This is a genomic window from Pseudomonas sp. UBA7500, assembly GCF_002478435.1.
GTDB classification, from domain to species: domain Bacteria; phylum Pseudomonadota; class Gammaproteobacteria; order Pseudomonadales; family Pseudomonadaceae; genus Aquipseudomonas; species Aquipseudomonas palmensis.
Genome location: NZ_DLNW01000016.1, coordinates 1 through 52,855, shown reverse-complemented (window position 1 = coordinate 52,855; position 52,855 = coordinate 1). Strand labels below are relative to the sequence as shown.

The window sequence follows — 52,855 nt, the reverse complement described above, 5'->3', positions numbered from 1 at the left end:
GCTTGACCCGCGATGAGGCCCGTGAGGCCTCAGATACTGCCGACCTTCTGCCACACCTTCGGCTTGAAGAACAACGTCTCGCCTCGGGCCAACCCAGTCAGGCTGTCGTGGTCCTTGACCACCTCGGCCTCGATCAGCTCGCTCTGCCCTTCCACCTTCAGCGTCACCCGCGTGGTCGCGCCCAACGGGCGGATGTCACGCACTTCAGCTGCGTGGTGGCCTTCCACCTCCTGTCGCGACAGCGACACTTCGTGCGGACGGAACAGCACGTGGTGGTCCTCGCTCAGGTGCAGGCGGTTGGAGTCGCCCAGAAAGTGGTAGACGAAGTCGCTGGCCGGGTTCTCGTATACCTCGCCCGGCGAGCCGATCTGCTCGATCACGCCCTTGTTCATCACCACGATACGGTCGGCCACTTCCATGGCTTCTTCCTGGTCGTGGGTCACGAACACCGAGGTCAGGTTGATGTCTTCGTGCAACCGCGCCAGCCAGCGACGCAGCTCCTTGCGCACCTTGGCGTCCAGCGCACCGAACGGCTCGTCCAGCAGCAGCACCTTGGGCTCTACCGCCAGCGCCCGCGCCAGGGCGATACGCTGGCGCTGGCCACCGGACAGTTGCTCGGGGTAGCGGTCGCTGAGCCAGTCCAGCTGCACCATGTTCAGCAGCTCGTGGACCTTCTCGGCAATGCGCGTCTCGTTCGGGCGCTCGCCCTTGGGCTTCATGCGCAGGCCGAAGGCGACGTTGTCGAACACGCTCATGTGGCGAAACAGCGCGTAGTGCTGGAACACGAAGCCGACGTTGCGATCACGCACGTCGTGCCCCGACACGTCCTCGCCATGGAACACGATGCTGCCCTGGTCCGGCGTCTCGAGCCCGGCGATGATGCGCAGCAGGGTGGTCTTGCCGCAGCCGGACGGGCCCAGCAGCGCTACCAGCTCGCCGCTGTGGATATCCAGGTTGATGCTGTCCAGGGCCTGGAAAGCGTTGAAGCGCTTGCTGACGTTACGAACTTCGATCGACATGAATTATTCCTCCGCGGCGCTGTGGCGCAGGCGGTTAATGCGGGACTCGCTCCACTGCTTGAGCAGCAGGATGAAGAGCGCCAGGATCAGCAGCAGGCTGGCCACGCTGAAGGCCGCGACATGGTTGTATTCGTTGTAGAGGATCTCGACATGCAGCGGCAAGGTGTTGGTCACCCCGCGAATATGCCCGGACACCACCGACACCGCACCGAACTCGCCCATCGCGCGCGCCGTGCACAGCACCACGCCATAGATCAGGCCCCATTTGATGTTGGGTACGGTGACGTGCCAGAACATCTGCCAGCCGTTGGCCCCGAGCAGGCGTGCAGCCTCCTCTTCCTGGGTGCCCTGCTCCTGCATCAGTGGGATCAGCTCGCGCGCCACGAACGGCACGGTGACGAAGATGGTCGCCAGCACGATGCCGGGCAGGGCGAACACGATCTGGATGTCATGGTCCTGCAGCCACGGGCCGAAGAAGCCCTGGGCACCGAACATCAGCACGTAGACAAGACCGGCTATCACCGGCGACACCGAGAACGGCAGGTCGATCAGGGTCACCAGGATGCTCTTGCCGGGGAAGCTGTACTTGCTCACGCACCACGCCGCGCTGACCCCGAACACCAGGTTCAGCGGCACCGAGATGGCCACCGCGATCAGGGTGAGCTTGAGCGCCGACAGCGCGTCGGGCTCGAAGATCGCCTCGAAGAAGGTGCCCAGGCCCATCTTCAGGCCCTGGGACACCACGATGAACAGCGGCAGCAGCAGAAACAGCGCGAAGATCAGCCAGCCGAGGCCGATCAGCACGCGCCGTGAAATCGCGCTGCCACGGCGGGCAGCGTTGGCCGAAGCGGCCACACCAACAGATGATGCAGACATGGGTCAGGCCTCCTTCACGGGGTTTCGATGCGCCGCTGCAACAGGTTGATCAGCAGCAGCAGGATGAAGGAAACCACCAGCATCATCACGCCGATGGCAGTGGCGCCGGTGTAGTCGTACTGGTCGAGCTTGACCATGATCAGCAACGGCAGGATCTCGGTCTTCATCGGCATGTTGCCGGCGATGAAGATCACCGAACCGTACTCGCCCACACCCCGTGCGAAGGCCAGCGCGAAGCCGGTCAGCCAGGCCGGCAGCAGCGCCGGCGCCAGCACGTAGCGGAACACCTGCAGCGGCTTGGCCCCCAGGCACGCGGCGGCCTCTTCGACCTCGCGCGGGATGTCGGCCAGCACCGGCTGCACCGTGCGCACCACGAACGGCAGGGTCACGAAGGTCAGCGCCAGGGTGATGCCCAGCGGCGTGTAGGCGATCTTGAAGCCCAGGTCGGTGGCGAACTGGCCCACCAGACCGGACGGCGCATACAGCGCGGTCAGGGCGATGCCGGCCACGGCGGTGGGCAGGGCGAACGGCAGGTCGATCATCGCATCGATGACCTTGCGCCCTGGGAAGGTGTAGCGCACCAGCACCCAGGCCAGCAGCGTGCCGATCACGCCGTTGATCAGCGCCGCATAGAACGCGGTGCTGAAGCTGAGCTTGAGCGCGGCCAGCACCCGGGGTGCGGTGACGATGGTCCAGAACTGGTCCCAGGTGAGCTGGGCGGCATGGATGAACATGGCCGCCAGCGGTATGAGCACTATCAGGCTGAGGTACACCAAGGTGTAGCCCAGCGTCAGCCCGAAGCCGGGTATGACGGGGGAGATACGACGCGACATAGAAGTCCCTGGTTTAACGCACGAAGCCCGAGACGAATCCCGGGCCCATGCTGGCTACTGAATGGCGATTATCCTAACGGCCACGCATCACTGCGCCGTGTAGATCTGGTCGAACACACCACCATCGTTGAAGAACTTGGGCTGCGCAGTTTTCCAGCCACCGAAGTCTTTGTCGATAGTCACCAGTTCGAGTTTAGGGAACTGCTTGGCGTATTCGGCAGCGACCTTCTCGTCACGCGGGCGGTAGAAGTTCTCGGCGGCGATCTTCTGGCCGGCCGGGCTGTACAGGTACTTGAGGTATTCGGTGGCGATCGCGGTATTGCCCTTTTTCTCGGCGTTCTTGTCCACCACCGCCACCGGCGGCTCGGCCAGGATCGACAGCGACGGCACGACGATGTCGAACTTGTCGGCGCCACCGTCTTCCTTGAGGGCCAGGAAGGCTTCGTTTTCCCAGGCCAGCAGCACGTCGCCCTGACCGTTGTTGACGAAGGTGATGGTCGAGCCGCGGGCGCCGGTGTCCAGTACCGGCACATGCTTGAACAGCTCCTGCACGTATTCCTGGGCCTTGGCTTCGCTGCCGCCGGCCTTCAGGCCGTAGGCCCAGGCGGCGAGGAAGTTCCAGCGCGCGCCACCGGAGGTTTTCGGGTTGGGCGTGATCACCGACACGTCCTTCTTGATCAGGTCGCCCCAGTCCTTGATGCCCTTGGGGTTGCCCTTGCGCACCAGGAACACGATGGTCGAGGTGTACGGGGTGCTGGCGTCGGGCAGGCGGGTCTGCCAGTTCTCCGGCAGGGTCTTGCCGAGCTTGGCGATTTCGTCGATGTCGCCGGCCAGGGCCAGGGTCACCACGTCGGCGCGCAGGCCGTCGATCACCGCACGGCCCTGCTTGCCCGAGCCACCGTGGGACTGCTGGATCTTGACCTTGTCGTCCGGGTGCGCCTGCTGCCAGTGCTTGATGAATTCGGCGTTGTACTGCTGATACAGCTCGCGGGTGGGGTCATAGGACACGTTCAACAGCTCGTAGTCCTTGGCGATGGCGGAACCGGCAAACACGGCACTGGCCAGTGCGGCCAGGGCATAACGGCGGATGGACATGGTGAAGCTCCCGATTGGCGTATTTTTTTCTAATTAGAGGGCTGAATCAGCTGGGCTTGTTGCCTGGATTCTGCAGGCGGAATTTTTCCTTGCGTTCGATCTGCACGACCTGGGCGTTGTGCACGGTGATTTCCACCGCGCCGAAACGCAGGTCGCGCAATGCGCTCTGGATCTCGCGCAGAATGGTGGCTTCGTCCTGTCCGTCAACGCTACGCAGAGATGCGCTCATGCTCGTGCTCCTGGAAATAAGGGGTGCCGTGCAGCTGCATCTGAAGGGGACGACTGCGCCTGGCTTGAGGGCAATCTTAGAGAGGGTGGAATATTCTTAAAAATACTATTTAAGAATTTTTATATAACTAAAAAGTGTAGAGGCGGGCTGCTTTGCAGCCCATCGCGGGTCAAGCCCGCTCCCACAAGGTTCTCCACCGGCCCCTGTGGGAGCGGGCTTGCCCCGCGAAAGGGCCCTCAGGACCAGCGCAGTTGCTGCGCCGGCACCGGTCGACCGTACCAGTAGCCCTGGCCCATGTCGCACTGCTGCTCCAGCAGGAAGCGCGCCTGCTCGGCCTCTTCGATGCCCTCGGCCTGGATCTGCATGCCCATGCTGCGCGCCAGGGCGATGATCACCCGCACGATGGCGACGTCATCATCGTCGTGGGGCAGGCCCGCCACGAAGCCCTGGTCGATCTTGAGCTTCTGCACCGGCAGGCGCTTGAGCCGCAGCAGCGAGGAGTAACCGGTACCGAAATCGTCGATGGCCAGTTGTAGGCCCAGCTCGCGCAGGCGGTGCAACTGCTCCAGCGCCACCTCGGGGTCTTCCATCACCGCGCTTTCGGTCACCTCGACCTCCAGCCGCGCCGGGTCCAGCCCGGTGTCGTGCAGCACCTGGGCCACCAGCTGGTACAGGCTGCGCTTGCCGAACAGGCGGCTGGACACGTTGACCGCGACAAACCTCAGGGCCTTGCCCTCGGCCTGCCACTGCACCATCTGCTGGCAGGCCTGGCGCATCACCCAGGTGTCGATCTCGGCAATCAGCCCGGTGCGTTCGGCAATCGGGATGAACTCGCCCGGCGGCACCAGCCCGCGCTCGGGGTGCTGCCAGCGCACCAGAGCCTCGACGCCGATCATGGCGCCGGTGAGCAGGTCGTGCACCGGCTGGTAGTACACCCGCAGCTCCTGCTGCTCCAGGGCCCGGCGCAACTCGCCGGCCGTCTCGACCCGCTGCTGGGCATGGGCAGTCAGCTCCTCGGTGTACAGGGCGTACCCCGAGCGGCCATTGCCCTTGGCCTTGAACAGCGCCGAGTCGGCGTTGCGCAGCAATTGCTCGGCGCTCAGCGCATCGCTGGGGAACAGGCTGATGCCGATGCTGACGCTGGTGAACAGGCGATGGTGGTCGAGCTCGAACGGCTCCTTGAGGCAATCGATGATGCCTTGCGCCAAGGCAGCGGCCTGGCCGACCTGGGCGCAGTTCTCGGACAGCACGGCAAACTCGTCGCCGCCCAGCCGCGCCAGGGTCATGCCGGTGCCCAGCTGGGCCAGCAGGCGTTCGCTCACGGCCTTGAGCAACTGGTCGCCGGTGTTGTGGCCGAGGCTGTCGTTGATGCTCTGGAAGTGGTCCAGGTCCAGCAGCAACAGGGCACAGCCGCGCTTGTTGGCCTGGGCCGCAGCCAGGGTCTGCTTGACCCGGTCGTTGAACAGCAGGCGGTTGGGCAGGTCGGTGAGCGGGTCGTGGTGCACCAGGTGCGCCAGCTCGCGCTCGGTGTGCTTGATCGCGCTGATGTCGCTGAACACCGCCACGTAGTGGGTCAGCTGGCCGCTGTCGTCGTGAATGGCGCAGATGGTCTGCCACTGCGGGTAGATCTCGCCATTCTTGCGCCGGTTCCAGATTTCGCCGCTCCATTCGCCCTTCTCGGCCAGGGTGGCGAATATCTGCTGGTAGAACGCGGTGTCGTGGCGGCCCGACTTGAACTTGCTCGGGCGCTGGCCCAGCACCTCGTCCTTCTGGTAGCCGGTGATCTGCATGAACGCCCGGTTGACGTGCACGATCAGGCCGTCGCGGTCGCTCACCAGCACCCCTTCGAGGGTGCTGTCGAACACCGCTGCGGCCATGCGCAGGCGCTCGCGGTCCTCGCGGCGCAGGCGCGCGCCCACGCCGATGAAATTGAGCAGGCGCCAGCGCGACACGAAGATCAGCGCAGCGCTGCAGCCCATCCACGCGTAGGCGTTGATCAGCTCCCAGCGTGCCAGCTGGGCGGGATCATCGAAAAGATTGCTCAGTATTTGATCAGACAGCACCAACCACATGACCGACAGCACCAGATACAGCGCGGACATACGCAGGGCGTCTCGAACGGATACAGACATAGAGTCGCTGGAACCCAGGGCAAAATGATGGCCATTATAGGGGTAGAAATATCCCGTGACCTCCTATCTAAAACGCCGACTGGTTTTATTTAGTAGGGTAGGGATAATACTTTGCGCTGTTTCTTTCGCTTTACGAGGGCCCACCCGCCTATGTGGTACAACGGTTTTCTCGACCTGTCAGCCTGGCAACTGCTGGCCGTCACCCTGCTGATGACCCACGTGACGATCGTCGCGGTCACGGTTTATCTGCACCGCTATTCCGCGCACCGCTCCCTGGAGCTCAATGCCGGGCTCAAGCACTTCTTCCGCTTCTGGCTGTGGCTGACCACGGCGCAGAACACCCGCGAATGGACCGCCATCCACCGCAAACACCACGCCAAGTGCGAAACCGTCGACGACCCGCACAGCCCGGTCATCAAGGGCCTGTCCACGGTGCTGCGCACGGGTGCCGAGCTGTACCGCGAAGAGGCGCAGAACCCCGAGACCCTGCGCATCTACGGCAAGAACTGCCCCGAGGACTGGATCGAACGCAACCTGTACTCGCGCTACAAGCTGGGCGGCATCGCGCTGATGGCGCTGATCGACGTGCTGCTGTTCGGCACCATCGGCATCACCATCTGGGCAGTGCAGATGATGTGGATTCCGTTCTGGGCCGCCGGCGTGGTCAACGGCCTGGGCCACGCGGTGGGCTACCGCAACTTCGAATGCCGCGATGCCGCCACCAACCTGGTGCCGTGGGGCATCATCATCGGCGGCGAAGAGCTGCACAACAACCACCACACCTACCCCAACTCGGCCAAGCTTTCGGTCAGGCGCTGGGAGTTCGACATGGGCTGGGCGTGGATCAAGCTGTTCACCTGGCTGCGCCTGGCCAAGGTGCAGCGCGTGGCGCCCATCGCGCACCGCGTCGAGGGCAAGGGCCAGCTCGACATGGACACCGCCATGGCGATCCTCAACAACCGCTTCCAGATCATGGCGCAGTACCGCAAGCTGGTGATCGCGCCGCTGGTCAAGCAGGAGCTGATGCGCGTGGACGACTCGGTGCGCCACCAGTTCCGCCGCGCCAAGCGCCTGCTTTCGCGTGAGCCGAGCCTGCTCGAAGACCGCCACCACCAGCGCATCGAGTCGATGCTGGCGCACAGCCAGGCACTCAAGACCATCTACGAGAAGCGCCTGGCCCTGCAGCAGATCTGGGCACGCACCAGCGCCAACGGCCACGACATGCTGGCCGCGATGAAGGACTGGGTGCACGAGGCCGAGGCCAGCGGTATCCAGTCGCTGCGCGACTTCGCCGCACAGCTCAAGACCTACTCGCTGCGCCCTGCCCTGGCCTGACGCCGTTGATCGGTGCGCCCCGTCCTGGGGCGCGCCTGAGGAACTCTCCCTTCGATTTTCACTCTGACTGGCATATCGCCCGCGTGGCGGGCCGTGTCAGGCCGCACGCCCTTCGCCTTTCGATTCCGCTTTTCGAGACGCTTCGTGCACATGGTCAACAAGAACCCGCCGTCCCCGTCGTTCAGCCCACCGTCGCATCCCGCGCACACCTTGCTGGCCCTGCTGCATGCCCAGGGTGAAGTCGCGCGCCTGAGCGAGCGCGAGCAGCTGTTCAGCTCGCTGCTGGACAGTGTCAACGCGGTGCTCTGGGCCATGGACTGGGAAACCCGGCGCGTGCTGTACGTGAGCCCGGCCTACGAGCGGATTTTCGGGCGCTCGGCCGGTCTGCTGCTGGCCGATCACAACGAGTGGCGCGACAGCATCTACCCCGACGACCTGGAGTACGCCGAACGCAGCCTGGCCGAGGTGCTGGTCAAGGGCGCGGTGGAAGACCGCGAGTACCGCATCATCGCCGCCGACGGGCAGGTGCGCTGGCTCAGCGACAAGTGCTTCATCAACCAGCAGGCCGATAGCGCACAGGGCGTGATCGTGGTCGGCATGGCCGAGGACATCACCGAAAAGAAGCAGCTCGAAGGCGAGTTGCAGCGCCTGGCCACCACCGACGTGCTGACCCAGAGCAGCAACCGCCGGCACTTTTTCGAATGCGCGCACCACACCTTCGCAAAGGCACGCCAGGAGCAGGCGCCGATGGCGTTCCTGCTGCTGGACATCGATGACTTCAAGCAGGTCAACGACACCTACGGGCACCAGACGGGTGATCAGGTGCTGCAACGCATCGCCGACAGCGGCAAGGCGGTGCTGCGCCGTGGCGACCTGTTCGGGCGCATTGGCGGCGAAGAGTTCGCGGCGGTGTTTCCCGGGTGCACGCCGGAGCTGGCGCTGCAGGTGGCGCAGCGTCTGCAGCGCGAGATCCAGCGCCTTAGCTTCAGCCAGGACGAACAGGTGTTCGGGGTGACGGTGAGCCAGGGGCTGACCGGTATCGATGAGGAGGATGAAGTGCTCGACAGCCTGTTCGCACGGGCGGATGCGGCGATGTATCAGGCCAAGCGGCAGGGCAAGAACCAGATTGTCAGGGGCTGAAACGTCCGGCGCCTGAGCCGGCCCCATCGCGGGCCAAGCCCGCTCCCACAGGTTTACCAGGGCCCTTGTGGGAGCGGGTTTGACCCGCGATTGCGGTCTCAGGCCTTGCGCAGCAGCTCCAGCTGCGCCAACCCCACCCTCAGCAGGCGCGCCGTCTTGCTCTCGGCCAACTGCTCCAGGCCCTGCTCGGCCGGCAGCCGCGCCAGCTGCCCGGCCAGGTTCAAGATCAGGTTCTCCCGCGAGTACACCCCGCCCCCCAACTGATACACCGAGGCAATCAGTTCGCGCAGCTCCAGCGGCAAGCGCCAGCGGGTACGCAGCGCCGAGCCGTACGCAGCGCCATACTCGTTCAACGACAACTGCACCGCGTCCTCGTCCAGCTCGCCCCCGGCCAGGCTCCACTCCTGCAGGCAGCGCAGCAACGCCAGGTCGCCCAGGCAATGCAGCAAGCCGGCACAGTAGCAACGCTCCTGGTCCAGCTCCATCGACCGCGCCAGGCTGGCGGCATACTCGGCCGTGTGCAGCGACAGGCCCCAGAAATGCTCGGCATGGCGTGACAGCAACGGGTCGCTGAGCCTGGCGCTGCGCTTGAGTGCCAGGCCCATGATCAGGTTCATGCTCTGGGTGGTGCCCAGCTTGTTCAACGCCTGCAGCAGGGTCTGCACCGCACCGTCACGATGCAGCGCCGCGCTGTTGGCCGCAGCGATCAGCACCGCGGTGATCTGCGGGTCGTTGCGGATCTCTTCTTCCAGTGCCTTGAGGTTGAGCCCCTCGGGGTTGAGTGCGTGCTTGATCGCCTGCTTCACATCAGCCAGCAACGGCCCGCCATCGGCGGTGCTGCGGTGGTCTTCGAGAAACCGCGACAAGGTGATGCCCGGGCGCAATGCCGGCACCGGGCAGGCCACCGCCTCGCCGGCACCAAGCAGTTGCTCCTCCAGGCGCTGGCGCAGCAGCTCGGCATTGAGCGGCTTGCTCAGGTACGCCGTGGGCGCCAGCGGCAGCGCCTCGCGCACGCTGGCCACATCGCTGCGACTGCTGATCAGGATGAACGGCAAGCTGCGGCGCTTGGCGCGCACGCTGCGCAGCAGGTCCAGGCCGTCGATACCGGGCAGCTCGCGGGCGGCGATGATCAGATCGGGTTGGCTGGCCAGCGCGGACAGCGCCTCGTGGCCATTGGCACAGACGTGCAGGCGGGCATCGCAGCGCACGCTGAGCAGCATGTCCTTGAGCATGTCACGCACCCACGGGTCGCCTTCGGCAATCAGCACACAGGGTGCGGTGGGTGGGTTTGAAACGGTCATCGGGCTTCTCCTGACATCTCGATGCACGCCATCCAGGGCGTCTTCCAAGGTAGCTCCTGTGCAAACCTTAGCGCCCTTGTCGGGCTTTGGGCGAAAAAAAACCCGCCGAGGCGGGTTTTTTCCTATCGCGTCACACTTACGCCAGTTCGGCGAAGCACTCTTCGATGATGGCCAGGCCCTTGTCCAGCTGCTCGTCAGGCGAGGTCAGCGGAACCAGGATGCGCAGCACGTTGCCGTAGGTACCGCACGACAGCAGGATCAGGCCCTTGTCACGCGCCTTGGCCACGACGGCTGCAACGGCAGTCGGGTTAGGGGTGTGGGAACCGGCCTTGTCGAACACCTCGACCGCGATCATCGAGCCCAGGGCACGCACGTCACCGATGATCGGGTGCTTGTCCTGGATCTTGCGCAGGCCAGTGACCAGACGCTCGCCGACTGCCTTGCTGCGGTCCAGCAGTTTTTCTTCCTCGAACACTTCCATCACGGCCAGGGCCGCGGCGCAGGCGATCGGGCTACCGGCGTAGGTGCCGCCCAGGCCGCCTGGAGCGATGGCGTCCATGTACTCGGCCTTGCCGCACACACCGGCCAGCGGGAAGCCGCCAGCGATGGATTTGGCGAAGGTGGTCAGGTCAGGCGCGACGCCCATCTGTTCCATGGCGAAGAAGGTACCGGTACGGCCAGCGCCGGTCTGTACTTCGTCGGCGATCAGCAGGATGCCGTGCTGGTCGCACAGGTCGCGCAGACGCTTCATGAACTCTTTAGGCGCGACGTAGAAACCGCCTTCGCCCTGGACCGGCTCCAGGATGATCGCAGCGATATCCTTGGCTTCGGCGTCGTTCTTGAAGATGCGTTCGATCGAAGCGATCGAGTCGTCGATGCTCACACCGTGCAGTTCGTTCGGGTAGATGGCGCGGAAGATGCCGCCTGGCATCAGGCCCATGCCGGCCGAGTACGGTACGACCTTGCCGGTCAGGCCCAGGGTCATCATGGTGCGACCGTGGTAGGCGCCGGTGAAGGCGATCACGCCGGCACGGCCGGTGGCGGCACGGGCGATCTTGATGGCGTTTTCAACGGCTTCGGAACCGGTGGTGACCAGCAGGGTTTTCTTGGCGAAATCACCCGGGATCAGCGCGTTGATCTTTTCGCACACTTCGACATACGGCTCGTAGGCCAGTACCTGGAAGCAGGTGTGGGTCAGCTTGTGCAGTTGAGCTTCAACGGCAGCGATGATTTTCGGATGCACGTGACCGGTGTTGAGTACCGCAATACCGCCGGCGAAGTCGATGAACTCGCGGCCTTCGACGTCAGTCACGGTGGCGTTCCTGGCCGACTCGGCGAAGATCGGGTGGATCTGGCCGACGCCACGTGGGACGGCGGCTACACGGCGTTGCATCAGGGATTCGTTGGTCTTGCTCATAATGTCCTCATTTCGCCACACGCAGGTGGCGCGATTCGATCGGGGCGGCCGGTATTCGACTGCAGCAGCATGCGTTGATCGACTGCTGCAGGGGCCCAGGCGGCCGGATGTCACGGTGTAAAAAAGGCCAGCGGGACGGCGCTCTCGCGCCCCGCTGGCAGAGGTAAAGCCTTACGCTGCGATCAGACGCTGATGCACAGGTATTTGATTTCGAGGTAGTCCTCGATGCCGTACTTGGAGCCTTCGCGGCCCAGGCCCGAGGCCTTGATACCACCGAACGGCGCGACCTCGTTGGAGATCAGGCCGGTGTTGATGCCGACCATGCCGTATTCCAGGGCTTCGGCGACACGGAACACACGGCTCATGTCGCGGGCATAGAAGTACGAGGCCAGGCCGAATTCGGTGTCGTTGGACATGGCGATGACTTCGGCCTCGTCCTTGAAACGGAACAGCGGAGCCAGTGGGCCGAAGGTTTCTTCCTTGGCCACGGCAGCGCTTTTCGGCACGTCGACGAGGATGGTCGGCTCGAAGAAGTTGCCTTCGATCAGCTTGCCGCCGCTCAGTACCTTGGCGCCCTTGCTCACCGCGTCAGCGATGTGCTCCTGCACCTTGGCCACGGCCTTGCCGTCGATCAGCGGGCCGGTGGTGGTGCCGTCTTCCAGGCCGTTGCCGATCTTGAGCTTGGCGACTGCCGCCTTGAGCTTCTCGGCGAACACGTCGTAGACGCCGTCCTGCACGTAGATACGGTTGGCGCAGACGCAGGTCTGGCCGTTGTTGCGGTACTTGGAGATGATCGCGCCCTCGACGGCCTTGTCCAGGTCGGCGTCGTCGAACACGATGAACGGAGCGTTGCCGCCCAGCTCCAGGGAAACCTTCTTGATGTCCTTGGCGCATTCGGCCATCAGCTGGCGACCGATTTCGGTCGAGCCGGTGAAGGACAGCTTGCGCACGATCGGGTTGCCGGTCAGTTCGCTGCCGATGTCGCCGGCGCTGCCGGTGACCACGCTCAGCACGCCAGCCGGGATGCCGGCACGGGTGGCCAGCTCGACCAGGGCCAGGGCCGAGTACGGGGTCTGCGAAGCGGGCTTGAGCACCATGGTGCAGCCAGCGGCCAGGGCCGGGCCGGCCTTGCGGGTGATCATCGCAGCCGGGAAGTTCCACGGGGTGATGGCCGCGGTAACGCCGATCGGCTGCTTGATCACGATCAGGCGCTTGTCGGGCTGGTGGCCCGGGATGGTGTCGCCATAGACACGCTTGGCTTCTTCGGCGAACCACTCGATGAACGAGGCGGCATAGGCGATTTCGCCCTTGGCTTCGGCCAATGGCTTGCCCTGCTCGGAGGTCATCAGGCGGGCCAGGTCGTCCTGGTGCTCGATCATCAGTTCGAACCAGCGGCGCAGCTTGCCAGCACGCTCCTTGGCGGTCAGTGCGCGCCAGGCCGGCAGAGCCTTGTCGGCGGCCTCGATGGCGCGACGGGTTTCGGCGGCGCCCATTTTAGGCACGGTGCCGAGCACTTCACCGGTGGCCGGGTTGGTCACCTGGATCGTCTGACCGTTGTCCGCGTCCAGCCACTCTCCGTTGACGAAGGCTTGCTGGCGGAACAACTGGGCGTCTTTGAGCTGCATGTCGGGCTTCCTTAACTGCACCGTGCGAACACAGGGCGAATTATTGATTTGTAGAAAAAGGAGAGCGTTTGAAATCTCAAACGAATCCTAGGATCAACGGGAACAAAGGACAATAGGGTGTTCGAAAAAAAGAACAAAAAGCCTAGCAGACCCTGAAATTTCAGATCAACGTCACTTTTGCGCCAGCGAGTGTTCGGAATCGAACACAACATTACTGGCGATGGACGCCAAGGGTGCAGATGGGTATCATGGCGCCCGCGTTGCACTCGTAGCTCAGCTGGATAGAGTACTGCCCTCCGAAGGCAGGGGTCGTGGGTTCGAATCCCGCCGAGTGCGCCATCTACGACAAAAGGCCCAGGTGAAAACCCGGGCCTTTTTTCATGGGCGCGCAAAAGGGGCAGGCCGGGCTCAGACCGTGCGCTCGCCCTCTATCAGCTGCCCCTGGCTGTTGCCATGCAATGCCGAGTACCTGGCCAACTGCCCCAGCCGCCGATCCAGCTCCTGCAGCAGGCGGTTGCGCCGGGTGGTCACGTCATTGCCGTTGAACAGCCCGGGCTCGACGGTATACAGGTTGAATATCTGGTTGATCGCGGCCGGCCCGGCGATCACATGGTTTTCCTGCGAGCTGTGGTTGTACAGCGCCACCATCTGCCCGGTCTGGGTGTCGGCAGGGCGCGCGAACAGCATGCTCACTGTCTGCCCGGTGCGGATGCGCACGGCGCTGTCGGCGAACTGGAAACACGCTTCCCTGCCATCGCGCAGCTTCACCCAGAACTCATGCTCCTGGATGTTGTGGCTGCTCACGTGCATCGACGACGAACTGCCGCCGATGGAGCCGTAGCCGTCGATCATGTAGCCGCCGCCGGAATGGTGCGAGTGGCTGGCGCTGAGGTGGGTCTGGTTGCGCTTCTGGGTGTCGAGAATCTCGCCGGTGACCACGAAGAAATGCAACTGCCGATCGTAGTGGTTGAACGGCTCGTCGATGAAATTGGGGTCGTCGGGCGACAGGCTGATGTCATACATGGTGCGCACCATTTCCTCGCGCGCGGCCTTGTCGTGCCTGGCGCGCTCCTTGAGCTCGGCGCGGCGCACCTTGGCGTCGTCGATGGCCTTGAGCGCCTGGGCCTTGAGGATCGGGGTTTTCTCCTGGGCGTAGGCAGCGGCCTTTTCGCTGGCCTCCTTGAGCACCGGCGCGGCCTTCTGCCCGGCCTCCACGGCCAGTTCCCTGGCCTTGGTCAGCGCCTGGGCCGCCTTGGCGGCAAGCTCGGGGTTGGCGTCGACGGCTTTCTTTTTCAGGTCATCCCAGAGACTCATTCTCTATCCTCTCAACGCTTGATCGATCAACCGCACAGGTGCGGGGCGCTGGAGAGTCTACAGGCAGTGCCGGAGGTTTTGGCAGGCGGTGCGGGCCTGTTCGCCGTCGATGCCGGCTCTGCTGATACCTGTCAACCGGCCACCAGCAGCCGGTCCTGCAGCACCACGCTCATGCCCCCCAGCCGCCACAGCTCGAAATAACGCGCAAAATCCACCTCCAGCGCCAGCAGCGGCGCCGCGATGTACCACGCCAGGTAATAGTCAGCGGCAATCCCGTACAACGCTTCGAGCAGCGCGTACATCGGCAGTTGGCTGTCACGCACGTCCTCGATGACCGTGTCGGCGAAATGCTCGAACACCCAGGCATTCGGCGCATCGCTCTGCAACGCCTTCAACGCCACCTCGCGGCTTACCACCTCGACCACAGGCTGCCAGTGGGCCTGCTCCGGCCACGGCCCCTGGGTGGACAGGCAGTACCGTGCCTGTTCGTTCCACCAGGCCAGCGCCGCGGCCTTGAGCCGGCCTTCATCGCAGCCGCGCTGCGGCAACAGGTACAGGCTGCTGTCCAGCGAACCTGCCGCCAGCACCTGCTGCGCCCGCGCCTGCAAGGCATCGGCCTGGGCAAAGCCGGCAAAGATCTGCGCCAGCTCCGCGTCGCTGCCATGCTCCTTGAACAAGCCGAGAAAATGCGAGCTGTCGAGCACGACGCGACCTTCGCGGCACGCTATCCAGTCATCGAGCAGGGTCATGCGCTCAGCGACCGAACTGGCGAAGAATCGTCAGGTGCACATCCAGCTGCAGCTTGCGCAGGTTGCCCAGCACCGCCTTGCCGCCCATCACCAGCGCGGGCTCGAAGCCGTACAGCTCCTGCTCGCCCAGCGGGCCCAGGGCCTGCAGCGCACGCTCGAACAGGAACTCGCCATCGGCGTCCTCCATGTCGAAGTCCTCGCGCTCGACCATCGACAGGAACGACTGCAGCTCCAGGTCCGGGTTGCTGCAGGGCACGTTCTTTTCGCTGCTCATGGCGTACACGCGGTTGTACGCACACAGCACGATCAGCTTGCGGCCATAGGTCTCGCCCCATGCATAGAGGTCGCCAAAGGCCGTGCGGCCGATCACATGGTAGGTGTCCAGCTTCTCGAACTCGGTGCCTTGCAGCCACATGTCCAGCAGGTGCTGGTAGTCGTGCGGGTTGACCAGCCAGAACAGGCCGTCGGCATAGCTGCCCCACCCCTGCTCCTGCCAGTACTCCAGCAGTTTGTCCGGCAGGCGGCCACGGTACTGCGCGATGCTTTCGGCCGGCACGGGCCGCTGATGGGCAGGTTCGCCCATGGCCTCGATAAACATCTCGAGAAATGCGTCCTTCATCACTGACTGGCTCCCCTGGCTAGCTCTAACCTGATGTTCAATTTGGCACTGCCGTTGCCCGCCTCCACCGCCTTGCGCACGGTCTCGTCCAACAGCGGCAGCCGGCTCGACCAGCTGGCGCCGATCGACGAGTTGACGTTCGAATTGCCCATTCTAACAGGGTCGGGTTTTACCCACCCGCCAGCCACCATGTCGGGCTCGTGCAGTGCGGCCAGGTTCGACTTGATTTCCTTGGCCCGTGCCTTGGCCATCTGCGCCGCAACCTTGGGGTCGACACCGTTGTTGACCAGGCCCTTCTGGATGTTCTCCGCCACGCTGCGCTCGAATTCGCGGCCGAACTTGCGCTGCAGCGCCACCGCGTCGGGGTTGCGCCCGGTGCTGTCGAACGCCTCGCGGGCGAACTTGAACTCGTCGGCGGTCATGTTGTTGATGGCGTCCTGCTGGGCCTGCAACTGCTTGTTGTATTCCTTGAGGTACGCCTGCTGCTCGGTGGGCGTCATCTCCTTGTAGCGCGGGTTGTCATAGGGGTTGAACTGCTTCACGGGCAGTTCGTCCAGGCGCTCGACGGTGGCCACGGTGCCCGCACCCGCCGCCGGCTTGCCGGCAGGGGGCAGCTCGACCTTGGCCACCGGCGCTTCCTTGACCAGCACTTCGGCCTTGGCGGCCATTTTTTCCAGACCCGCCCGGCCCATCTTGATGCCGGTCTTGGCCAGCGTCACGCCGGCCTTGGCCGCGCCGCCCACGCCGGTGGCAATGCTGCCGGCCTGCCACACGATCTCGCCCAGGTCACGCCCCAGTTGCATGGCGTGCTCGTCACCGCCCACCTCCAGCGCCAGGGTCACGCGGTCGATCTTGGCGTTGAGTTCATCCACCACATCGGCGCCCAGCTTGTCGCGCGCCTCCTGGTTGGAAATCAGTTCCTTGATGCCCTTGAGGCCATCGATAGGGTGCGCGATGAACTGCGCCAGCCCCTCGATATCGTTGATGCCGGCCTCGACCAGGCCACGCCCCACGCCAACCTGGGTCAGCAGGTCCTGCTTCTTGCTGATGAAGCCCCACTTGGCAATGACCTTGAGCTCGTCCGCCAGGCCCTCGGCTTCCTTGAGCTCCTTCTTGGCCTGCACCAGTTGCTGGGTGGCCAGCCAGTTGTTGTCGGTGGCGGCGCCAGCGGCGGTGTTGGCGGTGGCGGCATCCAGGCCGGTGCTGGCGGCCAGCCCGGTGACCAGGCTGGTGATCAGGTTGCGCTTGGCTTCACGTTGCGCCTCGGACTCGTTGGGGCTGGCTTCGGAGAACAACCCGGTGAGCACGCTCGATGCCGCCGCCCCGGCCGCACCGCTGCCACAACTCTGGCTGCTGGCCGCCGCGCCCGCGCAGGCGAGGATGCCGTGCAGCGCCGCGTGTACCGGCGAGCCTTCGATAAGGCTGCCGTTGGCCACCAGCTCGCCGATATAGCCCGCGCCCTGCTGCTGCACGTAGTTGACCACTAGGCCCTGCATGAACGCCGTGTTGCCGGCGCTGATGTTGCCGCTGGCCGCGCCCACCAGCGCGGTGGTGATCTGCCGGTAGGTGCCGCCGGCGCCCCAGTTTTCGGCAATGCCGTCGGCCTGATGGCGCAGGTCACTGGCCGCCAGCAGCAAGGCAGTACGCTCGCCGTCGCCCAGTTCCGGGTTGGCGGCCTTGGCTTCGGCCTCCTTGGCCTGGTTACGCTTGGCGTCGACTTCCTTGGCCTTGTTGTTGAGCAGGGTGCCCGCCTCGTTGGCGAACGCGCCGACGATCTCGAACCCGGCGCGAATCTGCTCCTCGTTGAAGATCGGCTTCAGCGCATTGCTGCCATCGCGGTCGCTGGACACGTCGCGGTTGAGGCTGGCTATGGCCTCGTCCACGCTCTTGCCGGTGCGTTTGTGCTGCTCGGCCGCATCGGTGATGACGATACTGCCACCACTGATACCGCTGCGGGTCACGCTGCTGGCGCTATCGCTGGCACTGATGGCGATCGGCATGCTCACACCGATGTCGTTCTCGTTTTTCGCAAGGTCGGTGCCAGGGGTTTGCGTGGCGCCGCTGGTGGCGTTGCCCTGCTGGTCCTTACCGACCTCGCGGTAACCGCCGCCTAGGCTCAGGCTGCTGCCCTTGTACTCGGCCTCGTTCTTGATGTCGCGGCTGGTCAGGCTGGCGGTGACCAGGCGGTTGCTGCCGTCCTGCACGGCCTTGTCGCTGCTGGCGATCACTGCGCCCACCAGGTCGGTGTTGCCGGCCACGTAGATATCGAAGCCGCCGTCGCCGGCCTTGATCCCCGACTGCTCGGTGACGCTGGCGTACCTGGAGTCGATGTCGGTGGCGCCGAAGCTGCCGCTGGCACCACTGACCGAGCTCATGCCATAGCAGAACGGCGGAATGCACAGGCTGATACCCACGCCCAGGCTCTTCTCGTCCACGGTGTAGGTGCTGGTGTCCTGCAGGCTCTCGATGTTGAGGTTGCCGCCCACGTCCATCACCACCTGCTTGCCGCTGACCACCGCGCCCTTGAGGTTGGTGTCGCCGCCCGAAACCATGACCAGCTGGTTGCCGGCATCGATATGGGTGTTGGTATGGGTGAGGTCCTCGCCATCGGCTTCGCCGCGATTGCCCGACACCCCGAGGTCGAGGGTGAAGCCGTTGCGCGTGCCGCCCAGCGACAGGCCGATACCGACGCTGGCACTGCTGCCGGTGCTGTCGGTCTGCTGGGTGCTGGTGTTGGTGGCGGCCAGCAGGTTGATGTCGCCGTCGGCCAGCAGGCTGGCATTGTTGCCGGCCTTGATCTGGCTGCCGCGCACGGTGAGGGTGCTGTCCTCGTCGGCGCCGGTGGCGATCAGGCGCACGTCGTTGCCGGCGACGATGGTCGAGCCGGCAGCGGTATCGCTGTGCTGCTCGGTGGTGCTCTGGTTCTTCTTGGTGCCCAGCGACAGGCTCAGGTTGATCCCGCCCGCCGAACCCGGATCGGTGGCCACCGCGGTGGCCGCGTTGTTGGCCGCCAGTGCCGCGGTGGCCGCGGCCAGCGCCTTCATGCGCCCGTCTTCGGTCTTGTCCGAGGCCTGCTTCATCTGCTGGGTGGTCTGGATGGCGCTGATCACCGGGTTGGTCAGGGTCAGCGACACGCCGGTCTGCTTGAACAGGGTCTGGCGCTCACGCTCGCTGGTGTTGCGCGCCTCGACGATGGCGATCTTCTCGGCACGGATATCCACGTCGCCCTTGGGCGCCATGACCTGGCTGCCGACCTGGCGATAGCTTTTGCCGGCCTCGATCAGCACGTCGCCTTCGGTGGAGCCGACGGTGCTGGCCACCGCGGTGGTGCTGGTGGTCATGTCCTTGACCCGCTGCTCCTGGGTGCCGACGGTCACGGCGATGCCACCACCGCTGAACAGGCCGCTGGTCTTCTCGGTCTTGTCGTGGCGCTCGCTGCGGCTGTCGCTGGCCGCCGCGATGTTGACGTCGTTGCCTGCCACCAGGATGGTCTGCTGGCTGGACACCACGTTGGCGCCCTGCAGGTTGATGTCGCGCCCGCCCTGCACGTAGGTGTGCTCGCCGCTTAGGGTCGAGCCCTGGGCGGTGGTTTCGCTGAGCGTGTCACGGGTGGTTCTGGTGGTCTTGGAGAACATGCCGTTGCCGCCAGTGACCTTGTGCGCCTCGTCGGCGAACTGGTAGTTCTGCCCGGCCATCAGGTTCACGTCGCGGCCGGCGTCGGCCATCACCATGCCCTGCTCGCTGCTGGCCTGGCTGGCGCGCAGGTTGATGTCCTGACCGGCCTTGAGGCTGACGTCGCCGGTGCCCTGCACATTGCTGCCCACCTCGGTCCGGCTGGCGTCCTTGCGCCAGTTGCTGCTGTTCCAGGTGATCGACTGCTGGTGCGACTCGGTGACAGTGGTCAGGTTCAGGTTGTTGCCGGCCACCAGTTGCGTGCTGCCGTTGGCACCGGCGTTGACCACCTGGGCACCGGACAGGTTGATGTCGTTGCCGGCCGAGGCCGTGAGCGTGCCGCCGGCGCCGCTGACGAACAGCCCGGCCACCCGCGACAGGTTGCTGCGCGTGCCCTGCTCGCTGCTGCTGTCATGGGTGCTGGAGATGACATTGAGGTCGTTGCCGGCGCTGATCGCCAGGCTGTCCACGGCGCCGATCAGGCCGCCGAGGTTGTCGAGGTTCTCGCGTGCCTGCACCGACACCTTGTCGGCCTGGATACGCCCGCCGAGGTTCTCCACGTTCTGCGCGGTCAGCGCCAGGATGCTGCGTCCGCCGAGGCTGCCGCTGTTGCTCAGGGTGTCGTTCACGTCGAGCTTGAGCTGCTGGCCGGCCATCAACGCACCCGCGCCGTTGAGGTCGCCCTGCTGCACCCGCACGTACACCTGCGGCACCAGCACCCTGCGGGTTTCGCCGCCGGCCACGGTCACCTGTTTTTCCACCAGCCACACGATGTCGCTGGTCAGCTGGGCCATCTGCTCGGCGCTCAGCGCCACACCCGGCACCAGTTGCCAGGTGTTGGCCACGGTAACCGCGTTGTCGAGCAGCGCGCGGTACTGTTCCTCGTCGTTGGCATAGCCGTCGATGAAGCGCCGGCCAGTGAGCTGGGCGACCTGTTCGCGAATCAGCTTCTGTTCGTAGAAGCCGTCGCCCAGGCGTTGCAGGGTTTGCCCCGGGTCCAGGTGCAGCTGTTGCAGCATGTAGTCGGACGACAGCCAGTTGCGGTAGCCGGCAAAGCGCGGGTCGGTCTCCACCAGATAATTGCGCACCGCCTGCGGGTTGCTGTCGAACAGGCTGTTGCTCGGCAGGGTCAGCACCGGGCCGCCGGTGCGGATCTGCTCGCCGACGCCTTCGGCATCGAGCCCGGCCTGCGCCGCCACCTCGATGATCGGCGCCACCTGGTAGGCATTGGCGGCGGCGCTGTCCACCGCGCCGGCGCCGGCGGCCTGCTGGTCGCTCAGCTGGCTGGCATGGCCGCCGAGCTGGGTGCCGCTGCCGGTGATGGCGGCCAGCTCCTGCCATACGGTGGGCTGCAGCGAGATTTCCTGGATCAGCGGCGCGGGCACATAACCGGCCACGCGGGCGCCCTGGCGGTCGCGGCCCTTGCGCTGGATACGGTAGAAGTTGGTCACCGTGCCGCTGTCGGTGGTGACCTGCTGGCCCTTGAACTCGGTGTTCACCAGGCTGCCGATGGCGCCCTGCAGCAGGCCGCCGGCGATGATCCGGCTCTTGTCGTTGAGCACTTCGCCGGCGTTGATGACCAGGTTGCCGCCGGCCAGGATCTGCCCCGGCGCCGAGGTGGCGATCTGGGTTTCGCGCACCACGCGGGTCACGTCGTAGCGGTTCCAGTTGTCCTTCTGGCCCTCGGGGGTGATCAGGTACTGCACTTCGTTGTGGCGGAACGTGACCTGGTCGGCCTGGTAGCGGTTGGGCGAGCCGGCCAGCTGGAATTCCTGGAAGCTCTGGCGGCTGATTTCCACGTCGCGGGTGCTGAAGTGGTTGTTGAGGTTGCGCAGGGTCTGCACGTCCAGCGCCATGTGCCCCAGCGACTCGATGGTGGCACTGGCGTTGGTCAGCAGCGCGGCGCGGCCGCTGGCGTGGTCGGCGTCATCCAGCGTGGCGCCGATGGCCATGTCGCCGGCACTGAAGATCAGCGCCGCTTCGCTGTTGTCGATCTGCGTGGCGCCGATGTCCAGGCGCGCACGGGCGGCGATGGCACCGGAGCGGTCGCCCTCGTTGGCGTTGACCAGGGTGCCGGCAGCGATGCCCAGCTGGTCGCCGTAGATGCGACCGGTGCCCAGGTTGTACAGCACGCCGGTTTGCAGGCGTACCTTCTGGCCGTCGATCAGGCCACGGTTGGTCAGGCTCTGGTGGGCAGTGATGCGCACCTGGTCGGCACTGATTTCACCCTCGGCGCGGTTGTCCAGGGTACTGGCGTCGAGCAGCATGGAGCGGCCGGCCAGCAGCTTGCCGCTGTTGTTCAGCGCACCGCCGGTCTGCACGTCGAGGGTGCCGTTGGCCTGCAGCAGGCCACTGAGCTCAAGGCCTGCGAGCAGGCGCAGGGTCAGGTCGCCCAGGCTCACGGCCTGACCGTTGCCACTGTAGTAGGCGGCGTTCAGGCTCAGCGACTGGCCGGCCAGCAGGCGCCCGTCGAGGTTGCTGATGCTCTGGCGGCGCGCAGCGGGGTCACGGTCGGTAATGTTCAGGTGCTGGCTGGAGCTGATCAGCCCGCCCGCGTTGTCCAGCAGTTGGCTGACGCCGATGTCCAGCGTGGTGTCGGCGCGAATCACACCGGCCTGGTTGCCCAGCACGTCGGACTCAAGGCGCAGGGCGTGCCCTTGCAGGCCCTGGTTGTCGGCCTGGGTGGCGTTGTTGGCGAGGGTGCCGGTCGACACATGCAGCAAACCGGCGGAGCGGATCAGGCCGCCCTGGTTGTCCACCCGTTCGGCCGAGGCCACGTCGATGGCGCCCAGCGCCTGGATCTGCCCGGCCTGGTTGTTCAGCCGCAGGCCCTGCACCTGCACACTGTCGGCGCCGACGATGCGCCCGCCGGCGTTGGTCACGTCGGCGGCCAGCAGTTGCATCGCGCCCTTGGCCGAGACGTAACCGCCGGCGTTGCTCAGGTGCGCGCTGTGAATCTCCAGCGCACCCTGGCTGATGATGCCCTTGCCGCTGCCATCGTCGAGGTTGACCAGTGCCTGTTCGCCGGTATCGATGTACAGCCTGCCCTGGGACTGGATCAGCCCGCCGGCGTTTTCCAGGCGCCCGCTGCGCAGGTCCAGGGTGCTGCGCGCATCCAGGGTGCCCTGGGCGTTCTGCAGCAGTTGGCCATTGCTGTTCAGGTTGAGTGCCAGGCCGCTGATCACGCCGCCACTGTTGTCGATACCCTGAGCGTTCACCACGATGTCGCCCGCCGCTTCCAGGCGCCCGCCCACGTTGCCCAGCTGGCTGTCGCGGGCAGTCAGCAGCAGGGCGCCCTGTACCGAGCCGACCGTACCGCCGCTGTTGTTCAGGTGCGCCGCAGTCAGCGTCATCTGGCGGATCGCGGCGAAGGTGCCGGCGGTGTTGAACAGCTCGCCAGCGCCCGCAAACAGTGTGCCGCCGGCGCTCACGGTGCCGCTGCGGTTGTCCAGCGTGCCGGCGTTGAACACGCCGTTGCCGCTGGCCGCAAGGGTGCCGCCGGTGTTGTCGAGCAGGCCCTGGGTGGTGACCGCAAGGCTGCCGCCCTGGGTGGCCAGGACCTTGCCGCCGCGGTTGGACAGGGTGTCGGCCTCGATCGATACGTCCTTGCCCTGAGCCACGCCGGCGTCGAGCTGAACCTGGCCGGCCTTGAGCTGCAGGGTGCCGGTGCTGACCAGCGTGCCCTGCGCGCTGTCGAGCGTCGTGGCAGTCAACTGCAGGGTGCCGGCGCCGGCATGCTCGACGCGGCCCTGGGTGTTGACCACGGTGGCGGCGCTGAGCGTGGCATGGGTCGCGTTGCTGGCGATGCGGCCACTGCGGTTGTCGAGGGTGCCGTCGACCTTGATCGAGGTGCTGCCCTTGCCGCTCTGGGTCAGCTCGCCGCCCACGTTCGACAGCTCGCCGGCGCGTACTTGCAGGTTGCCCGCCACCACCTTGGCGGCGTCGCTGCGCAGGGTCTGGCGGGCGGTGGCACTGAGGGTCTTGCTGGCATCGACGCTGGCGTTGGCGAGGTTGATGTCGCCGCCGGTGAGGGTGATGTTGCCGGCCACGTTACGGCTGGCGCTCAGGTCGACGTCGCCTGCACTGACCTGCAGGTCGCCGCCGGCCAGGTGTTCGCCGTGGGCCTGCACGCGCTGCGCGGTGAGGGTCAGGTTGCCGGCCTTGCCCAGCTTGCCGCTCTCGTCCAGCCCGGCAGCCAGTGCCGAGCCCTTGCTGCTGGTGATGGTCGACTGCGCACCGGTCGCCTTGAGTTCGACATTGGCCTGGCTGGCCAGGGTGCCACTGTTGTTCAGGTCGCCGGCGCTGCTCAGTTGCAGGTCGCCCTTGGCATAGACCGTGCCGCTGTTGTCGACCCCGCCCTTGGCGGCGACGCGGGTGGCGCCGGCACTGCTGAGGGTGCCGCTATTGAGCAGCTTGCCGTCGGCGCTGATCACCACTTCGCCGGCGCCGGCACCGATCGTGCCGGCGTTGCGCACGCCCACACCGCCCTCGGTGCCCACCAGCATGATCTTGCCGGCGTACATGCCGCCGAGCTTGGCCACGTCGATGGCGACTGCGGGGGCCTCCTCGTCGCTGCCTGCCAGCCGGGTTGCGCGGGTATTGTCGGCGTTGACCTGGTTGCGCCCGGCGGTGACTTTCAGGTCCTTGGCCCAGATGCCGGCGTTGACCTGCACGCTCTGCGCGATCAGGTCGGTGTAGTCGGCGTCGGCGCTGTCCAGGCCCTTGCCCTGGATGCTGAGGGTACCGCCCTTGACCTGGTAGCCGGTGATGCGGCCGTTCTCAAGCTGCGCCTGGCCGGTGGTCAGGGTGGCGCGGTTGGCGTTGATGAACCCGCAGCCGTCGCAGGTGACGCCGGCCGGGTTGGCGATCACCACCTGGGCGCGTTGCCCGGCCACTTCCACATAGCCGCGCAACTGGCTGGGGTTGCTGGCGTTGACCTCGTTGAGGATCACCCGCGCACTGCCCTTGCTCAGGTTGCCGTTGCCCTGGATCCAGCCACCCAGCTGGGTCTGGCTGGCCTTGACGCCGTTGTTGAGGATGACCCCGCGCTTGTCCACGTCGAACTGGCTGTAGGTATTGCGCGACACGCCGGCGGCGCTGGGGGCGGTGATGTTCACCTGCGGCGTGCCGTTGGCACTCTGGCCCACGTTCGGGCGCTGGGCTGCTGGCGCACGTCCATCGGCAACCACCCCGGCGGCCCAGGAAGGGGCAGCGTCCAGCGCCACCAGGCCGAGGGCGAGCATCATTGCGAAACGCAGGCGGCCCAGTTCGGCCAGTGTGCCGGCCGAGCCGGCCACGGGCCCGGTGGTGGTGCCCGGCGCCTTGCCCTGGCTGGCGACGTTCTCGGCAACCACCATCAGCAGCCCGCGAGCCTTGTTGAAAACGATACGGTAGAGATGCTTGTTCATTGCAATTCCATTTGCGGTGCCAGACCGCCAGAAGTCAGGGTTACGCTGTGAGTTCCAGCGGGTGAGCGGCAAACCAGGCCTTGGCCTGTTCGGGAATCACGCCGATCCCCAGGTGCGTCTTGACCCGCAGGCCGCGCACTTCGCCCTGGTGGTCGAGGGCGCGCATGCAGCGGTTGGGGAACAGCTGGCGCTGCACCAGGCGCGCCAGCGTTGCCGCATGCCCGAACGGGGCGACGAAGTCGTTTATCCACAGGCGTTCGCCGCTGTTCCAGTCGGCATCGGCCATCTCGACAGGCGAGCGCTCGATGTAGCGCTGCTCGGCGGCGCCGTCGAGGTTGAGCCAGGACAGGTAGAACACCGGCTTGCCGGCCTCGCTGCCGAGCACGAACTGGCGGTGCTTGAGCGCCGGCAGCAACAGGGTGGCCAGGCTGTGCAGCGGTGCGTCGCGGTGAGCTGTGGAGTGCATCCACAGCCAGGTGGCCGAGCCCAGCACGGTGGCCTCGTTCCAGGGCTCGTCGAAGAGCCCGGGGGCGATGATGTCGAAGCGATCGATACGCATGGCGGGCCTCAGAACGACAAAGAGACAGTGAAGGCACTGGTGATGTTGGCCGTTTCGAAACCGTCGGGCTTCTTCAGCGGCGTACCCCAGGACCAGTCATACGACAGCGCCTTGTAGCCGCCGCGCACCCCTACCACGGCACCGGCCAGGCGCTTGCCCACCAGGTACTCGCTGGAGTGGCCGCTGACTTCGCCGTAGTCGACGCCGGTGTACAGCTCCTGGCCGGTATCGCCCAGGGCCAGGCCGATCTCGTTGCGCAGGGTCCAGCCGCGTTCGGCCGAGAGGATGTTCTCGCCGTCGAAGCCGCGCACGGTGTAGCGCCCGCCGATGGAGAAGCGGTCCTGCGGCACCAGCGCCGAGCGGTTCCACTGCGCGCGCCAGCCACCGATGTAGCGCATACGCTGGTTGTAGGCGATGAAGGGCACCTGCAGCTGGGCATCGGCACTGATGATCTTGGAGCGCGAGGTGCCTTCGCCGGTGAGTTCTTCTGGCGCCTGCAATGCGCCGTGGGCACCGGTGCCGCGACGGTAGCCCGCGCTCAGGTCGAGGGTGGAGGCGCCGATGAATTCGCGGTGGCTCAGGCCCGCTTCCCAGCCGGCCATGCGCCGGCGCTGCAGCTGGATTTCAGTGTCGTCGATGAAGTTTTCCGAGGTACGCGTCCACAGGCTGCCCCAGGCCGTGGTCTTGCGCACCGCATCGCGGTACAGCAGGCGCGACAGGCGCAGCTCGTTGTTGCGGGTTTCGCCGCGGTACTGGTAGGTCTCGTTCTCGCCGGCCACCTGCTGGTGGTAGTCGTACTCGCTGGTGGTGAAGCCCAGCAGCCAGTAGCCGAACGGCAGCGAGTAGTGCAGCGTGTTGCCCTTGGAGCCGCGATTGCCCGACTCGCCGCCGCCCAGGTCGTGGGTGGCGCTGGCGTAGAACAGGTCGTTGAGCGAGAGGATGTTGTCCAGCGACAGCGCCAGGTTGCCCTGGTACTTGCCGGTGGTCTTGCTGCCGGAGTTATCCACAGACAGGCTGAGCCGCGCCGGGAAGGCCTGGCGCCAGGCGATCACGATGTCGCTCTCGCCAGGGCCGGCGTCGCGGGCCTGGGCCGGGGCGATCTGGATGTCGGCTTCGGCGGTGGGTACGCGCTTGAAGTTCTCCAGGGCCTGTTCGATGTCGCGCAGGTTGAGCAGGTCGCCCGAGTGCGCCGGCAGCGCGTTCCAGGCATTGGCGCGCGAGCTGGTGCCTTCGGCGAAGCGGATGTCGCGGATACGCCCGGGAATCAGGGTCAGGGTCAGTTCGCCGCTGTTGAGGTCCTGGGCCTGGGCCAGCACGCGGGTGGTGACGTAGCCTTTTTCGATGATCGCGTTCTGGATGCGCTTCATGGTCAGGTTGATGCCGGCGCTGCCCAGGCAGCGCCCGGTGGCCGGGTCATCCTTGGGGTTGGCGGCGCGCAGCGCCCACTGGAAGCGCTCGGCCGCATCGCCCACCAGGCGCAGTTGGCGGATGAGGAAGCACGGGGTTTCGTTGGCGGGCAGGCGGCCGTCGCCTTCATCGGCCAGCGGTGCTTCGAGGCGCACGTCGGGGCGTGCTTCGAGCTGCTCGCGCTGCACCCGCTCGCGGTCGCGCTGGCGCAGCAGCTCGGCATTCGGGTCGGCGGCGTGTGCGGCGGTGCCGGCACCGGCGGCCCAGGCAGCGAGGGCCAGCAGCAGTGCGGCAGCGGGAGTGGGGCGCGAGGTGCTGACGAAGCAGTGGGCAACACGTGTCGTCAACGCCCGGCAATGGGCGATCGGCAGCATGGCACATCCTTGTGGGCCGGAATTCTTGGGGGAGTGTTATCGGGGGGCGGAGCGTTGTGCGCGGCTGAATGTTCAAGCCTGCTGGGAGGGACGGTGATTTGTCCTACAACCTCTTCCGCACCGCTCTGACGGGGATATCGCGAGAAAGTTGCAACGGGGTGTGGGAAACGTGATGGGGTTCAAGGTTTTACAGGGGATGGCAACAGATGCGACCTCACAAGGTGCCAGCCGCTGCTTCTGTGGCGATCGATCAGATCGAGCGCCGCCCGCGCGGCGCTTCGCCGGCAAGGCCGGCTCCTGCATCGATTGCAACGCGCAATGGCCTGCAGGATCGGCGGTGCCAGCCTTTTCGCTCGGCGTCAGGCCTTCAGAAGCTCGCGCGGATGCCCGCGTACAAGGTCCGACCTGGGCCCGGCTCGTAGTAACGGGCGCCTGTGTCGTTGATGCGCAGGTTGTCGTAGTAACGCCGGTCAGTCAGGTTATCCACACCCACGTACGGTTCCAGCTCCTGGCCCTGAAGCTTAAGTACCGTGCCCACGCGCAGGTTGAACAAGGCATTGCCCGCCACCCGCGCCTCATTGGCGTTGTCCGCATACTGCGGGCCATAGGCGTTCATGTTGACCCGTGCATAGAACGCATCCGACTCGTAGCCCACCTCGGTGAACAAGGTCTGCCGGGGAATGCCCGGCAGACGGTTGTCGTCATAGCCCTCGAAACGGGTGTAGTGGTAGTCGTTGTAGCTGTAGGCCATCGACAGGCGCCAGTTATCCACAGGCCGGTATTCGCCACTCAACTCGAAGCCGTCACGCCGCGATTTGCCGGCGTTGCTGTAGGTGTTGCCGCGGTCGGTGCTCTGCGCCACCAGTTCGTCCTTGAGCAGGATGCTGTACACCACCGCCTCCAGGCGCAGGTCGTCCCACTCGCCCTTCACACCCAGCTCGCGGGTCAGCGCCCGCGCCGGTTGCAGCCCGGTGTTGAAGCCGCCTGCGGTCGGGTTGCTCAGTTCGTTGAGGGTGGGGGTCTCGAACGAGGTGGCCACCCGTGCATACGCCATGGTGTGCTCGGTAAGGCGGTAGCTCAGGCCGGCACTGTAGTTGAAGTCTTCGAAACGCTGCGCATCGGAGGCGTCGCCGTCGCTCGGGAAGCGGTCGTCGACCGACTGGCGCGTGGCGTCATAGCGTCCGCCCAGGGTCAGTTGCAGACGCTCGGTGAGGTCGATGCTGTCCTGCACGTACAGCCCATAGCCACCGGCCTTTTCGCGTTGGCGCAGGGTGAGGTTGCCGGTGTGACCACCGACTTCGTTGTTGTGCCGCTCGCGGTCGTCGCGCTGCTGCTCGATGTCGATGCCGGTGGTGAGCTGATGACCCAGGCCGAACCAGTTGGCCAGGTGCGTGTACTGCCCGCCGACACCGGCAAACAGGCGTTCGTAGGTGGTCTGCCCGCCCGCGCGCAGCGGCAGCCGGTTGCCGAAGTCACGCCGGCCCAGCCAGGTACGCAGCTGGTAGCTGTCGGTGTCGCTCAGCTGGCTGGTCCAGTTGACCGCCAGGCGTTGCTGGTTCATCTGTTCGTCGGAGTCGAACAGCAGGCTCTGCGGGCGCGCCTGGCTGCGCTTGTCGCGCACCTGCGCGAGGGTCAGGGCGCCAGGGTCTTCGGAGCGGTTGTCGAGGGCCTGGAAGGTTACCCCCAGCACGCCGGCATCGGCCTGCCAGCGCAGCTTGCCGGTGAGGTTGCGCGCTTCGGAGGCAGCGTGATCGCGGTAGCCGTCCATGTTGGTGACGTTGAGCGCCAGCAACCCGCCAAGGTTGCCGGAGGTGCCACTGGTTTCGGCACGCACGCGGCGATAGCCGTCGGCACCGCCACCCACGTCCACGAGGGTGCGCGGCTCCAGCGAGGGCTCGCGGGTGGTGATCGCCAGTACGCCGCCGGCACCGTTGCCGTACAGGGTGGAGGCCGAGCCGCGGATCACTTCGATGTTTTCCACCAGGCTCAGGTCGACACCGTCCATCTCGGTCTGGCCATCGGGCATGGTCAACGGCACGCCGTCGACCAGTACGCGAATGCCGCGCATGCCGAAGCTGGAGCGGGCACCAAAGCCGCGAATCGACAGGCGCATGCCCTGGGCCATGTTGTAGCGGCTTTGCGGCACCGCGCCGGGCACCGCCATCAGCAGGCTGTCGAGGGTCAGCATCTGTTCGCCGGGCTTGTCGGCGACGCTCACCGAGCTGACGGCGGCCGGGGTCTGCAACCATTCGGAGGTCACGCGGGTGGAGGTGACTTCCAGCGGCGCCAGGTCGACACTGTCGGCGCTCGCGGAGCCCGCGCCAAGCAACAGGAAGGTGAGGACGGTGGGCCGCCTTGGCAACATGGTGACTCCTTGAAGGTGGCCGCCGGCTACACACTGTGCCGACGTTTTTGGGGGTTCGTTATAACGCAGATGCCGGGTCGGCAAAACTGTCCAATAGTACCGCCAGCTCCGACCATAGCTGCGGGTCGTCGCTGCAGGCGACGTTGAAGCGCATGCACTGCAACAGGCCGGGCTCGGGGCCGAACAGGCTGCCCGGCCCCAGCAGCACATCCCGCGCCAGGCCTGCACGGGCCAGGGCCTGGGCGTCGCAACCGGGGGGCAGCCGCACCCAGATGAACAGGCCGCCGGCATACCCCAGCAGCGGCTCGCAGCCCAGCGCCCGCAGGCGCTGCCCGACGCGCCCGGCCGCCTCCTGCAGGCGCAGTTGCAGGCGCTTGCGGTGCTTGTCGTAACTGCCATCGGTGAGCAGCTGGTCGACCACCTGCTCCAGCAGTTCGGAGGTGATGCCGCCGCTCATCAGCTTCATGTGGGTGAGGCTGGCGGCCAGTTGCGGCGCGGCCACCACATAGCTGACCCGGGCGTTGGCGCTGAGGGTCTTGGAGAACCCGGACAGGTACGTCACCTGCTCCAGGCCCGCCAGCGCCGCCAGGCGGGCCGGCGCCTGCGGGTGCAGGTCGGCGTAGAGGTCATCCTCGATGACATGGCAGTCGTACTGGCGCGCCAGCTGCAACAGCGCGAACGCCTGGCCCGCAGTGAACGAGTGCCCGGTGGGGTTGTGCAGCACGCTTGTGGTCAGGTACAGCCTGGGCCGGTGCTGCGCCAGCAGCTGTTCGAAACGCGCCAGGTCGAGGCCCTCGGCGGTGCGCTGCACGGTGACGATGCGCGCGCCGTGCAGGGCCAGGTTGGCGTGGAAGTTGAAATAGCACGGGCTGTCGAGCACCACGCAATCGCCCGGGCGCAGCATCACCCGCAGCAGCATGTCCAGCGCCTGCACGGTGTTGCTGGTGGTGACGATCTGCTCCAGCGGCGCGGCGATGCCCTGGCTGAGCAGGCGCGTCTGCAGGGTCTGGCGCAGCGCCAGGTAACCGGCCGGCGTGCCGTAGCCGCCAATGCGCAGGCGCGTGGAGCGGGCCACGGCGCGCAATGCCTGACGCAGGTTGCCGGGCTCCAGCCAGTCGGGCGGCAGGTGCCCGCTGCCGGGGCGCAGGCTGTTGTCATCGGCCAGCAGTGAGCGGCGCAGCACGCTGGCCAGGTCCTGCGGCAGCCAGTCGGTGTCGCCCCCCGGCACCCTCGGCGCGTGACGGCTGGCGACAAAGTGCCCGCGGCCCTGGCTGGAGGTGATCAGGTTGCGGGCACGCAGGCGGTCCAGCGCTTCGATCACGGTGAACTTGCTCACGCCCAGTTGCGCGGTCAGTTCGCGCACCGGCGGCAGGCGACTGCCCGCCGGCAGCTCGCCGGCCTCGATGGCACGCGCCCAGGCTTCGGCGATCTGCTGGACCTTGGGTGTTCCGGGGCAGAACTCGATGACGGGCAGCATGCAGGTCTCCACAGGTTTACCGGTAATCCTACCAGTAAAGTCGGGTGCGATTGCCCGCTGCTTGGCCTGCCCGCAGCGTGGCCCGCGCTCTAGACTGCGGCCTTTGCACTGTGAGCACTGCCCCATGAGCCTCGGCCTGACGCCCTCCTCTTTCGGTTACTTCGTGGTGTTCTGCGCCAGCATGACCTTCAGCCCAGGGCCGATGACCCTGCTGTTGCTCAGCCTGGGCCTCAAGGCCGGCCTGCGCCAGTCGCTGCCGGCGCAACTGGGCGCCAGCGTGGCCTACCTGCTGTCGATTCTGGTGTTTGCACTGGGCTTTACGGCGCTGATCCAGGGCTACCCGCTGGTGCGCCAGCTGATCCAGGCCCTGGGGGTCGCGTATGTGCTGTACCTGGCCTGGCGGCAGTGGACCAGTACCGGGCTGGCGCTGGGCGATAGCGGCGGGCCGGCGCTGGAGGGTTTCCGGGCGCTGTTCGCCAGGGGCCTGCTGACCGGGCTGTCCAACCCCAAGAGCATCCTGATGTTCAGCGCGGTGTTCCCGCAGTTTGCCAGCCACACCCGCGACATCGCCGTGCTCGGCCTGACCTTCCTGCTGCTGCAGTTTGCCAGCGGCTGCCTGTACTGCTATTTCGGCCAGCGCATCCGTCATGTGCTGCAGCAGCCGGCGCGTCGGCGCCTGCTGCAACGGGCCACGGCGGTGCTGCTGACAGGCGTGGCGTTGATGCTGATGCGCGGTTTCGACGGAGCATGACGTTTTTCAATCGGCCCCATGGCGTTTTCAACCTTGCCGAGTGGGCATCCGTGCACGATTCTTAGGGGATAGGCATCGCCGCTTATCCACCGCCGAGGCTGCACATGAAAACCGTGAAAGAGCTGCTCAATACCAAAGAAGAAAAACACCATGCGGTACACACCATCAGGTCGCACCAGACGGTGCTCGAGGCGCTGATGGTGATGGGCGAGAAGAACGTCGGCGCCTTGCCGGTGGTCGATGACGGCCAGGTGGTCGGGATCATCAGCGAGCGTGACTACGCCCGCAAGATGGTGCTCAAGGGGCGTTCGTCGGTGGGCACGCCGGTACGCGACATCATGAGCGCACCGGTGGTCACGGTAGACCCGCACCAGAGCGTGGAGGTGTGCATGAACCTGATGACCAACAGCCATCTGCGCCATCTGCCGGTGGTGGAGAACGGCCAGCTGATCGGTCTGCTGTCGATTGGCGACCTGGTCAAGGCGGCGATTGCCGAACAGGCCAACCTGATCCTGCAACTGGAGCAGTACATCCGCGGCGAATGAACCTCAGCGGTATTCGCCCTCCAGCTCGTCGAGCTGGTGGTCGAAGCTGCGCAGGCGCGCCGACCAGGTGTACACCAGCACTTCGAGGTCGCGGTTGAGCACGGCGCTGCCGCGCCCGGCACTCTGCTGCGAGTCGCACAGGTCGAGCTGGTAGCGTTCGCGGGCCATGGCCGTGGCCACGCTGGAAAGTTCGCGGGCGTTGTTCAGCCAGTAGCGGTGGCGCCCGCGGGTCTGCTGGTCGAGCTGCTGGCACTGGCGCTTGAGGGCTTCGAGGCTCTGTTCGAGCGGGGTGCCTTCAAGCTCGCCCATCACTTCCTGAAAAGTGCGCCCCGGCTGCCAGTAGCTGCCCCAGAAGTAGCGGTCGAATACGGTTTCGACCCGGCGCAGGGCAACCTTGGTGTTCCAGATGGCCACCAGGGTGCGGCCCTGCTCGAGCTGGCGCTTGCGCACCTTGAGCTGCTGCCAGCTGCTCCAGGCAAGAGCCGTGAGGGCCAGCGCCGCAATCACGGCGGCGGCCGCGTACATGAAGTGCATGGCCTCCACCAGCTGGTAGAGCTGGCGAACGCCGTAGAAGTAGCCGGTGCTCAGCAGGCCCAGGGCGGTCACGGCCGCCCAGAAGCCGGGTGCGTAGGGATCTTTCATTGGCGCCATCCCCTTATTGTTTTTCTGAGCATAGCAACGCCAACTGCAGGTACAGGTGCCGCTCAGCGCTTATTTGCGGGGATTGCGCAGCGCCTCGTTGAGCTGGTCGAACTGAACGGCCCAGTCGGCATCCTCCAGAATCGCCTCCTTGAGGAATTCGCGCTGTGCCGGCGTCCAGAACGGCGCATCCACCAGCTTGATGTCGCCCTTGAGCGGCGAGTGGCTGGTGATGAACTGGTCGATGCCTTTGGGATCATCGGGCAGGCCAAGCTGCTTGAACAGGGCGCTAAAGCTGTGGGTAGGTGCTTCCATGGGTCACTCCTTCTGGGCGTCAGGCCGGGTTGAATGGGGTAGACAGCGCACAGGTCGTTCGAGGTCAGTCGGGTAGGCGTTTAATTTCACCGCCGGTCCCGACCGCTGGAGTTTAGTCGCTGCAGTTGCGGTACAGGCAGACGTTCCGATGCCGATGGCGTCGCTCGAGGGTGGGTGGGGGCCGCTTTGCGGCCCAATCGCGGGTCAAGCCCGCTCCCACAAGGATCACCGCTGCCCATGTGGGAGCGGGCCAGAATGGCCTTGCAAGATAGCGGTTGCTACCAGCCGCCGCCCAGCGCCAGGAACAAGCCGATCTGCCCCATCGCGACCTGGGTATTGGCCGCCGCCAGCTGCGCACGCATGTCGGTGTAGGTGCGCGTGGCCTGCAGGTCGGCCAGGAACGATTCACGCCCGGCCTTGAAGAACCGGTGGGTCTGGTCGGCCGCCAGTTGCGCCGAGCGCTCGGCCTCGGCCAGCGCGTCGCGCCGGTCAAGCAGCGCGCTGTACTGCGCCAGGCTGGTCTGGGTCTCGCGGATGGCGTTGAGCACCACCCCGTCGAAATGCGCCAGCGCCGCCTGGGTCGAGGCCTCGGCCTGGCGAATGCGTGCCCGCGAACCATTGGTGGGCACGGTCCAGGTCAGCAGCGGACCAAAGCCCCAGCGGTTGGTCGCCGGCTTGCCCAGGTTCTCGAGGATGCCGATGGTGCCCACCTGCGCGCCGATGCTGATGTCCGGGTACAGCTGCCCGGTGGCCACGCCGATGCCGGCAGTGGCCGCCGCCAGGCTGCGTTCGGCCTGGCGGATGTCGGGGCGGCGCTTGAGCAGCGCGGCGCCATCGCCCACCGGCACACGTTGCGCGATGTGCGGCAGCTCGGCGCAGTGCGCGGTACCCGCCGGCAGTTGCTCGACCGGCTTGGCCAGCAGCATCGACAAGGTGTACAGGCCCGCCTCGCGCATGGCCTGGTAACGCGGCAGTTCGGCGCGCAGCGACTTGAACTGGGTCTCGGTGCGCGTCACCTGGGTTTCGTCACCGCGCCCGGCATCACGCAGGCGCTGGGTGAGGGTCACGCTCTGCTCCTGCAGGTCCAGCGAGGCCCGTGCGATGTGGTATTCCTCGTTGGCCGCGCACACCTGGGTGTAGGCCCGCACCACATCCGCCACCAGGGTGATGCGGGCGGTGTCGGCGGCAGCCTGGGTGGCGTCGGCGTGGGCCTGGGCGGCCTCGACGCCGCGCTTGAGCGTGCCCCACAGGTCGAACTGGTACGAGGCGCTGAGGATCGCCTCGCCGATGTTGGCCACCGGCACCTTGTCGGGTTGCAGAAAGGCTTCGCCGGACTCCTGCAGGCGCTGCGCACCCAGCTTGACCCCACCATTGAACCCGCCCTGGGCATCGGCCTCCTCGACCTGTGCCCGCGCCCGCGCGATGTTCGCCGCGGCCACGCGCAGTTCGGTGTTGGCGGCCAGCGCCTGGTTGACCAGCGCGTCGAGACGCGGGTCCTGGTAGAGGTGCCACCAGTTGGCGGGCACCGGTGCCGAGACCACGCTGTCGGCGTCGCTGCGCAACGCGCCCTGCAGGTCGCCGCGATTGACCGCCGCCTCCTTGGGCACGCTGTAGTCGGGCCCGACCATCTGGCAGGCCGACAGCAGCAACCCTGCGCCCAGCAGCGCAAAGCGTTTCATCGGGCGGCATCCTCGATGATCGACACCGTGGCAGTGCGCCCGGCGATCATGCGAAAGTTTTCCGGCACCTCGTCGAATGCGATGCGCACCGGAATGCGCTGCGCCAGGCGCACCCAGCTGAACGCCGGGTTGACGTTGGGCAGCAGGTTGGCGCCACTGCTGCGGTCACGGTCCTCGATGCCTGCGGCGATGCTCTGCACGCGACCGCGCAGGCGCGCGTCGTCGCCCATCACGCGGATATCCACGGCCTGGCCGATATGGATGCCGCCCAGCTTGGTCTCTTCGAAATAGCCATCGACGTGGTAGGAGTTGCTGTCGACCACCGACAGCACCGGGCGCCCGGCGCTGACGAACTCGTGGGCGCGCGGGGCGCGGTCGTTGAGGTAGCCGTCGACCGGGCTGCGTACCACCGAACGGTCGAGGTTCAGCTGCGCCGCGTCCACCGCCACCTGCGCCTCGGCCAGGGCCGATTGCGCGCGGGCCTGGCGCGACTGGCTTTCTTCGAGCTGCTCCTGCGCCACCAGGTTGCCCAGGCCACGGTTGCGGCGCGCCTCGCGCTGCGCCTGGGCCAGGGTTTCACGGCGTTCGGCCAGGGTCGCCTGGGCCTGGCGCAGGGCCAGGTGGAAGCGGTCCTGGTCGATGCTGAACAGCACGTCGCCGCGCTTGACCACCTGGTTGTCGCGTACCGACACCTGCTGGATCAGCCCGGACACATCGGGGGCGATCTGGATCACGTCGGCGCGGATGTGGCCGTCGCGGGTCCAGGGGGCGAACATGTAGTACAGCACCATCTGCCACACCAGCACGGTTGCCAGCGTTACCACCAGCAGGGTCAGGACCACGCGGCCCAGGGTCAGTAAGGGTTTTTTCATGGCAGCATCAGGCTTCGGCAAAAGTGGTCGACCGTGCCCAGCAGCACGGCGTAGAGAGCAACGTTGAACAGCGCCCGGTGCCAGACCAGGCGGTAGAAGTGCAGGCGCGTGAGTACCGCGTGCACCCCCAGGAACAGCACATAGGTGAACACCATCATCACCAGCAGCGTGGGCAGAAATACCCCGCTGATATCCAGTTCACCGATCACAGGGGGGCTCCATCGATGCCGTAGGGCAGTTGCGGTTGATCGTCGGACGGTTCCAGCACCACCTCCACCCCCGGCAGCAGCGCCAGGCGCAGGCCGCTCAGGGCATGCAGCAGGTGCACGCGGGTTTCCCCGCAGTCGGCCATGGCCTCAAGGTTCAGGGCATGCCGCGCACGCTCCATGCTGCGCAGCAGGTCGGCCGGCGCATGCAGGCGGCGGCGGGCCTTGAGGCACGCCTGAAAGTGCGCACCCACCTCAGCGATCACCTGCGCCAGCGCCGCCTGTGCCGGCGACGTGGCCCGTGGCATGTAGGCCAGCAGGTCGAGCAGGTTGAGCCCCACGCGCAGGTCGCGCAGCGCGCTGTTGGTGTCCTGGCCGGTCTGGGTCAGGCGCGGCAGGTGCTGCATCAGGCGGTCGAGCATCTGCACGCCGAGGCGCCGGTGTTCGGCCAGGCTGGCCGGGCGGGTCATGCCGACGATGTCGTGCCAGCTGAAGCGGGTCAGGCGCTTGGCCGCCAGCTCCACGCCGAACGGGCGCACCACCAGGGTCCAGATGAAGGCGAACAGCAGCCCCACCGGGCCGGCCAGGTTGGCGTTGGCAAAGGTCAGGAAGTCCGCGTCGTAGGCGCCCTGGATGCTGATGAACGAGGCGGTGTTGACGATGGTGAGCAAGGTGCCCAGGTAGAAGCGCGGCTGCACGGTGAGGGTGCCGACGCAGATGAACGGCACGGCGAACGCCAGTACCAGCATCGGGAAGTCATGCAGGTTGGGCAGCACCAGGAACAGGTAGAGGCTGGCAAACACCACCGACAGGGTGGTCCAGAAGAAGAACCGGTAGATCTGCGGCGCGGGATCGTCCATGGCCGCGAAGAAACTGCACGCCACCGCCGCGAGGATCACGGCGCTGGCGCCGTCGGGCCAGCCGAGCAGTATCCACAGCGCGGTGGCGGCGAGGATCGCGGTGAAGGTGGAGAACACCGAGTAGAGCATCAGCCCACGGTCGAAGAACGGCGTCAGGCGGCCCAGGCGCCAGTGCCGGTACACCGCGCGCCAGGGCGACAGGTCTTCGTCGCGGATGGCGTGCTGCAGGCTGCAGCAGTCCTGCCACAGGTCGATCCATTCGCCCAGCCGGTAGAGGGCATTGGACAGCAGCAGGCCGGGGCGCTCGTCGAGGGCGGCGACACTCGGTTGCAGGCGTTCGAGCTGCTCGCGCAGGGCCGTCCAGCGCGCCACCGAGGCGTCTTCGGCGCTGGCCTGCAACCAGCTGCGGGCCTGCTCCAGCAAGCCTTGCAGTTGCGCCGCCTGGGCCGGGGCGCGGCCTTCGAGGGCCAGCAGCGCGTCGTCGAGGGCGTCGATCACCGGGAACAGGTGGATCATGCGCCCGCGCAGCTCGCGGGCATTCTTGACCGTCTGCGGCCGCGCGCCCTCGTGGGACAGCTGGCCGATCATCATCTCCAGCGAGTTGAAGGTGGTGACCATCGAGGCGCGCAGCCCGCCCACGGTTTCGGGCGTGGCCTGGCGGGCAAGAAAGGTGTCGCAGTAGCGGATCGCCTCGGCGAACCAGTTGCCGGTGGCGCCGACCACCACCGGGGTGAGCCGGCGCGGCCAGAAGATCGCCCCGACCACCGCCGCGCAGACGATGCCCAGGCAGATTTCCTGGGCCCGCGAGGAGGCGATGTCGAATACCGCCAGCGGGTTGTCCACCACCGGCAGGGCGATCATCGGCAGGGTGTAGCCGGCCAGCATCAGCGCGTAGCTGTTGGCGGTGCGCAGGTGCAGCGAGAGAAACAGCAGGGTGCCGGTCCACAGGGCGATGGCGCAGGTGAGCAGCACCGGGGTCTGAACCAGCAGCGGCACCAGGAACACCGCCCCCGCCGCGCCCAGCAGTGTACCCAGGGCGCGGTACAGGGCCTTGGAGCTGGTGGGCCCGACGAACGGGCTGGAGACGATGTAGACCGTGGCCATCGCCCAGTAGGGGCGCGGCAGTTGCATGAGCAGGGCGATGTACAGGGCGATCATCGACGCGGCGAAGGTGCGCACGCCGTAGAACCAGTCCCGCGCCGGCGGCATGGCGCTGAAGAAGTCCTTCATGAAGGCACGCCCGGCGAGCGCTGCGCGGCGTCTTCGAAGGCGCGCACCACACGCAGCGCCGCTTCGAGGTCGGCGGGCGGGATGTCGTGCAGCACCTGGCGGCGCAGGCGCACCAGCTCGGCCTCGATCGCCTCGGCCAGCTCGCGCCCGCGCGGGGTCAGGCTCAGGGCCTTGGCGCGGCGGTCACCGGGGGCTTCGCTGCGGCATACGAAACCGGCGCTGCACAGCTGGTCGAGCAGGCGCACCAGCGACGGGCTTTCAAGCCCTGCGGCCTGGGCTACCGCCACCTGGTGCACGCCATCGCCCAGGCGCACGATCATCAGCAGTGGTACCGCGCAGGCTTCGGAGATGCCGTAGCCGACCAGCGTGGCCTGGCAGATGCGCCGCCAGTGACGGCTGGCCGCGACCATGCCGCTGCTGATGTTCAGTTGCAGTGCATCAAGATTCATGGGCAAGGTGTCGAGATTCATAGTTTGCTAACTATCAATATTCTTCGATCAACGCCCCGGGCGTCAATAGCGGCAATGCGGCATCCGTCGGCCGAGGTCAGCGCCGGTACTGGTCTTCGTGTTTCAGGGTCAGCGCCCGCGGGCTGCCCAGGCTGATCGCCCGGTCACGCCAGAACAGATAGCGCATGGGGTTGCCGGCCACGCTGAAATGCATGGCCAGTTCCTCGGCCGCCGGCATCACCCCCGCTGCGGCCGCCAGCTCCAGCCAGTACACGGCGAGCCTGGCATCGGCCCGCACCTGCTGGCCATGCAGGAGGCGGTAGCCGATCTCGAACCGGCAGCGCCCATCGCCGCGCTGGGCGCCCTGCATGAACCAGTCGTAGGCGCGCTGCGGATCGACCTGCCAGGTTTGCAGGTGGGTATCGCAGATCTCTTCTTCGTAGAGGTCGCCCAGCGCCGCGGCGGCTTCGTCCAGGCCGCGCTCGAAGGCCTGCCGGTAGCACTCGGCGGCGCTGGCGTAGGCGATGGTCACGCCCTTGCCGAAATAGTGCTGCTGGCCCAGGTTGTACCAGGCCACCGCACTGCCCTGCAGCGCCGCCATGCGCAGCAGGCGCCCGGCCAGGGCCGGTTCGGCACGCCAGTACTTGCCGTTGAGCCATACCCAGCCGAGGTCGTTGAGCGCCACCACGCTGCCATCCAGCGCATGCTGGCGCAGGTCGGCATACACCACCTGCAGGTCGACGGCTTCGTCCAGGCGGTTGACCAGGCAGAAGCCCCTGCCGAGCACCGCACGCTGGGCCGGCATGCCGATGCCGGCCGTGTGGCGCTGGGTCTGCCCGCCCGGATCGGGGGCGATCGCCCTGGGCAACAGCCGCGCGAGCAGTGGGTAGATGGTGCTGGCAGCAGACAACGGTTCATCCCTGACTGACCGGTGGGTGGCCCATGCCACCCTGTGAGGCAAGCCTAGACAAGGACGCGCACTTTTGTCGCCCCGATGCGCTCAGCGCTGCATGCCCCAGCGCCGTACTGTGACGCGCTCGAGGGTATTGAACACCAGGCTCTCGACCAGCAGGCCGATGAGGATCACCACGGCCAGGCCGGCGAACACCTTGTCGGTGTACAGCTCGTTGCGGTTCTGGAAGATGTACCAGCCCAGCCCGCCCTTGCCGCTGGTGGCACCGAACACCAGTTCGGCGGCGATCAGGGTGCGCCAGGCGAACGCCCAGCCGATCTTGAGCCCCGACAGGATCGACGGCAGCGCCGCCGGAATCAGGATGTGCACCACCAGACGCAAGCCGCGCAGCCCGTAGTTGCGCCCGGCCATGCGCAGGGTTTCGGACACACCCATGAAGCCGGCATAGGTGTTGAGCGCCAGCGCCCACAGCACCGAGTGCACCAGCACGAAGATCAGGCTGTTGTCGCCCAGGCCGAACCACAGCAGCGCCAGCGGCAGCAGGGCAATGGCCGGCAGCGGGTTGAACATCGAGGTCAGGCTGCTGAGCAGGTCGCGGCCGATCTGGGTCGACACGGCCAGGCTGGTGAGGCCGAAGGCCAGCACGATGCCCAGCAGGTAGCCCTTGAGCAGCACCACCAGCGACACCCCGACCTTGGCCGGCAGTTCGCCGCTGAGCAGGCCGTCGTACAGCGCCGCGGCGGTTTGCAGGAAGCTGGGCAGCAACAGGTCGTTGCCCTGATAGCGCGCCACGGCTTCCCAGGCCAGCGCCAGCAGGATCAGGATCAGGCTCTTGCGCAGCCAGCCCTGTTGCCACAGGCGCTGGCCCAGGGGCAGCTCGCGTTCCAGCGGTACGCTGAGCAGGGGTTCAAGGGTGACTTCGTACTCCTGACGCGGAGCCGGTGCAGAGATGGTCATCGGTGGGGCTCCCGGTCAGTAGGCGATGCGGATGTCGGTGAAATCCAGGGCGGCGTCCTGCTCGGCGGCGGCATCATCGTCGAACAGCAGACGATGGATGCGCCGCGCGCTGGCCTGGAAGTCGGCAGCGCCCAGGCTGTGCAGGTCGTACTGGTGACTGTGGATCTCGGCGCGCACGCGCCCCGGGTGCGGCGACAGCAGCAGGATGCGGTTGCCCACCACCAGCGCCTCCTCGATGGAGTGGGTGACGAACAGCAGGGTGAAGCGCACCTCCTCCCACAACAGCAGCAGTTCTTCCTGCATCTTGCGCCGGGTCAACGCGTCGAGGGCGGCAAAGGGTTCGTCCATGAGCAGGATCTTGGGCTGCATGGCCAGCGCCCGGGCGATGGCCACGCGCGCCTTCATGCCGCCGGAGAGGGTGTGCGGGTATGCATCGGCAAATGCCGCCAGGCCGACCTTGTCCAGGTAATGCAGGGCGCGCTGTTCGGCCTCGGCGCGCTTGAGCGTGCCGGAGGCCAGCAGCGGGAACATCACGTTCTGCCTGACGGTTTTCCACGGCGGCAGCTGGTCGAACTCCTGGAACACCACGATGCGGTCCGGGCCCGGCCCGTGCACCGGCTGGCCCTGCAGGCGGATCGCGCCCTCACGGGGCTCGATGAAGCCGGCCACGGCCTTGAGCAAGGTCGACTTGCCGCAACCTGAGGGGCCGAGCAGGACGAAACGGTCAGCCTTGTCCACTTCGAAGCTGACCTGGTGGGTGGCCCGCACCACGCGCTGGGCGGTGCGGTATTCGAGGCTGAGGTTGTCCACCTGCAGCAGCGCCGGTGCGCTCACGGGGCTCAGGTTGCTGGCCGTGTGGCCTGGCAAGCGGGCGGTCATGCGCTCAGCTCCCCTGCAGTGGCTTGGCGTCCTGGAAGAAGTAGTCCTTCCACGATTCGGGTTTGTGCTTGATCGCGCCGATGCGGTACATGAAGTCGGCCAGCTTGTAGGTGTTCTTCGGCGTGACGCTGAATTCGTATTGCGGGTTGTCGATGATCTTGAGCAGCGCCTCGCGGTCGATCTTGGCCTTGGTCACGCGAATGTAGGTATCGGCCGCCGCGCCCTTGTCGTGCTGGGCGAAGTCGGCCGCCTCGGCCAGGGCGTCGACGAAGGCCTGGTAGGTTTTGGGGTTGTCGTTGCGGAATTTTTCGGTGGCGAACAGCACGGTGGGCGAGTTGGGGCCGAGCAGGTCGTAGGTGTCGAGCACCACGTGCACATTCTTGTTGGCCAGCGCCTGGTCCTGGAACGGCGGGTTGGAGAAGTGCGCATTGAGCTCGGTGCCGCCGGCCAGCAGCGCGGCGGTGGCGTCGGGGTGCGGGACCGCCAGGGTGTACTTGTCCAGGCGCGCGTAGTCCTTGTCGCCCCACTGCTGGGCGGCGGCGTACTGCAGGAAGCGCGACTGCACCGAGACGCCAACCGCCGGCAGGGCGATGCGGTCCTTTTCGGTGAAGTCGGCGATGGTCTTGACGTTGGGGTTGCTGCTGACCAGGTAGTACGGGAAGTTGCCCAGCGAGGCCACGGCCTTGACGTTCTGGCGGCCGTAGGTGCGGTCCCAGATGGTCAGCAGCGGGCCGACGCCGGCACCGGCGATGTCCACCGAGCCGGACAGCAGCGCGTCGTTGATCGCGGCGCCGCCCGAGAGCTGGGTCCAGTCGACCTTGATGTCGATGCCCTGGGCCTTGCCGTGCTTCTCGATCAGGTGCTGGTCGCGCACCACGTTGAGCAGCAGGTAGACGATGCCGAACTGTTCGGCGATGCGGATTTCACCTTCGGCCTGGGCCGTGGCGGGGGCGACGAGGCTGCCGGCGAGCAGGCTGACGCCCAGGCCGATGCTGGCCGCCAGGCGGCTGATTGAGTTGCGCATGCGATACTCCTGAAGACGGGTCAGAACGGGGCGTCGCCCTGGATGGTGGTGCGGTACAGCTTGCGGCGCAGGTGCGCGGGGCAGCCGGCGGCCAGGTGGATCAGCGAGCGGTTGTCCCAGAACACCAGGTCGTGGGGTTGCCACTGGTGGCGGTAGATGTTGTGTTCGAGCACGCTGTGGGCGTACAGCTCGGCCAGGATCTGGCGGCTTTCGTCCTCGGGCAGGCCGACGATGCGGGTGGTGAAGCCCTCGCTGACGAACAGCGCCTTGCGCCCGTTTTCCGGGTGGGTACGCACCACCGGGTGGATCACTTCCTGCACCTGGGCCAGTTGCTCGGCGGTGAGCGTGGGGCGCCAGTTGCCTTCGAATTTGGTTTCGCTGTAGCGCGCGGTGTAGGAGTGCGCGGCGCTGCGGCCTTCGACGGCGGCACGCAGGTGGGCGGGCAACTGGTCCCAGGCCTTGTGCATGTCGGCGAACAGGGTATCGCCGCCCTCGCTGGGCAGCTCCTGGGCATGCAGCATCGAGCCCAGGCTGGGCAGTTCCTTGTAGGAGAGGTCCGAGTGCCAGAACTTGCCGGCATCGCCCAGGCCGATGTTCTGGCCGTTCTCGATGATGTTGGAGACGATCAGGATCTCGGGGTGGCCGCCGAGCAGGAACTGCTTGAGCACGTGGATCTGCAACACGCCGAAACGGCGGCTGAAGTCGATCTGCTGCTGGGGGGTGATGCGCTGGTCGCGGAACACCACCACATGGTGGTCCAGGTGCGCGCGGTGGATGCGCGCAAAATCGCCAGCGTTGACCGGACGGCTCAGGTCCAGGCCGATGATCTCGGCGCCCACGGCACCGGCAAACGGACGAATCTCGAAGGCTTGGGGTTGGGCGCTGTCGGTGTACGACAAGGCGCCAGGGGCCGCTGACATATCTTTTCACTCCCACGTGTCGGGTCGGTAACTGCGCGTGGAAATAAATATAAATGCATAAGAAAAATAATTTAAATACCTTTAGAGAATAAGCATAGAGAGCGTTGTCCGCCTCGCGTGGCCTATGCTGCTGAGGCCATCATGCAGATGTCATCAGGGGGAAAGGCCATGTTCTATGTGCAACGCGACACCCGTGGGCAGATCGTGCGGTTGGAGTCGACGCCCTTTGCCGAGGAGAACGAAGCGCTGCCCAACGATTCGCCGGAGGCTCAGGCCTGGTTTGCCAAGAAACTGCAGCAGAGCGACCTGGACATGATCCGGGTGCTGGAGGACTTGATCGAGGTACTGACCAGCAAGGGCGTGATCAGCATCACCGACCTGCCGGCGAGCGCACAGGCCAAGCTGCTCAGCCGTTCGAGCGCGCGCCAGACCATGGGGGGTTTGAACAAGCTGATCGATGAGGAGCGGCCGTTGATCTAGCAGCTTCGCCGGCCAGGCCGGCGCCTGCGGGGTTCACCGCCGCCTGCAGGCGCCGGCGTGGCCGGCGAAGAAGCCACTACGGTGCCCAGGGCCGGGGCTCGCCGATCAAGCGCCCCTGCACCCCGAAAATCCCCATTTCGCGCAGCACCTCCAGTTCGCCTTCGGTTTCCACCCGCTCGGCAATCAATGGCAGGTCGATGCTGTGCGCTGCGCGCTGGATCGCCTCGATGAACAGGCGCTTGTGCGGCTCCTGATCGATGGCGCGGATGAAGCTGCCGTCGACCTTGAGGTACGCCAGGCCCAGGTGCGCCAGGTTGCCGATCATGCTGAAGCGCCCGCCAAAATGCTGCAAGCTCAGCTTGAAGCCCAGCGCGCCCAGTTGCCGTGCCAGCTGCTCGAGCGCGGCCTGGTCGGGCAACTGCTCTTCGCCGATCTCCAGGGTCAGGCGCGGGCCCAGCACCGCGTGACGCCCCAGCAGCCCGTACACCGCCTGCAACGCCTGGGGGTCGGCCAGGGTGGCCGCCGACAGGTTCAGCGCCAGCGCCTGGTCATGGCGCTGCAGGTGGGCCAGCACCTGTTCGAGCATCAGCAGGTCATGCCGGATCGACCAGCCGAAACGCTCGAGCCAGGGCAGGAAGCGCCCGGCGGGGAGGGTTTGCCCATGCCCGTCGGGCAGGCGCGACAGCACCTTGTACTGCAATACGCGGCCCAGCTCGTGCGTCGCCACCACCGGCTGGAAGAACAGCTCGAAGCGGCGCTGGTCGAGGGCGTGTTGCAGCAGGGCATGCCAGTCGTGGTCCAGCAGCGCCGGGGCGTGCGCGGGCAGGCAGACCCACGTCGGCAGCTGCTGGCTCTGCGCCTGGGCCAGGGCTTCGTCGCAGCGCTCGAGCAGGGCCTGCGGGGCGTCGCCCGGGCTGTAGGGGGCCAGGCCGATCCAGGCCACCGGGTTACGGTCGGAAGCACCGGTGTCGTACAGGCTGTGCAGGGTCTGCTCCAGTTCCTGGGCCAGGTGCACGGCCTCGTCATGCACCAGCCCCGGTGCCAGCACGGCGAACTCGCCGCCACGGCTACGGGCGATCAGGTCGAGGGTTTTGGGATAGTGCGCGCACACCCGCTGCACCTGCTGCGCAAGAGCCTGCAGCAGGGCATCGGTGCGCTGGCCGCCCAGGCGCAGGTTGAGCCCGGCCAGGTCCTGCACGTGCACCAGCATCAGGTAGCCGGGGCTATCGTCCTGGGCGCTGAGCCGGGCAGACAGCTGCATCTCGAAGAAGCGCCGGTTGCCCAGGCCGGTCAGGCTGTCCTGCCAGGCCTCGGCGCGCAGGGCTTCACTGCGCTGGGCCTCCTCGAGAAACAGCGCCTTGAGTTTCTCGACCATCTGGTTCATGGCCTGCACCACCCGGCGCAGCTCCGGGGTGCGCGGCAGGCGCAGCGCACTGAGAAACTCGCGACGCGCAATGGCCTGGGACTGCGCCACCAGGTAGTCCAGCGGTCGCAGTTGACGGCGCAGCAGCAGCGCCCCCAGCAGTGCACTGACCACCCCGCAGGCCAGCAGCCAGGCCAGGCTGCCGAGCGCACTGCGCCACAGCTTGGCCAGGGCGAACATCGGGTGGCTGACCACCTCGACCCGCGCCGCCTGCTGCCAGCCGCGGCTGACGATGGCATCGCCGCCGGCCGGCTCCAGGTTGATCAGGCGGATGAACCAGGCCGGCACACCGCTGCTGTCCGGCTCGGCGTGACGCTCCACCAGCAGGGCATTGGGGCCCAGGTCGATCACGCGGATGCTGGCGTAGTAGCCGCTGTCGAAGATGGAGCTGACCATCAGCTCGACCATTGCCGGGTCGTCGATGTTCGGCGTGAGCGACAGCGCCAGCGCGGTGGCGGCGTCCTGCGCATGCGCGCGCAGCTGATTGACGTACTGGCTGCGCGAGCTTTCCAGGCCGACCATGAAGCTGCCGCTGAAGGCGACCACCAGAAACAGGCAGATGGCGAGCAACAATTGCTTGAACAGTGACATCCGCAATCCTCAGTAAGCCGGCTCGGTGGGAAACCCCTCGGCCTGCATCTTCTTCAACAGATCCTGCCAGCGCGACAGGCGCTTGCTGTCGCCGACCTTGCGATTGCCACCCGCCCCGGTCAGCCACAGGCCCTCGCCATTGAAGGCATACACCGGCAGCAGGTCGGTGCGCTGGCTGGCCGGCTCGATGGTGTCGATCAGGCTGTCGAGCACCAGCGGCATCGCCTCTGGAGTGGAATAGTAGGTCAGGACCATGTGCGCGCGATTCTGGCGCAGCGCCTTGACGTAGGTAATGCGCAGTTTCTCGCTGGGGATACCCAGGCGGCGCAGGCTGAAATACTTGGCGATGGCGTAGTCTTCGCAGTCGCCGGCGCCCTTGATCAGTGACTGGATCGGGGTGGACCAGTAGTCGGCCTGCTGCCACAGTTCGGGGTCTTCGACGTAGCGCAACTGGCGATTGAAGAACTGGTTGACCACCTGCAGGCGCTCGGCTTCGCTGCCTTGGCGCTGGGTGGCAAGCAACTGCTGCCAGGCATCGATACGCTGCTGGCCGGCACCAAGGGGGCCGTACAGGGCCTGGGCCTTGCGGCTGATCTGGGAAAAGTCCCAGTCCGCGCGCAGGTTGCCCAGCAATACGCAGCCGAGCAACAGCGCCAGGCCAGCCCGGCGCGGGGTCAGAGGCAAAGCCCAACGTATCGCCAAGGCCGGCGGTCCATGCAGATCGTGGAATCGCGATGGTGCAGGCTGGGCGGGCAAAAGACAATGGCGCACGGCGGCAAGCTTCCAAAGCGCTGCGACTTCATTCAGGATAGCCGCCGCGAACGCCCGCAGGCCCGCGCCGGCCTGAATTTGACAGGCGCAACCGTCATCACTAGGGTCATTGGATCCAATCTTTGCTAGCAGGGCAGTCAGCGTGGCCGAAAAAATCAAACTCCTGAGCATTCTGGGTGACGAGCAGGTGCCTGCTCACCTGGCGCGCAGCGTGATCGAAGAGCGCCTGCGCAGCGCCATCCTCGACGGGCGCCTGGCACCCGGCATGGCGTTGCGCCAACAGGAGCTGGCGACGCTGTTCGGGGTCAGCCGCATGCCGGTGCGCGAGGCCCTGCGTCAGCTGGAGGCGCAGTCGCTGCTGCAGGTGGTGGCGCACAAGGGCGCGGTGGTGGCCCCGCTGATCAGCGAAGATGCGATGGACTCCTACGGGCTACGGGTGATCCTGGAGAGCGAGGCGCTGCGCCAGTCGATCCCGCTGCTGGACGCCGAGGACATCGCCCTGGCCCGGGGCTACATCGAGCAACTGCAGAACGAGACCCGGCACGCCGAGATGGGCCAACTCAACCGCCTGTTGCACATGGCCCTGTACCGCAAGGCGCCCAATCAGAAGTTGCTGCGCCTGATCGACAACGAGTTGAGCGAAGAGGCGCGCTTCCTGCGGTTTCATCTGTCGTCGATGGGGCTGGGCAAGCTGACCCAGGACGATCACATCGCGCTGGTGGACGCAGCCCAGGCCGGCCAGGTGGACGATGCTGTACAGCTTCTGACCCAGCACCTGGACAAGGGCATGCAGGCCATCAGGCAGTACCTGGCCAGCCAGCCGCAGGGCTGAACGCGCCGCCGGGTCGGTCAGTGGTTGCAAATTGCGCAAGGCCCCATAACAATGAGACTAATTATCATTTATGACCTTGGTTGCAGCGCGCCTTCATGTCCTCCCACGACTCTGTGCACAGGCTCTATCAGCAACACCACAGCTGGCTGAACACCTGGCTGCGCTGCCGCCTGGGCAATGCGGCCGATGCCGCGGACCTGGCCCAGGACACCTTCGTGCGCCTGCTGCAGCGGCGCGAACAACTGGAGCTGAATGCACCACGCGCATTCCTGCGTACCATCGCACGGGGGCTGGTGATCGATCACTGGCGCCGCGAAGAGCTGCAGCGTGCCTACCTCGAAGCCCTGGCGCAGCTGCCCGAGGCCGAGGTGCCATCAGCGGAAACCCGCGAGCTGCTGCTGGAGCTACTGGAACGCATTGCGTGCCTGCTCGACGGCCTCAGGCCCAAGGTGCGCACCGCGTTCCTGCTGGCCCAATGCGAAGGGTTGAGCCACAAGCAGATCGCCGAGCAGATGGGTATCTCGCTGCGCTCGGTGGAGCGGTATGTGGCCGACGCCCTCTATCACTGCTACCTGCTGCGCTATGAACCCTAGCCCGCGCGTGGTCAAGCAGGCCATTCACTGGATGCTGCGGGTGCGCGAGAACGGCGCCAGCCCGCAGTTGCAGGCCCAGTGCGAGCAGTGGCGCAGCGCCAGCCACGAGCACGAACTGGCCTGGCAACGGGTGCACAGCCTGCAGCAGGAAATGAACCTGCGTGCGGTGCCGGGCGCCGGTGTCGTCGCCCTGCAGACCCTGGAGAACAGCCAGCAGCGGCTGCACCGGCGCCAGGCCCTGAAGCTGCTGGGCGGCGTGGTGATGCTTGGCTCAGCGGCCTGGGTCAGCAAGGACGTTGGCCTGCTCGACCCGTGGACCTCGGATTTCGCCACGGCCACCGGCGAGCGGCGCAGCGTCCGCCTGCCCGATGGCAGCCTGCTCAATCTCAATACCCATACCGCGGCAGACCTGGCCTTTGACAGCCGCCAGCGCCTGGTGCGCCTCAAGCACGGGGAGTTGATGCTGACCTGCGCCGAACACCCGCTCGGACCGGCTGGGCGGCCGTTGCTGGTGCAGAGCCGCGATGCGCTGCTCGAAGGCTTCGATGGGCGCTTCGTGGTGCGCCAGGAGCGCGACTGCACCCGCGTCACGGTCAGCCAGGGCAAGGTGGCGATCCATCACCCCGGCCCCGCCGGGCTGCAATGGGTGGCTGCTGGCGAAGCCTTTCTGGTGAATGCCCAGGGCGCCACACCCGTGGCGCAGCAGAACATGGACCCCGGTGCCTGGGCCGATGGCCTGATCGTCACGCGCAACATGCGCCTGGGGGACTTCATCGACGAGGTGGCGCGCTACCGCCACGGCTACCTGAGCTGCTCCGACGATATCGCCAACCTGCGCCTGTCCGGGGTGTTCCGCCTGGAAGACACCGACAAGCTGCTGCACCTGCTGCCGCAGACCCTGCCGGTGCATGTCAGCTATCGCACGCGCTGGTGGGTACGCCTGGAACGCCAGGCGTGATGCGCTGATTTTTTTGGCGGGTTTTGTCGGCACGTCCGGCTAGGACAGTAAGCGACTCCCTTCTGCCCTTACCGACCCTACGGATGCTCTTCATGCGCGATACCCTGGCCCAGCCGCGGCTCACTGACAGTAATGAGTTTCAACCTCTCTTAGATTCACGCCTGGGCAAGGCGGTGCGCGCCGCACTGTTCGGTACCGCGCTGGGCCTGGCCAGCGTGCCGATGGTCGCGATGGCCGAACCTGCGGGCAGCGCCAGCCAGCAGTACAACATCCCCGCCGGCTCGCTGGACGAGGTGCTGAACCAGTTCGCACGCCAGGCCGGCATCACGCTGTCGAGCACCCCGCAGATGACCCAGGGCGCGCAATCGCCCGGCCTGCAGGGCAGCTACGCCACCGACCAGGCGCTGCGCCAGTTGCTCAATGGCACGGGGCTGGAGGCGGTGAGCCAGGATGGCACCAGTTATGTGCTGCATGCGGCCCCGCAGGACGCCGCACTGGCATTGCCTACCACCGACGTGCGTGGCTTTGCCTTGGGCAACGCGCTGGGCAGCATGGAGGGCTACAACGCCACCCACAGCCAGATCGCGACCAAGACCAGTACCGCGCTGCTGGAGACCTCGCAGTCGGTGTCGGTGGTGACCCGCCAGCAGATGGACGACCAAGGCGCACAGACGGTCTCGCAGACCATGCGCTACACCCCGGGCGTGCTGACCAACCCGTATGGCGCGACCCACCGCTATGACTATGTGGCCATGCGCGGCTTCAACGATGGCTCGGTGGACAACATCTACATCGACGGCCTGAAGTCGATGGGTGACAGCGGCACCTTCAGCACCATGCAGATCGACCCGTACTTCCTCGAGCGCGTGGATATTCTCAAAGGTCCGTCGTCGGTGCTGTATGGCCGCAGTTCGCCAGGTGGCCTGGTGGCACTGACCACCAAGAAGCCACTGTACGAGACCTTCCGCCAGGTGCAGGCTACCGTCGGCACCCAGGGCCAGCGTGGGGTGGGCTTCGACTTCAGCGGCCCGCTGGACGACGACAAGCGTATCGCCTACCGCCTGACCGGCCTGACGCATCAGTCCGACACCCAGTTCGATCACAACGAAGAAAAGCGCTATGCGCTGGCGCCGACCCTGAGCATCGACTTCACCGAGGACACCTCGCTGACCTTGCAGGCCTACCTGCAGAACGATCCGGAAGGCGGCTACCACGCCGGCGTGCCCGCCGATGGCGCGCTGCACAAACGCAACGGCCAGCGTATCTCGGAGCACTTCTTCGAGGGCGAGCCGGGCATCGACAGCTACGAGCGCAATCAGCAGTCGTTCGGCTACCAGTTCGAGCATCGCTTCAACGACGTGTTCACCGCACGCCAGAACTTCCGCTACCTGGACTCGACGGTGAAGATGGACCAGGTGTACGCCTGGGGCTACGAGTCGCCCACCAGCAACAAGCTGAACCGCTACTACACCGGTGCCGACGAGAAACTGCACTCCTACATCATCGACAACATGCTGCAGGCCGAGTACTTCACCGGCGCGGCCAAGCACACCACGCTGGTGGGCCTGGACTACCAGCGACGCAAGACCGTGGTGGACTGGAGCAGCGGCGGCCTGGCGTCGATCGATGCGTTCAACCCGCAGTACGGCAATTCGCAGATCACCTATTACGCACCGACCAGCTACACCCGGCGCCTGCAGCAGACCGGCATCTACGCCCAGGACCTGATCGAGCTGGACAAGTGGCGCTTCTCGCTGGGGCTGCGGCAGGACTGGGTGAAGACCTCGGATGAGAATCGTATCGCCGAGCCTACCCGCCCACTGGGCACCAAGATCAGCGATGACCGCACCAAGCTCACCGGCCGCGCGGGCGTGCTGTACCTGTTCGACAACGGTATTGCGCCTTACCTGAGCTATTCGGAGTCGTTCAACCCCAACTCCTACGCCGATGCCGCCGGCAACCCGCTGGCACCGACCGAAGGCACCCAGTGGGAGGCCGGTATCAAGTACCAGCCGCCGGGCACCGACAACCTGTTCACCGCCTCGGTGTTCCGCATCGAGCAGGAGAACCTGGCCACCAAACAGCCGCAGGACGACTTCTACTACCCGGTCGGGCAGGTACGTTCCCAAGGCCTGGAGCTGGAAGCGCACATGCAGTTGAGCGAAAACCTCAAGGTGCTGGGCAGCTACACCTTCACCGACATCGAGTACAGCAAGACGATGCCGAGCACCCTGGCTGGCAGCACACTCGACAACAAGGGCAACTCGCCAACCCAGGCGCCAAAGCACATGGCCTCGCTGTGGGCGGACTACAACTTCCGCCAGGGGGTGCTGGACGGTGTGCGCGTAGGCGGTGGCGTGCGTTACGTGGGCTACAGCTGGGTGGATGCGGAAAACACCATGAAGGTACCGTCGTACACCCTGTTCGATGCGTCGGTTGGCTACGACCTGGGCAAGGTCGGGCTCAAGGGCGTGGATGTGCGGCTCAATGCCAACAACCTCACCAACGAGAGCTACATCGCCTCGTGCGCGAGCCTGAACTACTGCTACATGGGTGAAGAGCGCAATGTCAGCGCCACGGTCAGCTATCAGTTCTGACCACACCCCCGTGAGCCGCAAAGCCAGTGCCTGATTCCAGGCGCTGGCTTTGTCGCATCTGGCGACCTGATCTGGAATCCTTTTATATGCGCCACCTCTACGTATTGCTGCACCGCTATATCGGCCTGGCCACCGCGCTGTTCCTTGCCCTGGCAGGGCTCACCGGGAGCGTGCTGGCGTTCAACCACGAGATCGACGAATGGCTGAACCCTTCGTTCTATGAAGCCCCGGCACAAGGCCCCCGCCAGGACCCCGGCAACCTGGTGGACAAGGTGCAGGCCGAATACCCGCGCCTGCAGGTGTGGTACATGGAATACCCCGACGAGCCCGGTCACTCGGCGTTGCTGGCGATGGTGCCGCGCAACGACCCGGCCACTGACAAGCCGTATGCCGAGAAGAACACGGTGTTCTACCTCGACCCGGTCAGCGGCCAGACGCTGGGCCAGCGCTACTGGGGCGAGTGCTGTTTCTCGCGGGAGAACTTCATGCCGTTCGTCCTCGAGCTGCACTACAACCTGACCCTGCCGGGCAACTGGGGGCTGTGGCTGATGGGCGTGGTGGCGATCCTGTGGGTGCTCGACTGCTTCATCGCCCTGCTGCTGACCCTGCCCCGTGGTCGTCCGTTCTGGCGCAAATGGAGCACGGCCTGGAAGATCAAGGGCGGGCATGCGTATCGACTGAACATGGATATCCACAGGGCTGGGGGCTTGTGGCTGTGGCTGCTGCTGTTGCCGGTGGCCGTCAGCAGTGTGGCGATGAACCTGCCCAGCCAGGTGTTCAAGCCGGCGGTGTCGCTGTTCTCGCCGGTGGAACCAAGCGTCTATGAGGCCCGTGGCAGGCTGCCCAGAGAAGAACTGGGGCAGACCCAGCTGACATGGCATCAAGCCCATCAGCTGGCGCAGCAGGAGGGCCAGCGGCTGGGGCTGACGGCGCCGATCGGCGAGTTGTACTACAGCTTCGAGTACAACTTCTATGGCGCCGGTTTCGGACAGCACGACACCGATGCCCAGGGCAAGTCGTGGTTGTTCTTCCATGGCACCGACGGGCGCCTGCTGGGGCAGGAGATCGCTGGCCAGGGCACCCTGGGGGAACGCTTCTACCGGCTGCAACTACCCATACATGGCGGCAGGATCCTCGGCACTACAGGCCAGGTGATGATCGCGGTGCTGGGGTTAGTGATTGCGGTGCTGTCGGTGACAGGGGTGTATATCTGGTGGCGCAAGTTGCTGGCGCGGCGCAGTAGCCGGGCTCGGCGCACTGCATAGACTGAAGGTCGGCTCCTGCAGCCCATTGTGTGCAGGGGCCGGCCTGGCCGGTGCAGAGGGTGGCAGGAACAACCCGCTACCCTAGCCCCTGAAAAGACAAAACCCCTGTCTGCAGCGCAGACAGGGGTTCTGGAATTGAATCTTGACGATGACCTACTCT

The 52,855-nt window shown here is 66.2% G+C and carries 41 protein-coding genes and 1 tRNA gene; 11 read left to right on the top strand and 31 right to left on the bottom strand.

Features of this window, described 5'->3' with window-relative positions; genetic code table 11:
- Positions 1-29: 29 nt before the first annotated feature.
- The 6 genes from B4I46_RS07935 to dibA form a co-directional block, all read right to left on the bottom strand.
- Complete coding sequence (locus B4I46_RS07935) at positions 30-1,019, bottom strand: sulfate/molybdate ABC transporter ATP-binding protein (RefSeq protein ID WP_286899494.1); 990 nt, start codon at positions 1,017-1,019, stop codon at positions 30-32.
- A 3-nt stretch (positions 1,020-1,022) separates the two neighbouring features.
- Positions 1,023-1,895: a sulfate ABC transporter permease subunit CysW gene (gene cysW / locus B4I46_RS07930; RefSeq protein WP_043859899.1), complete on the bottom strand. Its 873-nt coding sequence runs from the start codon at positions 1,893-1,895 to the stop codon at positions 1,023-1,025.
- Between the two features lie 14 nt (positions 1,896-1,909).
- The gene (gene cysT / locus B4I46_RS07925; RefSeq protein WP_043859898.1) at positions 1,910-2,728 is read right to left on the bottom strand and encodes a sulfate ABC transporter permease subunit CysT; all 819 of its coding nucleotides are present in this window, start codon (positions 2,726-2,728) and stop codon (positions 1,910-1,912) included.
- Positions 2,729-2,815: 87 nt separating this feature from the next.
- On the bottom strand, positions 2,816-3,823 hold the full coding sequence (locus B4I46_RS07920) for a sulfate ABC transporter substrate-binding protein (protein ID WP_043861301.1): 1,008 nt from the start codon (positions 3,821-3,823) through the stop codon (positions 2,816-2,818).
- Between the two features lie 46 nt (positions 3,824-3,869).
- The gene (gene oscA, locus B4I46_RS07915; protein WP_007941032.1) at positions 3,870-4,052 is read right to left on the bottom strand and encodes a sulfur starvation response protein OscA; all 183 of its coding nucleotides are present in this window, start codon (positions 4,050-4,052) and stop codon (positions 3,870-3,872) included.
- A gap of 236 nt (positions 4,053-4,288) precedes the next feature.
- The gene (gene dibA / locus B4I46_RS07910) at positions 4,289-6,184 is read right to left on the bottom strand and encodes a phosphodiesterase DibA (RefSeq protein ID WP_043861302.1); all 1,896 of its coding nucleotides are present in this window, start codon (positions 6,182-6,184) and stop codon (positions 4,289-4,291) included.
- Positions 6,185-6,334: 150 nt separating this feature from the next.
- Between dibA and desA the strand changes: the two genes are divergently transcribed.
- Together desA and B4I46_RS07900 are read left to right on the top strand one after the other, a co-directional pair.
- Positions 6,335-7,519 carry a delta-9 fatty acid desaturase DesA gene (gene desA / locus B4I46_RS07905; protein ID WP_286899489.1) on the top strand — a complete coding sequence of 395 codons (1,185 nt, stop codon included), beginning with the start codon at positions 6,335-6,337 and terminating at the stop codon, positions 7,517-7,519.
- A 150-nt stretch (positions 7,520-7,669) separates the two neighbouring features.
- On the top strand, positions 7,670-8,659 hold the full coding sequence (locus B4I46_RS07900; protein ID WP_255000782.1) for a sensor domain-containing diguanylate cyclase: 990 nt from the start codon (positions 7,670-7,672) through the stop codon (positions 8,657-8,659).
- A 98-nt stretch (positions 8,660-8,757) separates the two neighbouring features.
- On the opposite strand, the gene B4I46_RS07895 is transcribed toward B4I46_RS07900, so the two are convergent.
- The 3 genes from B4I46_RS07895 to gabD form a co-directional block, all read right to left on the bottom strand.
- Positions 8,758-9,960, bottom strand: a complete 1,203-nt coding sequence (locus tag B4I46_RS07895; RefSeq protein WP_043861305.1) for a response regulator — start codon at positions 9,958-9,960, stop codon at positions 8,758-8,760.
- Between the two features lie 136 nt (positions 9,961-10,096).
- Entirely contained in the window at positions 10,097-11,377 is a 1,281-nt protein-coding gene (gabT, locus tag B4I46_RS07890) for a 4-aminobutyrate--2-oxoglutarate transaminase (protein WP_286899487.1), read from the bottom strand.
- Between the two features lie 182 nt (positions 11,378-11,559).
- Positions 11,560-13,002 carry an NADP-dependent succinate-semialdehyde dehydrogenase gene (gabD, locus tag B4I46_RS07885; RefSeq protein WP_043861307.1) on the bottom strand — a complete coding sequence of 481 codons (1,443 nt, stop codon included), beginning with the start codon at positions 13,000-13,002 and terminating at the stop codon, positions 11,560-11,562.
- A 262-nt stretch (positions 13,003-13,264) separates the two neighbouring features.
- On the opposite strand from gabD, the gene B4I46_RS07880 reads away from it, so the two are divergent.
- Positions 13,265-13,341, top strand: a tRNA-Arg gene (locus B4I46_RS07880).
- 69 nt (positions 13,342-13,410) lie between these two features.
- Here B4I46_RS07880 and B4I46_RS07875 read toward each other — a convergent pair.
- The 8 genes from B4I46_RS07875 to B4I46_RS07840 form a co-directional block, all read right to left on the bottom strand.
- Positions 13,411-14,316: a hypothetical protein gene (locus tag B4I46_RS07875; RefSeq protein WP_286899484.1), complete on the bottom strand. Its 906-nt coding sequence runs from the start codon at positions 14,314-14,316 to the stop codon at positions 13,411-13,413.
- A gap of 131 nt (positions 14,317-14,447) precedes the next feature.
- Entirely contained in the window at positions 14,448-15,065 is a 618-nt protein-coding gene (locus B4I46_RS07870) for a hypothetical protein (RefSeq protein ID WP_043861309.1), read from the bottom strand.
- Positions 15,066-15,069: 4 nt separating this feature from the next.
- Positions 15,070-15,684 (bottom strand): GAD-like domain-containing protein, encoded by a 615-nt coding sequence (locus B4I46_RS07865; protein ID WP_043861310.1) that lies wholly within the window; start codon positions 15,682-15,684, stop codon positions 15,070-15,072.
- Positions 15,684-24,764: a hemagglutinin repeat-containing protein gene (locus B4I46_RS07860; RefSeq protein ID WP_286899478.1), complete on the bottom strand. Its 9,081-nt coding sequence runs from the start codon at positions 24,762-24,764 to the stop codon at positions 15,684-15,686. Before B4I46_RS07860 ends, B4I46_RS07865 begins: the two co-directional genes overlap by 1 nt.
- A gap of 40 nt (positions 24,765-24,804) precedes the next feature.
- On the bottom strand, positions 24,805-25,323 hold the full coding sequence (locus B4I46_RS07855) for a toxin-activating lysine-acyltransferase (RefSeq protein ID WP_043861312.1): 519 nt from the start codon (positions 25,321-25,323) through the stop codon (positions 24,805-24,807).
- Between the two features lie 8 nt (positions 25,324-25,331).
- Positions 25,332-27,104 carry a ShlB/FhaC/HecB family hemolysin secretion/activation protein gene (locus tag B4I46_RS07850; protein WP_286899475.1) on the bottom strand — a complete coding sequence of 591 codons (1,773 nt, stop codon included), beginning with the start codon at positions 27,102-27,104 and terminating at the stop codon, positions 25,332-25,334.
- 367 nt (positions 27,105-27,471) lie between these two features.
- Positions 27,472-29,469, bottom strand: coding sequence for a TonB-dependent receptor family protein (locus B4I46_RS07845; protein ID WP_078481732.1), 1,998 nt, complete (start codon positions 29,467-29,469; stop codon positions 27,472-27,474).
- A 58-nt stretch (positions 29,470-29,527) separates the two neighbouring features.
- Positions 29,528-30,946: a PLP-dependent aminotransferase family protein gene (locus B4I46_RS07840; protein ID WP_286899470.1), complete on the bottom strand. Its 1,419-nt coding sequence runs from the start codon at positions 30,944-30,946 to the stop codon at positions 29,528-29,530.
- Between the two features lie 124 nt (positions 30,947-31,070).
- On the opposite strand from B4I46_RS07840, the gene B4I46_RS07835 reads away from it, so the two are divergent.
- Both B4I46_RS07835 and B4I46_RS07830 read left to right on the top strand, forming a co-directional pair.
- Positions 31,071-31,697 (top strand): LysE family translocator, encoded by a 627-nt coding sequence (locus B4I46_RS07835; RefSeq protein ID WP_286899468.1) that lies wholly within the window; start codon positions 31,071-31,073, stop codon positions 31,695-31,697.
- Between the two features lie 104 nt (positions 31,698-31,801).
- The gene (locus B4I46_RS07830; RefSeq protein WP_043861317.1) at positions 31,802-32,242 is read left to right on the top strand and encodes a CBS domain-containing protein; all 441 of its coding nucleotides are present in this window, start codon (positions 31,802-31,804) and stop codon (positions 32,240-32,242) included.
- Between the two features lie 3 nt (positions 32,243-32,245).
- Here the strand turns inward: B4I46_RS07830 and B4I46_RS07825 are convergent, their stop codons facing one another.
- The 12 genes from B4I46_RS07825 to B4I46_RS07770 form a co-directional block, all read right to left on the bottom strand.
- Positions 32,246-32,884, bottom strand: a complete 639-nt coding sequence (locus B4I46_RS07825; protein ID WP_054915884.1) for a hypothetical protein — start codon at positions 32,882-32,884, stop codon at positions 32,246-32,248.
- 69 nt (positions 32,885-32,953) lie between these two features.
- Positions 32,954-33,196: a DUF2789 domain-containing protein gene (locus B4I46_RS07820; RefSeq protein WP_043861319.1), complete on the bottom strand. Its 243-nt coding sequence runs from the start codon at positions 33,194-33,196 to the stop codon at positions 32,954-32,956.
- Positions 33,197-33,474: 278 nt separating this feature from the next.
- Positions 33,475-34,875 (bottom strand): efflux transporter outer membrane subunit, encoded by a 1,401-nt coding sequence (locus B4I46_RS07815; protein WP_286899463.1) that lies wholly within the window; start codon positions 34,873-34,875, stop codon positions 33,475-33,477.
- Complete coding sequence (locus tag B4I46_RS07810; protein WP_253086546.1) at positions 34,872-35,747, bottom strand: HlyD family secretion protein; 876 nt, start codon at positions 35,745-35,747, stop codon at positions 34,872-34,874. The genes B4I46_RS07815 and B4I46_RS07810 overlap by 4 nt, the downstream gene beginning before the upstream one ends.
- A complete protein-coding gene (locus B4I46_RS07805; protein ID WP_043861322.1) occupies positions 35,744-35,956 on the bottom strand; it encodes a DUF1656 domain-containing protein in 213 nt (70 codons plus the stop codon). Before B4I46_RS07805 ends, B4I46_RS07810 begins: the two co-directional genes overlap by 4 nt.
- The gene (locus tag B4I46_RS07800; protein ID WP_286899458.1) at positions 35,953-38,043 is read right to left on the bottom strand and encodes an FUSC family protein; all 2,091 of its coding nucleotides are present in this window, start codon (positions 38,041-38,043) and stop codon (positions 35,953-35,955) included. The genes B4I46_RS07805 and B4I46_RS07800 overlap by 4 nt, the downstream gene beginning before the upstream one ends.
- Complete coding sequence (locus B4I46_RS07795; protein WP_043861339.1) at positions 38,040-38,492, bottom strand: MarR family winged helix-turn-helix transcriptional regulator; 453 nt, start codon at positions 38,490-38,492, stop codon at positions 38,040-38,042. The genes B4I46_RS07800 and B4I46_RS07795 overlap by 4 nt, the downstream gene beginning before the upstream one ends.
- A gap of 97 nt (positions 38,493-38,589) precedes the next feature.
- Positions 38,590-39,402, bottom strand: coding sequence for a tetratricopeptide repeat protein (locus B4I46_RS07790; RefSeq protein WP_286899454.1), 813 nt, complete (start codon positions 39,400-39,402; stop codon positions 38,590-38,592).
- Positions 39,403-39,492: 90 nt separating this feature from the next.
- Entirely contained in the window at positions 39,493-40,362 is an 870-nt protein-coding gene (locus B4I46_RS07785) for an ABC transporter permease (protein WP_286899451.1), read from the bottom strand.
- Between the two features lie 15 nt (positions 40,363-40,377).
- Positions 40,378-41,241 (bottom strand): ABC transporter ATP-binding protein, encoded by an 864-nt coding sequence (locus B4I46_RS07780; protein ID WP_043861326.1) that lies wholly within the window; start codon positions 41,239-41,241, stop codon positions 40,378-40,380.
- Positions 41,242-41,245: 4 nt separating this feature from the next.
- Entirely contained in the window at positions 41,246-42,265 is a 1,020-nt protein-coding gene (locus B4I46_RS07775; RefSeq protein ID WP_078481728.1) for an ABC transporter substrate-binding protein, read from the bottom strand.
- A 20-nt stretch (positions 42,266-42,285) separates the two neighbouring features.
- Positions 42,286-43,185 carry a TauD/TfdA dioxygenase family protein gene (locus tag B4I46_RS07770; protein ID WP_043861328.1) on the bottom strand — a complete coding sequence of 300 codons (900 nt, stop codon included), beginning with the start codon at positions 43,183-43,185 and terminating at the stop codon, positions 42,286-42,288.
- 168 nt (positions 43,186-43,353) lie between these two features.
- Here B4I46_RS07770 and B4I46_RS07765 point away from each other — a divergent pair, with 168 nt between their 5' ends.
- Complete coding sequence (locus tag B4I46_RS07765; RefSeq protein WP_043861329.1) at positions 43,354-43,665, top strand: hypothetical protein; 312 nt, start codon at positions 43,354-43,356, stop codon at positions 43,663-43,665.
- A 76-nt stretch (positions 43,666-43,741) separates the two neighbouring features.
- On the opposite strand, the gene lapD is transcribed toward B4I46_RS07765, so the two are convergent.
- Both lapD and lapG read right to left on the bottom strand, forming a co-directional pair.
- Positions 43,742-45,679: a cyclic di-GMP receptor LapD gene (gene lapD, locus B4I46_RS07760; RefSeq protein ID WP_286899441.1), complete on the bottom strand. Its 1,938-nt coding sequence runs from the start codon at positions 45,677-45,679 to the stop codon at positions 43,742-43,744.
- Positions 45,680-45,688: 9 nt separating this feature from the next.
- A complete protein-coding gene (gene lapG / locus B4I46_RS07755; protein WP_043861331.1) occupies positions 45,689-46,381 on the bottom strand; it encodes a cysteine protease LapG in 693 nt (230 codons plus the stop codon).
- 211 nt (positions 46,382-46,592) lie between these two features.
- Here lapG and B4I46_RS07750 point away from each other — a divergent pair, with 211 nt between their 5' ends.
- The 5 genes from B4I46_RS07750 (at position 46,593) to B4I46_RS07730 (ending at position 52,695) form a co-directional block, all read left to right on the top strand.
- Positions 46,593-47,282 carry a GntR family transcriptional regulator gene (locus tag B4I46_RS07750; protein WP_088513906.1) on the top strand — a complete coding sequence of 230 codons (690 nt, stop codon included), beginning with the start codon at positions 46,593-46,595 and terminating at the stop codon, positions 47,280-47,282.
- A 95-nt stretch (positions 47,283-47,377) separates the two neighbouring features.
- Complete coding sequence (locus B4I46_RS07745) at positions 47,378-47,875, top strand: sigma-70 family RNA polymerase sigma factor (protein ID WP_054915945.1); 498 nt, start codon at positions 47,378-47,380, stop codon at positions 47,873-47,875.
- Positions 47,865-48,833, top strand: coding sequence for a FecR domain-containing protein (locus B4I46_RS07740; RefSeq protein ID WP_043861333.1), 969 nt, complete (start codon positions 47,865-47,867; stop codon positions 48,831-48,833). The genes B4I46_RS07745 and B4I46_RS07740 overlap by 11 nt, the downstream gene beginning before the upstream one ends.
- 221 nt (positions 48,834-49,054) lie before the next feature.
- Complete coding sequence (locus B4I46_RS07735) at positions 49,055-51,430, top strand: TonB-dependent siderophore receptor (RefSeq protein WP_376787169.1); 2,376 nt, start codon at positions 49,055-49,057, stop codon at positions 51,428-51,430.
- A gap of 86 nt (positions 51,431-51,516) precedes the next feature.
- Positions 51,517-52,695, top strand: coding sequence for a PepSY-associated TM helix domain-containing protein (locus B4I46_RS07730; RefSeq protein WP_286899433.1), 1,179 nt, complete (start codon positions 51,517-51,519; stop codon positions 52,693-52,695).
- Positions 52,696-52,855: the final 160 nt, after the last annotated feature.

Bases quoted from the DNA above. Each gene is read 5' to 3' on its own strand.
- B4I46_RS07815 (WP_286899463.1), bottom strand. From the start codon at position 34,875: ATGAAACGCTTTGCGCTGCTGGGCGCAGGGTTGCTGCTGTCGGCCTGC.
- B4I46_RS07825 (WP_054915884.1), bottom strand. From the start codon at position 32,884: ATGAAAGATCCCTACGCACCCGGCTTCTGGGCGGCCGTGACCGCCCTG.
- gabT (WP_286899487.1), bottom strand. From the start codon at position 11,377: ATGAGCAAGACCAACGAATCCCTGATGCAACGCCGTGTAGCCGCCGTC.
- B4I46_RS07920 (WP_043861301.1), bottom strand. From the start codon at position 3,823: ATGTCCATCCGCCGTTATGCCCTGGCCGCACTGGCCAGTGCCGTGTTT.
- B4I46_RS07780 (WP_043861326.1), bottom strand. From the start codon at position 41,241: ATGACCGCCCGCTTGCCAGGCCACACGGCCAGCAACCTGAGCCCCGTG.
- desA (WP_286899489.1), top strand. From the start codon at position 6,335: ATGTGGTACAACGGTTTTCTCGACCTGTCAGCCTGGCAACTGCTGGCC.
- gabD (WP_043861307.1), bottom strand. From the start codon at position 13,002: ATGCAGCTCAAAGACGCCCAGTTGTTCCGCCAGCAAGCCTTCGTCAAC.
- B4I46_RS07765 (WP_043861329.1), top strand. From the start codon at position 43,354: ATGTTCTATGTGCAACGCGACACCCGTGGGCAGATCGTGCGGTTGGAG.
- B4I46_RS07835 (WP_286899468.1), top strand. From the start codon at position 31,071: ATGAGCCTCGGCCTGACGCCCTCCTCTTTCGGTTACTTCGTGGTGTTC.
- B4I46_RS07900 (WP_255000782.1), top strand. From the start codon at position 7,670: ATGGTCAACAAGAACCCGCCGTCCCCGTCGTTCAGCCCACCGTCGCAT.
- B4I46_RS07800 (WP_286899458.1), bottom strand. From the start codon at position 38,043: ATGAAGGACTTCTTCAGCGCCATGCCGCCGGCGCGGGACTGGTTCTAC.
- B4I46_RS07855 (WP_043861312.1), bottom strand. From the start codon at position 25,323: ATGCGTATCGATCGCTTCGACATCATCGCCCCCGGGCTCTTCGACGAG.
- B4I46_RS07870 (WP_043861309.1), bottom strand. From the start codon at position 15,065: ATGACCCTGCTCGATGACTGGATAGCGTGCCGCGAAGGTCGCGTCGTG.
- B4I46_RS07865 (WP_043861310.1), bottom strand. From the start codon at position 15,684: ATGAAGGACGCATTTCTCGAGATGTTTATCGAGGCCATGGGCGAACCT.
- B4I46_RS07860 (WP_286899478.1), bottom strand. From the start codon at position 24,764: ATGAACAAGCATCTCTACCGTATCGTTTTCAACAAGGCTCGCGGGCTG.
- B4I46_RS07850 (WP_286899475.1), bottom strand. From the start codon at position 27,104: ATGCTGCCGATCGCCCATTGCCGGGCGTTGACGACACGTGTTGCCCAC.
- B4I46_RS07770 (WP_043861328.1), bottom strand. From the start codon at position 43,185: ATGTCAGCGGCCCCTGGCGCCTTGTCGTACACCGACAGCGCCCAACCC.
- B4I46_RS07820 (WP_043861319.1), bottom strand. From the start codon at position 33,196: ATGGAAGCACCTACCCACAGCTTTAGCGCCCTGTTCAAGCAGCTTGGC.
- B4I46_RS07830 (WP_043861317.1), top strand. From the start codon at position 31,802: ATGAAAACCGTGAAAGAGCTGCTCAATACCAAAGAAGAAAAACACCAT.
- B4I46_RS07875 (WP_286899484.1), bottom strand. From the start codon at position 14,316: ATGAGTCTCTGGGATGACCTGAAAAAGAAAGCCGTCGACGCCAACCCC.
- B4I46_RS07840 (WP_286899470.1), bottom strand. From the start codon at position 30,946: ATGCTGCCCGTCATCGAGTTCTGCCCCGGAACACCCAAGGTCCAGCAG.
- dibA (WP_043861302.1), bottom strand. From the start codon at position 6,184: ATGTCTGTATCCGTTCGAGACGCCCTGCGTATGTCCGCGCTGTATCTG.
- cysW (WP_043859899.1), bottom strand. From the start codon at position 1,895: ATGTCTGCATCATCTGTTGGTGTGGCCGCTTCGGCCAACGCTGCCCGC.
- B4I46_RS07845 (WP_078481732.1), bottom strand. From the start codon at position 29,469: ATGTTGCCAAGGCGGCCCACCGTCCTCACCTTCCTGTTGCTTGGCGCG.
- B4I46_RS07775 (WP_078481728.1), bottom strand. From the start codon at position 42,265: ATGCGCAACTCAATCAGCCGCCTGGCGGCCAGCATCGGCCTGGGCGTC.
- B4I46_RS07735 (WP_376787169.1), top strand. From the start codon at position 49,055: ATGGTCGCGATGGCCGAACCTGCGGGCAGCGCCAGCCAGCAGTACAAC.
- oscA (WP_007941032.1), bottom strand. From the start codon at position 4,052: ATGAGCGCATCTCTGCGTAGCGTTGACGGACAGGACGAAGCCACCATT.
- B4I46_RS07935 (WP_286899494.1), bottom strand. From the start codon at position 1,019: ATGTCGATCGAAGTTCGTAACGTCAGCAAGCGCTTCAACGCTTTCCAG.
- B4I46_RS07745 (WP_054915945.1), top strand. From the start codon at position 47,378: ATGTCCTCCCACGACTCTGTGCACAGGCTCTATCAGCAACACCACAGC.
- B4I46_RS07785 (WP_286899451.1), bottom strand. From the start codon at position 40,362: ATGACCATCTCTGCACCGGCTCCGCGTCAGGAGTACGAAGTCACCCTT.
- B4I46_RS07895 (WP_043861305.1), bottom strand. From the start codon at position 9,960: ATGACCGTTTCAAACCCACCCACCGCACCCTGTGTGCTGATTGCCGAA.
- B4I46_RS07730 (WP_286899433.1), top strand. From the start codon at position 51,517: ATGCGCCACCTCTACGTATTGCTGCACCGCTATATCGGCCTGGCCACC.
- lapD (WP_286899441.1), bottom strand. From the start codon at position 45,679: ATGTCACTGTTCAAGCAATTGTTGCTCGCCATCTGCCTGTTTCTGGTG.
- B4I46_RS07740 (WP_043861333.1), top strand. From the start codon at position 47,865: ATGAACCCTAGCCCGCGCGTGGTCAAGCAGGCCATTCACTGGATGCTG.
- B4I46_RS07810 (WP_253086546.1), bottom strand. From the start codon at position 35,747: ATGAAAAAACCCTTACTGACCCTGGGCCGCGTGGTCCTGACCCTGCTG.
- B4I46_RS07795 (WP_043861339.1), bottom strand. From the start codon at position 38,492: ATGAATCTTGATGCACTGCAACTGAACATCAGCAGCGGCATGGTCGCG.
- cysT (WP_043859898.1), bottom strand. From the start codon at position 2,728: ATGTCGCGTCGTATCTCCCCCGTCATACCCGGCTTCGGGCTGACGCTG.